This window comes from Sphingobacterium sp. (assembly GCF_032065005.1).
Classification (GTDB): Bacteria; Bacteroidota; Bacteroidia; order Sphingobacteriales; family Sphingobacteriaceae; genus Sphingobacterium.
The window spans coordinates 1-57671 of sequence record NZ_DAMBMM010000003.1; the positions used below are offsets into that span (position 1 = coordinate 1).

Below are 57671 nucleotides of genomic sequence, written 5' to 3' on the forward strand. Positions count from 1 at the left end.
GAATACAACATGCCCAAATTTATTTAAAATCAACAAAAAAAGTATTGCTTCACGGTTTGCATTGGCGTACAGGTCCTTTACCTTCGGTAAAGAATGACAGGGACGTAGAGTGGGGAACCGTACAAATTCCTCACTGATCGTTCAGAATAAAAATGCTAAAGAGAGGGATTCAGAGTGGAGCGAAGAATCTATTTTTTATTTTTTTAGGATCCGTGGCATTGTAAGCCAAGCGAACGAACTGTTTTCTCTCTTCAGAAAAAAATTACATTTTTCCTCGCTACTTTCGTCTTTACGAAGGAAGGATCTCGGAATTTTAAAGACATAATCAGTTTCGGATGGCATTGGCGAACAGGTCCTTTACCTTCGGTAAAGAATGACAGGGTCATGAGGGGGCGAACCGTACAGATTCCTCACTGATCGTTCAGAATAAAAATTGGTCTTTTCCCAGATAGTTTTTTTTCGGATAGCGTCCCTAATTTTTCCTTTTACGTTATTAAATTATTTTGAACTGTCCTGAGGAAGGGTTAAGTTTGTAGTGTTATTTATAATCATTCTAAATAATTGTTGATAGGCATGATTTGACTTTACAAAAGTCAACAAAGAATCTCCATAATCTCTTTACTACTATTTCTATTGAGCTCCTGTATCCTTTCCACCGATACGGGGGCCATAGAAATAATGTTGACCTGATTAAATTCCTTTTCCCGGATATAAAAATTTAAGTTTCTATTGTATTCTACGCTTTAATTTTCATAAAATATGTTCTAAATTCAGGGTGTAAAATTACCCTTATGAAAGCTCTCTTCTTTATTGGATTTTGGCTCTGCCAGATCAGTTCAAGTATTATTTTCAAATATGGAGGTATTCAACCAAAATATCAGTGGATGGCATTGGTCGGTGGGAATATCATCTTACTTTCTGCTTCCTGGTTTTTGGTCCAATTATTCAAAACTGTTCCGCAGCCCATAGTAATAGCGCTATGTTCAGGTGGAACCTTTTTAACCGTGCAATTAGCCATGGCGCTATGGTTTAAACAACCTTTGAGCTGGATGCAGATATTGGGGTCGTTGATCATCATTGTGGGCATGGTAATGGTCACCTTTGGAGATAAATCAATCAGTCAAAACTAATTTTATTAAGATGGACGCAGAAGAAAAACAACCAGAAGTTTGGATGCGGGGTCCTATCCCCCAAGTTCCAGCTTTGCTTCAGCCTGTTGCGCATGCAATATTGCAGGTCAATGAAGATATCCAAAAAATTGATTCAGACAGATATGAAAAACAATTATGGATCAAGCCTTATGGCATGGCATCAATTGCATTTCACTTACAGCATATAGCCGGAGTAATAGATCGATTGATGACCTATTCGCGGGGGGAAAGCTTAAATGAAGAGCAATTTGATTACCTCAGTCAGGAGGGTCAACGAAATGACAGCCTATGTTTGGAAGACTTAAAAGGTAATTTGGAAAGGACTGTTGAAGGTTTTATAGAGGCTTTAAAGGCTATCAATCCAGACAGCCTGACCGAAGAGCGGTTCTTGGGTAGAAAAAAGATTCCTACAACTCAAATCGGTCTCCTGTTCCATGCAGCAGAGCATGCTCAAAGACATTATGGGCAATTATTGGTCACACTGAATCTTTTACAGCATTTGGACCATACAGCATAGGCTTAAGCCTTACACATAAAGGAAATCCTAAAGCCAATGATCTTGACTTTAGGATTAACTTTTGCTAATTAAGCAATCTTTTCATCAAAGAAAACGATAAACTGGGTTGGGTTGAATCCAGTTCGATCTTTAATGCTTTTAGCAAATTTTCCATAGGATGAGAAGCCTGATAGCGCAGCTAAATACGTTAATTTAAAATTTCTAGCTTCCTCCACTGTTCTTAAATAATTGTTCAAGAAATCCAGCCTTAAATTATTTACATAATTTGGGAAATCAATTTTCTTGTTTTTATTTACTACGAATGAAAGATATTTAGAATTACATCCTATCTCTTTAGACGCGGTGGTTATAGAACAAGAAGGATTTAAATATGATTCCTGTGCTTCCCATTGAGTAAGTGCTGCCAGAATCTTATTCTCCGTGTCTGGGTTCATATACTCCTTTTTGATAGTTGAAACGTTGTCAATCATAATAGAATAGATAGTGTTAATTAATTTGATAGATATTCGGTTTGTTATTAATATGGTGATTTACCCAATTTGGTAGTTTATTTGTTTCGTAAGTGCTTCTTCAAAGAAGGTGTCCGTAGTTGTTTTTTCCTGAGTTTCTGTATCACGGTGATTTCTGATGATTTTCATGGCGTGAATTAACTCTTCTTTTAAAGCCCTGTCTTGGGATTCGAAGAAAATTTCATTCAGGAACTCCAGTCCAAATTTTGTTTTAAACTCAGTAACGGCCCTGATAATTGCTTTTTTCACCTTTTTGTTACTGGAATGGTAACATGCGATGATATGTGATTCGCTCTGTTTGTGCTTTAAACAGATCAAGGTTTCAATAATGGCCAATCGGATATCGTTACAAGGCTCATTATGAAGCAAACTGGCTAGTATAGCTCCACAACCACGTTGATTAAAAAATGAAATCTCTTTAATCATAAAAATCCTGAATGCGGTATTTGTCGAGTTTCTCACCCATCTGCTCAAGAGCGGCAATCGGCCTGCTTCGGCTTTTACCATTAAAAACTGGTGAACAAGAATTTCATCCAGAGGATTAAATTCATTGATAAAACTTTCGTCCAAGAACTTATAGGGTTCGTGATTTTCAGTTTTTGAAATCTTCTGTGGGCCTTTATTATTTAACCTATTCGGGAGGTTGTGAGCTGAAATATGAAGGATCTGTTGCTGATAATTGCTCTTCAGGTCATCCAGGTTCTTTTTAGCTTTAAAAATTCTATTCAGATTATTGGATACAAGTTCTAATTCCCAGAAATTAATCAGTCCATAGGTGTTCAAAATGATATTATAGTTATTATCATTAAATGCGACCTTTCCAATTTTAGATTTGAGATTGGCTTGGATCAATAATTTGGATAGGAACTTTAAGCCTCTTCTGGATCCTTTTATATTATAGATAGATTCAAAATCATTTAAGACATTCTGTTCCGAGAGATTATTTCTATTCATGAGGATATCATTGATAGAACTCTCCAGTCTCTCTTTAAAAGGTCTAAATGATTGATCATCCTGATTATATTTTGCTTCGAAAAACAGATTTCTCAATTGATTAATAATCAGAACTAAGATTAAGGATACGAAGATTACAATTGTTAACCTTGATAAGGAAGGATAACTCCATAATTTTGCCTGTACATATAACAGATAAAATTGAAGGTAATAACCTAGATACATATTCTTTAATATTTGTTATTAATAGTTAGTTGGCGTATTAATAGCGGAATTAGTCTTTATTTTAAATGTTAGTTAATTCCTCGTTTGTGATTACTCAAAATTACGTCTAGTCCCCAAAAAAGTATGTCCCATAAAATATTTTAATTGTCTAATTGCAATAATAAGACATGTCTTAAAACGTGATAAAGTGCTATTTGTCAATATATTACAAAGCCCTATTTAATTTGATTATATTAATTGTTGATTTTCAGGAAATTGAAAATCTGCACAATATTTCCAGTAAATAATTAGACTTAAATTGAGGTGGACATACGCTCTTTCGGACAATTTATGATCATTATCAGGGAATACTTAGCCATATTCACCCGAATTATCTGTTATAAACAGCTATAATTAGTTGATTTTAGCAAAAATTTAGTCTAAAGAGCTACAATATTTTGGTTGATTTTTAGATTGGAAGAGATATGTAGAAGAAATTAGGTGAAAATGGTAGATGAATAACTGATAAAATCGAGTAATGTCCACCCCTCTATCCGCTATTATTTGATAATATTAACCTATAAATTAAATCAAACATTCATCATATGCTGGTTTCCCAAGCAGCCTGAATAAAATAAGAATGTATTAATTAAGGGCTTTATGTTTTAGTTCCTCAATAAATAAGGATGGTGTAGTATCCATTACTGATTTAAAAGCGAGTGTAAATTTACTATGTGAAGTAAACCCAGCCATATCCGCAAGATATGACAGTTTATAATCCAATAATGCCTTGTTGGACTCCAATTGCTGGACAATATACTGGATTCTCAGATTCAATATATAATCGTTGAAATGTTGATTCTTATATTTTCGGATTACGTAGGATATATACTTTTGATTGCTGTTCAGTTTATTGCTCAACCAGCCTAAAGTAATATTCTTGTTCAAGAAAAAATGGTCATCTTCCAGATCATTAAGCTTCTTGACCAATCTCGTTTCGGTTTCAAGGGATATCTGTACCTCTAAATTAGTATGCAGATCCTTTGTGTGAGTTTTGCTGGGGTTGGAATTTTCTGGCAAAGGAGCTAAATCAGCATAGATATTTTCATTTTTATTTGATTTAGGTTTTACCTTGATCATATAAAAGAGAACAAATACACAAATACTGATGACAATTGACCAAACCAGAATGACATTATTTCTTTTTAGGGATTTTATTTCCTGCAAATTTTCCTTAATCAGGTTATTGCTAATGATCTCCGCACTATTTCTTTTTTGTTCTTCAATTTGGTTGAACTTATCTACGAATTGTATAGCTAGATCATTCCTATCGATATTCCTTTGATATTTTGCTTCTAAAAAATAGTATTCTTTTTTCAGGTAGAGGTTATTAGACCCATCTACATAAGGAATTACGAGGTCTAAATACTTCCTTGCATTCTCCAGCTGACCCAAATGAAAATAGCTGTCTGCCAGGAATTGAAAGGTAAAAGCCTTAATGATATGTTCGAATCCATAAACTTCATCTAAAACCATTTTAAGATATGTTAGGCTTTCCTCATAATTGCCCATCTCCTTGTAACATTGCGCAATTATCAAATAGTTTTTGGATCTGATTAATAAGGATCGAGGGTTGTTAAAATCAATATAACCTTTTTTGTTAACGGCTAAATTCATGCATTCTAAGGCGTCAACATACCTTTTCTGATTCATGTATTGATAGGCTTCTTCTTGAAGCACCCAAATGTCGAGCTGGTTTCTGACCAAGCTATCATTAACAGACCTAATATTTGTTTTAGCTCTTTGGATATATCGGCTTACTTCTTCCTGTATACCGATATCTCTATATATTGATGCAAGAACCAAAGCACTGCTGGCTTCAAAATCCGAAAGACCTATAAGGTCAGAAAGTCGATCTGCTTGTTTGCCATAATTTATTGCTATAGAATAGGTTCCAACACTTTGATGAACCAAAGCTAAAAGAGATTTTGATCTGATTTTTGTGGTTTCAAATTTTGAAGTTTGTTCCAATGAATCTGCTACGCGAAGGGCTTCTTCATAATTATTGGCTAGATATTCAGAATGAACTGCAGCGTACCTTTTCTCAAACTCCGTTTTTTGGGAAAAAACCTGAAAAGGAAGAATCAACAACAATAGATAGAAAAAAATCTTACTGCAGCCCATATTAAATCAAATTTGGAAGAACCATTTCTCTATATTCAATAGGCGTACATTTCTTTTCTAGGTTAAAATTCCTATAGAATGATGCCCTTGAGCTAAACCCGCAGCGTAATGCCAGTTCATCAATGTTCATGTCAAAATCTTCTTTGCTCAACTCTTTACATACCTCCTCGACACGGAGGGCATTAATAGTTTTCAAAGCATTTTGATTAAAATAATCTTTAAAAAATTGGGAAATCAAAGGTCGAGAGATTTTCAAGTCTCTGGCCATAACATCAATATTGAATTCTGGATTTAAATATCTTTTCTCTTCTAGGTATTGTAGGATCTTCTCTTTATATGGTGATTCTTTTATATTTTGATTGACCTTTAGTGCATACTCCGTTGCTTCATTTTTCTTGAAATTGTGATTTGGCAATGGAAATCCATGGGGCCGAACCTGAGAAACCAAGGTTCGGAATAAATAATTGTAAATCATACTAACCCCTATCATCATGATCAAATACACGGTAACTCCTGAAACGGGTTTGCCCACATCAAATTTATCAATGAAGGTAGACATAATGGTGGGGATAATAAATGCCGCTAATACCAAAAGAAGTATGATAAAGTAATAATATAGCCTTTTGGTGTCAAGTTGTAGGAAATCAGATATATTACCCTTCAACAAAACAGAAATTGGATATAAGATCCAGGATAATCCGAACATGCTGTATAGAACAACATAATACAATTTACCGTATTGGAATCTAAGAAATTCACTGGATAAAAAAATGATAAAAATGACGGACATTATCAAAAAAGGCAATCCATGGACGAGGATAGTTTTTCCGGTTACCCTTTTATATTTAAACGCCAGATATCCAAAATATAGGAAAGGTCCATAGAGCAGGCCAAATGGTGCTCCTAAATCCACATATTTATAACCTGGAATGATATCACGGAAAAGGGCGGCAAAAGTAGTATGGATCAATAGGGTAATGATCAGCAAAGACAGGATTTTCTCAAACAGACCTTTTTGGGGAAGGTTGCTGTATATCTGATAGCTGAGGAGGCATATGACGATAATTGCTGAGTAGATGAAAAATATCAACATATGCTATTTAATTAGTTTATTCCTATAATTAGATGGAGACTCTCCAACATATAACTTGAAATATTTATTGAAAGTAGTTCTGGAATCGAAACCACTTAAATTCGCTAGGAACTCAAGTTTCAAATTTCCAGAATCTGCATGGATTAAGTTTACAGCGTGTTTGACTCGATAAGAAGCCAACCAGTCTTCAAAATTGGAATCCAGGATCATCTCTAAATAATATTCAATCTTTTCCTTATCAATAGAAGTTTGTTTACTTAATCGGTCCAAGGATAAATGGGCATCAAGATATAAGTGTTCCAATTCCATGCTCTGGGCAATCTTGTTTTTGATCAGATGTAATTCTTGGTCCTTAATATTAAAATCATATACAGATGCTAGTGATAATGCTTGTTGGTTTTCTTGACTACTGCTCAGAAATCTATTGCTGACAAGAAACCAAGTCAATACGGCAACATTTACCAAGAGGATGGCAACAATAACTAATTGCGCATGTCGGTTGGAGAAGTTGTTTGATAGATGGTTTATATAAATAATATTGATAAAGAAAAATATGGCAAAGCCTAGTAAGGCTAATATCTCAAGTAGGATCAGATTTCTTTCATTTAAAAACAGACTTTCTTTTTTCTTGGAAAAGATAACGATGGATGGATATGTAAACATCGAAATCAAAGTCGAAATGAAATAAGCATGTTCATAAACGGAAGGAATGGAAGGTTTTACCGTAAAGAACAGGGCCGCAACAATGGTAAATGGAATAAAGTGAGGCAGTGCTCTGCTAAATGTTATGGTTACATCAAGTTGATCTAAATAGGCTAAATATAGAAGAGGCCCAAATATTAAGGATATCGGAAATTCAATACTTTCCATCATCATTAGGATTTGGATTATTAAACCAATACAGAACATGGTTAATAAAATCTCAAATAGGTTCTTCTTCATATACTATTTACTAAATAATACCAGATTATTCAGCTGTAAGAAATTAAATGGTAGACCTAGCCTCTACCTCTTAGATAACACTGTTAATAATTGAACAATTCACACAGCAACAGATTCAATATCAGGTACGGTTGCTTCTATTTCAGCAAATATATCTAAATATTCATACATCTATAAAATGAACCCAGAGGGCCTTTTTTTAAAGAAATAGTCTATTTTCTGTACTTAGAATTTAGTTAATGTTTTTGAGTGATTTAAATAGTTAGAAATAGTTAAAATATATAAATTGGATTCGCTTAAAAACGGCCATTATTTATGTAAAGGAAAAATAAAATAATTATCAGCGTTTAAACATATATGTGTTATCTGCTATCAATCTTATGCATTGGTTAACTTAAGTAGCAAATGACCATTAAATAAATCACAGGCCCTAAGACTTAATTTTTTTATCTATTTCAAAGATATTCAATACAATATATAATAATTTGTTGAGATTTATGAAATAATTGTTACTAAATTTTAAAGTCAAATTAAATTGGACGACATCATTTAGAGCGTATTTATCAGTGTTTAAACATTAATACAAACTATTTAGCGTTTAGATTGTATTACAAATACATATGTTACAAAATCTAGATATACCCGATTCGGGCACTCTCATCATATCGAATCGCCTGCCAGTAAAAATTGAACGAAAAAAATCAAAACTCAAGTTCACTCCCAGCGAAGGAGGATTAGCCACTGGCCTTGGATCCTTTTATAAGGAAAATGGATCCTGGTGGATTGGCTGGCCTGGAATTATCCCTAAAAATGAAAAAGAAGAAGAGTTAATCCGGCAGGAACTCAAAAAACTGAACCTCATTCCCATATTCCTCACAGAAAAAGAGATCAAAGGTTACTATGAAGGTTTTTCAAATGCCATTCTTTGGCCGCTGTGCCATTATCGACCGAGCTATGTGGAGTTGAAGCAGGAATTTTGGCAAAGTTATGTGGAAGTAAACAAAAAATTTGCTGAAGCAGCATTGCCTTTTATAGAACAAAATACACGTGTCTGGGTACATGATTATCAGTTAATGTTAGTACCTAATTATATTAGGGAACTTAAGGAAACCTGCAGCATCGGATATTTTCACCATATCCCCTTTCCTCCTATCGAATTATTTAAGATGTTGCCATGGCGGGATGAACTATTGGAAGGTCTTTTGGGTGCTGACCTGATCGGTTTTCATACCTATGAAAACGTGGATAATTTCTTGGACTCCTGTTCTGGTGTATTAAACCTACAAAACAATATCAATTCCCTAAAAATAAACGGAAGAAAGGTATTGGTCGATGTATTTCCTATGGGAATTGACTATGAAAAATATAAAAGCCAGGCCTTAGATACAGAAACAAAGGAATATAGCAAGCATATCAAAGAGCTTTACCACAATCAAAAACTAATACTTTCTGTAGATCGACTGGATTACAGTAAAGGAATCTTACAGCGATTGACAGCCTTCGAAATACTATTAAATGCCCATCCGGAGTTACATGGCCAAATTTTATTATATATGCTCATAGTTCCTTCTCGGGACCAAGTCAATCAATATAAAAAATTAAGGAATGAAATCGACAGGAAGGTTGGGAACATCAATGCCGTTTATGGGAAGCCAGGCTGGCAACCAATAGCCTATTTCTATAATTCGTTGCCATTCCATGCGCTTTCAGCATTATATGTAGCGGCAGATGTATGTTGGGTAACCTCTCTGTACGATGGCATGAACCTGGTTGCGAAAGAATATATCGCAAGTAAACAGGAAACAAAAGGGGTTTTGGTGATCAGTGAATTCGCTGGTGCCTCCAAAGAGCTATCGGATGCATTAGTCATCAATCCATATGCCGTGCATCGGACCAGCAGAACGCTTTATGATGCCATTATTATGCAAGATGAAGAAAAAGATGAAAGGATGCATGCTAGCCAAGCCATTGTTTCAAAATTTACCGTTCATCACTGGGTCAACCTCTTTATGCAGCGTTTAGAAGAAATCAAGAATGAGCAAAGGCATGAATTAGCCCGGAAGGTTCGTGAAAAGGTTGAGAATGATATTAAATCGGGTTACAATGCAAGTAAAAAACGATTAATCCTTCTTGATTACGATGGGACTTTAGTTGGATTTAACAAGAATGCAGATAAAGCGGTTCCCACTCCGGATGTTTATGCAGTATTGGACAAATTAAGCAAGGACCCACGGAACTTGGTCACCATAATTTCAGGGCGGAAATATAGCAATTTAGAAAGTTGGTTTGGAAGCCGACCCTATTACCTAATAGCAGAACATGGAATCTGGAGTAATTATCCCAATCATGAATGGCATTTAGTTCCTGGACTGAGCAATAGTTGGAAAACAGAAGTCAATCAAATATTGCAAAGGTTTACGGACAGGACGCCAGGATCATCAATTGAAGAGAAATCACACTCCTTGGCTTGGCATTACAGGAAAGTAGAACGAGCCTTTGGACTTAGGCAGGCCCAGGAGCTATTACAGGAATTAAGGCATTTGAACCAAGTTTTGGACCTTCAGCTAATCAACGGGGATCGTGTCATTGAAATCAAGAATAAACTTGTGAACAAGGGTAAAGCAGCCATAAACCTTGCAAATGAAATTGATCCAGACTTTATTCTATGTATCGGTGATGATGCAACTGATGAGGATATGTTTATTGCCTTACCTGAGCATAGTGTAACAATAAAAGTGGGTGACAAACAATCTCACGCGAAGTATTACGTTGAAAATAATAAAGAAGTCTTACAGTTATTGGCTTCTTTAGAAAAATAAAAAGATAAAATATATGAATAAAAGACACCTTTATAATAGTGGTATTATTGGGAACTGTAATTTTATTGCCCATGTGCACAAAAGCACAAACATCAACTGGCTATGTTGGCCAACATTTGAAGATAGTTTCATTTTTGGATGTTTACTGGATACCGAAAAAGGTGGAGAATTTAACATTAAGCTTGACGACAGTCATATTACCTCCAATCAATATTATTTAGAGAATACCAATATTTTAGTTACTGAAGTCAATGGTGAACATTCGGGTTTCCGTGTTATTGACTTCGCCCCAAGATTTGTTCAATATGATCGATATTACAAACCATTGATGTTGATCCGAATAGTTGAGCCTCTATATGGAAATCCAGCAGTAAGAGTAAACTGTAATCCGAAAGCGAATTATGGGAAAGATGATTTTCAGAAATCCAGGGGAAGTAATCACATTCTTTTTCAGCATGCTGAGGAGCATATGAGGTTGACGACCAACATTCCCATCAGTCATTTTTTCGATCAGGAACAAAGCAATATTATCCTTTCCGAAAAGAAATACATGATCCTTTCTTATGGAAATAGTTTTGAAGCACCATTGATACAAACAGCGGAAGAGTTTTTGATCAAGACCAAAATATATTGGAGGCGCTGGACTAAAAAAGCAAACATTCCGAACTTCTATCAGGACCATATCATTCGATCGGCTTTAGTTTTAAAGTTGCACCAATACGAAGATACCGGAGCCATCATTGCCTCGAGTACGACAAGCTTACCGGAGTCACCAGGATCGGGAAGAAATTGGGATTACCGTTATTGCTGGGTCAGGGATAGTTATTACGTATTAACAGCCCTGAGCCATATCGGAAAATTTGATGAACTCGAAGAGTTTGCCAACTATATTACCAATATTACCCAATCGGATTCAGGGAGATTGCAACCCCTTTATGGGATTTTAGGACGTAAAGTTTTGACAGAAACGACGCTAGACTATTTGGAAGGCTATAGAGGCAATAAACCTGTTAGGGTTGGGAACCAAGCTTATGAACATATACAAAATGATGTTTATGGGCAAGCCATGATCGCTATGTTACCCCTCTATACGGATTATCGCTTTCCTCAAGATGAAAGAAAAGATGCAAAAAGTTGGTTGAAATACATCTTGGAGAAGATACAGATGACGATAGATGAAAAGGATGCCGGTATTTGGGAATTCAGGAACATTGCGAACCACCATGCCTATTCCAATCTATTTCAATGGGCTGGTGCCTCAGCTGCATTAAAAATAGCGAAGCAGAACAATTACAAAGATATTGAGGATCAGGCCAAGATTTTAATGGATAAAGCTGCAGAGTATATTGAAAAATGCTATGATCCAGAAATGCAGGTCTACAGGAATTCAGATGAAGGTTCAAATTTGGATGCGAGTACTTTACAGTTGATTCTAATGAATTACCTGGATCCAAGTTCAGACCGTGCTAAAAAACATTTGGAAGCTGTGGAGAAAGAATTAAAGGGTAAGAACGGACTGTTTTATAGGTACCTGCACCAAGATGATTTTGGGAAACCAAAAACAACCTTTTTAGTGTGTGCATTTTGGTATGTGGAAGCATTGGCATGTGTTGGCCGATTGGAAGAAGCTCAGGAGACCTTTGAGGAACTCCTCTCCTATGGAAATTCATTAAAGTTATTCTCTGAGGATGTGAATGAGGAAGATGGTAGTCAATGGGGTAATTTTCCACAAGCCTATAGTCATGTAGGATTAATGAATGCGGCATATCGAATCGCGGTAAAACTGGATAAACCAATATTTTTGACATAATTAATTAACATTAAATTCATAAGTAGCTGAAATGGTATAAGTTTTGCTAAAAATAGACAAATAACGAAAACTACTATGAAAGCATTACTTGGATTATCGGTAGCTATGGTTGCCCTAGGTTTATCGAGTTGCAGTACTGACGACTCGAAAACAACAGATGGTACAACTCCAGTAACCATTAAAATTACAGATGCACCTGCGTACTATGATCAGATTATCTTAGATATCGATCATATTGAAGTTATTACAGAAGGTGGTCGTCAGGTTATTGATGTTGATATTGAACCTTTTGATATCTTAAATTACCGTGAAGGAGATTACTTGATCCTTGCAGAACATGATGTTCCTTCAGGGCGTCTTCAGGAAGTAAGATTAGTTTTGGACGATGATAATTATATCGTGGTTGATGGTGTAAGGGAGAAATTGACTACCCCAAGTGGTCAAACGTCAGGTGTAAAAATCAAAGTTCAAGATGATTTAATCCCTCATGTAGCCTATACCCTAGCCTTGGATTTTGATGCATCAAAATCTATACATCAGACAGGAAATGGTAAATACATGATGAAACCTGTGATCCGCGCCATTCCGGTTGCCGTATCAGGAGCTTTAACTGGTGAGATCTCGCCTATTTCTGCGATGCCTCATGTCTTTGCCATTCAAGGGACTGATACTTTGGGTACGTTGGCCGGCCCAACAGGTAAATTCTATTTCCCAGGGGTTATGCAAGGAACTTACAAGCTTGTAATTGAACCAACAAATGAAAATTTTAAAGATAAAACCATCAATGATGTTGTGGTAACTACAGGTGAAACAAAAAATTTGGGAGTCATTCAATTAGAAGAAAAGTAATTGAAATAGCTCTATTAAAAAGGGATAACGTTTATGTTATCCCTTTTTTGGTTTTATAAGGAATCCGCAATGGCATCCCAAAGACCAATTCTATATTGCAAAGCTAATTTGGCAACTTCAGCCATCTCTTTCCATTTCACTTCGTTGTTATCTGCCAATTCATGGATCATCTTCATGGCTAATGGTCCATGTTCATCCCCATCCAATTCGATATGTCGCTGAAAATAATATTCAATCTTCTTTAAATCCGATTCGGGGAACTGTTCCTTTAAAGAAGTTAGAATTGATGTGAACATATCTGGAATCAAATCCTCTCTACCGAATGTGAATGCGGATGCAATCTTATGGGTCTCTCCTGCTTCAATGGTATCAAAGGAAAAATTTAGGAAATCTTTAATTCTGTTGTCCACTGTACTATTATCCAAAGCATCTTTAATCTTTATTCCCGCTTGAAGGTTTTGGATCAGGTCCAATATAGAATTCACATCCGCCCCTATCCCTTTCATGGCATCGATATACATTTCAAAATGGCTTAATCGTTGACCATCAATATATTCATCTGATTCTTCAGCAAGAACAATTTCATTGATTAAATATCTGGTTACAGGTGACGGGCTTGCAAACCATGGAATCGTGGTACAGGTTAATTTGATCTGCAATGCTTTCAACAGAGACATGAAGTCCCACACTGCATAGACATGACCTTCGGTAAATTTCTGTAAATCGGTAACCTTTTGAATTTTATGATATAATTCGTGGTTTAGTAGATGATTTCTTTCAGCTTGAATATACTCGTTTATTGCTTGAACATTATTTTTCATGGCCCAAAGGTAGGATTAGTCCCTATTTTTTAGTGCCATAAAGGAATAAATTGCAAAAAGCTTACAATAATTAGTTTGATGTTTAACTATCTTATATTTAACTTTGTGCAAAATATTAGAAAATGGCAAAGGATCATAAAGTAGTTCAAGGTTTAATTAGAGATATAATTTCTTTACGTGTTGCAATAAAGCAGTTCTACTTTCAGAAAGTGAAGGAGTTGGAATTGGATGTCACTTATGAAATGGTCCAAGTTTTAGCGGTTCTTTGGCGCGAGAAAGAGCTTAATCAACAAGATATAGCAGAGGAGGTACAAAAGAGTAAGGCAAGCGTGACACCATTAATTGACAACCTTTGCAAAAGGGATCTTGTTCAAAGGGTGCCAGATGCCAACGATAGGAGAAATAATAAAATAATCCTAACGGAGAAAGGTTGGGAATACCAATCGCATTTGGAACCAGTTCAAAAAGAGCTCTATGAAAAAATCATCAAGAACTCACAAATCAAAGAAATCTCTGAAATCAGTAATCAGTTAAGATTGATAAAAAGCGCTATTGAATAGTGTTTTTTTGAAACAATAGTTCAATATCAAACTAATTTAAAGATAAAAATTACAGGAAATAATACATGAACACAGATTCAAAAAGAGTAATCAGTCAAAAAGAAAGAAATAGAAGAATCAAGATCTATAGCATCAATATCCTTTCTGTACTCATTATTTTGGCTGCTATTGGCTGGGGATTACTAAGCTATTTACAATTAAATAACAGTGTTTATACAGAAGATGCGCAAATCGATGGACATATCAATCCCCTGAGCACAAAAGTAACTGGCTATATTAAGGAAATCCGGTTTCAGGAACATCAGACCGTGCATAAAGGAGATACCTTAGTAGTCCTGGAAAACGATGAGTATAAAATTCAGGTGGAAAATGCCTTGGCAGCATTAGCCGATGCAAAAGCAGGCAATTCCGTTGTAAGAACCGAGGTCGAAATAGCAAGAAATAGCCAAAACATTGCAGATGCGAACATAGAGGAACTCAAGACCCGCTTAGAAAATGCTGATGTCAATTATAAACGGTTCAAGGATCTCATGGATAAGGATGCCATAGCAGTGTATCAATTTGAACAGGTAAAAACCGAATATGAATCCCTAAAAGCAAAATACAAAGCATTGACTGCGCAAAAGGTAGGCTCCCATTTAACTACGCAGGAAACCAGCAGGAAAACAGGTATCAATGAGGCTGCGATCTTAAGGGCCAAGGCTTCGCTGGATCTGGCCAAGCTTAATTTATCCTATACCGTGATAGTAGCTCCATATGATGGAATCTTGGGCAGGGTAAGTTTAGAAGAAGGCCAATTGGTACAATCAGGACAGCAACTATTCAATATCGTAAGGGATCAACAGAAATGGGTTACAGCAAATTATACCGAAAATCAAATGAAACAAATTGCCCTTGGCAAGAAAGTAAAGTTGTCGGTGGATGCAATTCCCCATGTTGTATTTGTGGGTGAAATAAAAGCCATTTCCGAAGCTACGGGTTCAAAATATTCCAGTATCCCAGTGGACAACAGTATTGGTAATTTTGTAAAAGTTCAACAACGGATACCAGTCAGGATAGAATTTTCTAAGGACAACAATGTTGAAGATTTAAAGAAATTGATGGTTGGGCTTAATGTGGTGGTTAATTCGATATAGATGAGCAATAGTTTATTTAGGGATTGGGTCCCTCAAAAGTATAAACTAAGCATACTGCTATTAATAGCGGTTTCTTTATCCTTTTGCAGCGGGATTCCAAACAGCATCTATATCTATATCATTTCTGATCAAGCTGCAAGTTCAGCTGATCTATCCATGGCTATGTACGCCTATTGTGCTGGCATGGTCTGTTCAATTTCCTTGATCTTTAGGTTGACTATCTATATGCCGAAGAAAAGGTTAATTATTTTCTGTTTGCTCTTATTAATGGTCATTAATATATGCTTGGCAATAAATCAAGCGCCATTGATCAATGTGATGTTGATGTTTGTGTATGGCTGTGTGAAAATAATATTAACCATGGCTTTGATATCAGAGCTGATGCCCTTCTTGATGCCCACTGGGGAAAGGTATCAAATGTATGCCATCTATTATCCGATGAACCTGATCTTTCCCATATTAGGAGGTTTGATTGCGGCCTATCTTGCCAAGCAACATTGGGAACTTGGCTATTATTTCCAGGCCTTGATGCTTCTCATGTCCTTTCTGGTCGTTATAATCTGCTTTAAAACACAACATATCAAGAAGGTGCCATTGTTTCAATACGATTGGTTAGGAACCATCTTATTAGCATCCAGTTTGCTCTGTTTTTCATTTGTTGCAAGTTATGGTTTACAAAACAATTGGTTAACCAGCAAGAGTATCATATTGGCGATTGTGTTGAGCATTGTGTTTTTCATCTTATTCTTTAATCGGAATTTCAAGAAAAAGAGAAAGATTATCAGCTTTTCAGTTATTAGGAACAAAGCCACATTCTTAACTCTATTTACCGTGTTTATTTTGGGGATATTTTATTCCAATACAAGTTTACTGAGCAATCTAATGAATGTACTTTTACCTTCAAATCCTACTAAACAAGCTGAAATCAATGCCTATGTCATAGTTGGATATTTCTTGGGGAGTATATTTGTGTATTTATATTTCAAGCAGACCAAAAAATGTAAAGCTATCTTTTTAATTTCTGCCTTTTTCTATTTAATATCCAATATCTTATTGTACAATCTGATCAATATCAATACCCCTTTACATTATTTAATTCTACCAATCATATTGAGAGGAATGGCTGTAATAATCTCATTTATTTCGACAGCTGTTTATTTAGCAGGAAATGTGAATGGAAAAGCCTTTTTACAGAGCATTGTTATGTTCCTTTTGATCAGGACATTTTTTGTAACTGTTTTCTGGTCCAGTGTAATCAGTAATTGGTTTAATAAACTACAGTTTATCCATCAAACAAGATTGGCGGAGGTTATTGAATCTGGAGTAAAAGTAGATCGAACGGTATTAGTAAACTTCCAAAAACAAGCAAACCTATTGGGTCTACATGACCTATATCTTTATCTATGTATCATTAACATACTGGTTATTATTATTATAGCAGTAATCCCCTATCACTCATCCACAGTGAGACATATTTTTAACTGGGGAACAAAGAAAAATGCGAAAGAATTGATTCAGGCTACCCCGATGTCTTAATTTTATTTTCAGTTAAACTTTAGATCGCTAGGGCAGTCCATACTGAAACAAGGTTATTTATTGAATAATAATATAAGTCGTATACCAAATTAATTCTATCGTATTATGAAAAATTCCATATTCATCAGCATCCTTTTTCTAATGTTTTCTTTAACTTCTATGGGTCAGGAAATTGAAAACCATCAATTGCCTGATTCCTCTGTATTCCATCGGAACAACGTGATCTTTGATCGCATCGTTCAGCAGAAATTAATGGATTTTCCATATTCCAGGGTATACTCTAGCAGTAATTATGGCATTCTGGGTTTAATGATGGTTTTATCTCATGATGGGTTTTTTGGATTTTCAGACAGCAAATACCTTAAAATATACAATCGCTATGATAATCTAATGGGCTTGAGAGATCTCGATGGGAATGAGGCTGAAATTGAAATTGAAAGTGATGGCACGTCTTTTTTACGTGATTTTAATGGAAATACCATGTCAAGTTTCAAAGAGGCTAATAAGCAAATGGTGATTCGTGATGAAGCTGGTGAGGTATATCATCTGACCTTTGATCGCATATCCAATTTAAAAGAAATATATTCGGAATCAGGATACCAATTAACGATAAATAAAATAAAATCGGGTTTCGAGGTAAAGGATAACCAAAATAATGTGGCTGAAATAAAAAGGCAAAAGTTTTTTGTTTGGGAAGCTACCTACTCTAATGGAAAAGTCTTATCGACAAAAAGAGGGATCTGGAATACCCATAATTTTATTTTAGAAGATGGCAAATCCATATTAAACATTGATTTTGATCGTGATACAGATAACATTAAAATAAGGAACAATGAGGGTTTGTATTTAGTCATTAACAACTCCTATAACCCAACCCTCGGACAGGTTCATCATCATCACGATCATTCAAGTGATAAATAAGGATATAAAATTAACATAGAAAGGGAACAAAGTCAGGAGCTTGTTCCCTTTCTAATATTTTTTGTTAAAATCTTTGCTAAAATCTGTCCTTTGGATCCGTAAGGCATTTAAAATGGCCAATAATGCCACACCTACATCGGCGAAAACAGCTTCCCACATGGTTGCTACACCTCCAGCTCCCAAAATCAGAACAATAGCTTTAACAGCAAATGCCAAACCTATATTTTGCCATACAATTTTCTTCGTTTTTCTTCCGATTTTAATGGACATAGGGATCTTAATAGGTCTATCATCCTGGATAACCACATCTGCAGTCTCGATGGTGGCATCCGAGCCTAAACCTCCCATGGCGATTCCGACATCACTTAATGCCACAACAGGGGCATCATTTACCCCATCGCCTACAAAGGCAACAATTCGATCTCTTGCCTTTACTTCTTTCAGTTTTTCAACCTTATCTTCCGGCAAGAGGTCTCCATAAGCAGAATCAATCTTTAAGTTCTTTGCAACCTCATTAACAACAGTGGATTTATCACCACTTAACATGGTCACTTTGATCCCTTCGCTATGTAGTGCGTTTATGGTGTCCTGTGCCCCATCCTTTATTTTATCAGCTATGCTTATATAGCCAATATACTTACGTTCTACTGCAACAGCAATAGTGGTATATACAATTTCTTTATCTGGATTTGGATAGGAAACCTGATGCTGGTCAAGCAACTTAAAATTACCTACTAAAACTTCTTTGCCATCAATTTTTGCTTTAAGTCCATGGCCAGCAATTTCTTCAACATTATCGAGGTTGAGATGACCTTTCACCTCTCCTACATATTCATGGATTGCCGTTGCTACAGGATGCGTACTTTTGCTCTCGATTTCATTGACATACTCCAATATCTGCTCCTGATTGACGGATGGGTCAAACTTGACTTCATTGACCTTGAAAACACCTTCGGTCATGGTTCCTGTTTTATCCATAACAACATGCTTCATGGCCGCCAAGGTATCCAGGAAGTTTCCTCCTTTGACTAATATCCCATGTCTGCTAGCGGCCCCAATTCCACCAAAATAGCCCAGTGGAATCGAAATAACCAAAGCACATGGGCATGAAACTACCAAGAAGATCAATGCCCTGTATAGCCAATCATGAAAGACATAATCTGCCACAAAGAAATATGGGATCAATGCTATTCCAATGGCCAGGAACACCACTATAGGGGTATATATTTTGGCAAATTTTGAAATAAACAATTCAGTAGGTGCTTTTTGGGTACTGGCATGCTGAACCATCTCCAGGATCTTGCTCAGTTTACTGTCCTCATATATTGCTGTAATTTCTACTTCAGAAACGGTTTGAAGGTTTATCATTCCAGCAAAAACAGAATCGCCTTTGGATTTAGAGTCAGGTTTGCTTTCTCCTGTCAATGCTGCGGTATTAAAAGTGCCGGATGCTGTAATTAACTTACCATCTAAGGCTAATTTTTCACCGGGTTTTAATTGGACAATATCTCCCACTTTCACCAACTCAGCTTTGACCAGTTCTGTTTTCCCATTCCTTAGCAGGGTCGCTTCATCGGGTCTTTGATCCAATAAAGATTTAATATTGGCTTTTGCCCTGGAAACCGCCATGGTTTGGAAAGCTTCACCAACCGAATAAAAAAGCATTACAGCCACCCCTTCCGGATATTCACCAATGGCAAAAGCTCCAATTGTTGCAATCCCCATCAAGAAGAATTCAGAGAAAAAATTGCCCTTCGAAATACTTTTAAAAGCGTCTTTTAAGACAGGAAGTCCAACAGGTAAATAAGCCACTAAATACCAGGCCAAACGCAGCCAGCCTTGAAACCAAGGGAAATGGAAAACATAATCGAATAGTATTCCGGAAATCAAAAAGGCAAAACTGATTATCGCAGGTCTGAAAAGTTCAAAGGTACTGGCATTAGTGTCATGAGCATGATCATGCTCATGATCGTGGCCATCATCTTCAGCATGTTGATGATCCAACTTATGACTTTTTTTTCCTTGATGGCTCCTTTGGTTTTGGGCCTGTTTAAGTAAGTCATCAGCATTGGCATTTTTATAAACTTTCACCGTTTGACTACAGATTTCGCAAATGCCATCTTTATCAAAAATATGTTTGTGATCCATAAAATATTATCCTCTCCTAAATTTAACCTATTTAAATCTAAAAGCTTAGTTTATCAACCATATTAACCAAGAATTTGTTTTAAAAGAGCATTTTTAAAGATGTAAACAAAATGTATATAGGTTTTATTAAGGACCTATTTCCAATAATTATAAATTGCATAAGCAAAAAAACAAATGAAAAAGCGATGAAATACTATCAATTTTATTATTGGATTACACTATTGTTACTATCAGTAATTAATCCTTTAGATTCCTGGGCGCAACCCTATCTTATTCAAAGTAAGGAAGGTTATTCGAATGTAAGGGAATCAGCTGATTCAAAAGGAAAAATACAAAATCAATTGAAGAACAATACAGTAGTTTTGATGGACCAGCTTGAAGAACAAGATTTAGAAAAAGATCAATGGATCAAGATTCTATATTATGAAAACCTGCCATATTCCATTGTTGAAATAAAGGATGAAAAGCCGCTTAAGGAAGGATATATCCATAATTCCCAACTATTAGCACTGGACAAGCTGGTGAAGCCAAGGACTGCAGAATTTTCCTTGAAATATTTAATCGAGCCGGCAAACCTGAAGGGAAAAAAGATAGCCTACTATGATGAAAACGCCACTGCCATCAAGTCAATTAATGGGATCTATTATTATCTGGCGGATTGCGGAATTCCAAAAGAGATGATCGAAAAGGCCGAGGCAACGATCAATGGGGCCAAAGTTTCTATACCATCAGAATTATTGTTGGGAATTGGTTCAGCTAGACGATCTTTTGATTATTATAAACTGGGAAATGCCTATCTGGCGGTACAAGAGATTGGAGATGGAGCTTGCACAAATCATGTCGTTTGGGTATTTGAGAAGAATAAGTTAACCCAACGATTTGTAGGATGGGAATATTAAGAAAAAATAAATGCCCGATTAATATATAATCGGGCATCAATATGTTGTTCAGTAAGTATTTATAATTATTTCATTAAGCTGACGCTATACCTTTTTCCAGCATCCGAAAGAGTCACAGTTGCATTGGTATAATCTCTACTTAAAAAGATGTAAAATTCTTGAAAGTTGGATTTCATTGCTAGTGTAAAGATATCAGGCAATTCAGTGCTTCCTCTATTAGCATTATTGATCTCAAAACCATATCTTGATTTTGTACCATTAGCACTGGTCATTTCAATCACAGAACCTACAAATTCCATTTTTGTGAAGTAACCTTGATTTGGTTCCAACATTACTGCCCCTGTACTTTCAGAGAACATTTGAGCCTCATAAGCTGTAAACACTTTACCTTTAAGATCTGCCAATACTTCCTCTTTTAATTTTTCAGGAACAACACCATTGTCCTTTTCACAAGAGATAAATAATACAGCAAACAACAATAATATACTTAACTTTTTCATACCTTATTAATATAATAATGCTCAAAAGTAGAACAAAAATTAATAACAATTTAATATTCGGGCCTGCTCTACCCTACTTAAAAATAATTTGTAGCTATATGCTTGCAAAAGCTCGATTTCAAGGAATATGGCCTAAAAAGCCACTTTTAATCTAAATTTCAATTGCTAAACTAGCTTTAGCATATTTGCTATCTCCAATTATGGGGAGGCTATTTTTTTATGTAAAAAAAGCCTATGAATTAATAGAAACGAAGAATTTACGAAAAACCTTTTCAAGCTAACGCGATTTAGCTCATGACAAGCATAAGATTTTACTAGATTTAGCGTTAATTTAACATAACAGCAATAACTAGCGTGATTATAAACTAAACTTAAAATTATATGCTAAAAATGAAAACCAAACTGCAAAGCTTGACCTTTGCCCTATTTTGTGCAGTTATCTACAGCAGTTGTAGCAAAGACAGTTTTTTGGACCAACCTGACCCTGAGTTAGAAACAATTGAAATTAAGGACATTACCACAGATGCCAGAGTAACCGTAAGCATTGAAAATCCAGATGGAGCAAATGGACAGGAAGGTTCCAGCAAATTAACGGACGGTGACAGTACGACGAAGTTTCTCGCAAAGAACTTTAAGACATTAGATATCAAATTCCAATTTGATACGGCAAAGCTTGTCGCGGGCTATGATTTCACTACAGGAAATGATTTTGACGGCCGTGATCCGATGGATTGGAAGTTTTATGGTTCCAATGATGGCCAAACTTGGAAAGAGTTGGATAGCCATATGGGCATGCAATTCAGAAAAAGAAGGAATACTTACAGTTTCTTTTTCAAGAATGAAGAGAAATTCACCCATTATAAATGGTCTATCTCAAAGCTTTACAATGACAATATGTTCCAGGCTTCAGAATTCAGGCTGATCCAGATGCCTCCTTCAAGTCAAAAACAGGAACCTCTCCAAAAGATCGATAGCTTGACCAAAAACAATGTGTCTTTGGTTTTTATCAATCATTCCAATAAATCACAATTGGAATATCAGGAAAGATTGATGAACACTTACTTTACGGTCTATCCAAAGCTTATCAGTGACTTTAATCCAAATGCGAAGAAAAAAATGTACTTCATCATTGACCCTACCTATGATGGTGCTGCTTATGCATGGGGTGAGGTCGTGGTCTTTGGCTTCAAATATATGGAAGGAAATCCGAAAGACGGGGATGTAGTCGTTCATGAGACTATGCACCATATACAACAGGATTATAAAGGCTCGGTACCTGGATGGCTGGTTGAAGGCATTGCTGACAATGTAAGGTATCATTACGGCATAGATGAACCAGATCCATGGACATTACAAGATTACAAACCAGAACATAACTATGATGGTAGCTATGGAATTACTGGGCGATTCCTGTTATGGATTGAAACACATAAGAACAAGAACTTTGTAAAAGAGTTGAACAATGCCTTGATCAATGGCACTAACTACAATGATTTTTTTGTGCAATCGCTTGGAAAGAACATTCAAGATGTCTGGAAAGACTATGCACAGAATCCAGCAATCTAAATTCATCACATAAAAAATGGGCTATAATTTATAGCCCATTTTTTATGCTTTAAAGTTGCTATTAATTACTTAAGGAATTTATTTCTGAAATTAAATCATCAATACTTTGGTTCAACTTATCAAGATTTACGTGCTGAAGATGGTTTGCCTGATATTTTTTCAGCTGCTCGAAAAATTGCACCAAGTTGTTTTTAAACTCATCATAAGACAGATCTGTAGGAATGTATTTGGTTGAAGCTTCAATGCGTTCTACCCGAGGGTTCTCAATTGCAGGATATTGAATCCAATTTCCTGTATGATCCAGCTTAGGGATGTATTCCTCCTGCATCCATAAAATTATTTCATCTTTCGGTTGGGATAATCTCAAAAAATAATGTCTTGAATCTGATATTTTTAAACCAAACAAATTCACTGAATAATCATATTCCTTTAAGAAATCAGACAACATTTGGTTGTTCATCAACACCTGAATAAGATTGAGTATCTTTTCATTTTCTTTCATCATACTATCAAAATATTATGTTTTTCATTTTCCTTAATATTTCTAAAATAAGGAATCCATTAGAGAAAGCATTAATTATTATTATTTTAACTATTGATTAATTTAATTGAACTACCTTATAGGCAAATAAATATATAAGGCTATGGCAAGACAACACTATTTTAAGACCATTTTTATTATCCTATTCCCTATTTTTCTGAGTTCATGTGTTAAAGAAGGTATCCTGGATGAAGATTTAGAAATGAAAAATCAAGCATCAAAATTATATGTGGGGGAAACGCTTCAATTAAATTCTAATAAAAACACAAAATGGAAAAGTTCTAATAAATTTATTGGGACCATTGATGAAGATGGACTCTTTACTGCTCATCATATTGGAAAAGTAAAGATAAATTCAACAAACGAAGGTAAAAAGAGCAGCACTGAAATAACCGTTGTACCTAAAATAACGGATATCCCAGAGCCCGTAATAAGTTTTGGGGGTACTAAGGAACAAATCAAAGATTTAGAAACAAGGAATTTACTGAATGACTCAGGTCCGGCTATATCATTTGAAACAGATTCGCCTTATGTGGAGTCCCTGTATTATGTTTTTCAAGGGGGAAAATGCGCTTATGCCATTGTACGATTCAAAAACAATGCAAATATAGACATTGATTATATTCTTGAATTTTTCCAAGAGCGATATGAGGCAATAGGTAAGGAAAAAGATGATTATTACTTCACGGACCAAAAGAGGAAAATAGTGATAGCGGTATCTACTAAGGATCAATTTAATGGAAGGTATGCCGTCTATGAAAAAAAGAAAAGTTAACATTTGCAGAATTCATGCAATATTTCTTTTCAAAATCTGTTATTAATAAGATACAATTTATCGTCAATTATTAGGACTGTATATTTTATTGAATTTCGCACTAATAAAAAATTAAACAAAATTCAAAAGAGAATTCATTAAAGTTAATTTATCAAGCTTCTTGTTAGCGCTATGTTAACCTCAGATTATTTGTAAAACTTTTAATAACCTTTCTACATAATTGGCACAATATTTTCATAATCGTATCCGTAGTTGTTGAACATTTGATAATTGTTTGAATCAAGGAGCACAATTCCAAAAAGGTACTTTCCTTTTTCCAATAATAATCAACTTAAAAGGATTTTTCAATATGGTAAAGAACCAAAACTTTAATAGCGAAGCAATAATTAAAGAATTAAAGAAATTAGATGAAAAACACCGTGACTATCTTGAAAAGGATGGAAAATGGTTAATTGGGGGTTTTGAATCTATTATTAGCTATGATGGCAAAATCTCAACTATTCAGGGAGAGCAAGTCACTTTGAAAAAAGAAATCTATATGATGTTACCGTCTGAAATTAGAGAAGAAATCGCTCAATTTATGGACGTAGAATAAGGCTATCAGCAATTCTAATAAACATCTGTACTTAAGAGGAAGAACAGGCTACTAAAACTAGTAGCCTGTTCTTCCTTTTTATGTATTAAAAGCCCATTATTTAGTGGGAATTTCCCCAATCCTCTTCCCTTTCTTTTATTAATCTGTATATTTATTAACACATCATGAATATAATATATGGAAGAAACTAAATCACTGCCAATTTTAAGCCCTGAAGAAATTAGAGTATTGGGATCATTATTAGAAAAATCAAAAACTACTCCAGAATATTATCCAATGACTCTTAATGGCCTATTGACCGCCTGTAATCAAAAAAGTTCAAGAAAGCCCGTAGTCCAATATGATGAAAATCTGGTGATCCAAGTATTGGACGGATTAAAGAAAAAAGGATTGATTTCAACTGTTGTTGGTGGTGGTAGCCGAGTTACAAAATATAAACACAACCTAGCGATTCAATTTCCCCTATTGCCTCAGGAATTAGCTATAATCTGTCTATTATTTCTGCGAGGACCCTTAACAGCTGGAGAAATCAATAGCAATTCTGGTCGCCTATATGAATTTGAAAATCTTGATGAAGTACAGGAACTCCTTCAAAAACTAAGTAGCTCTGAACCTTTATACATCAAACAATTATCAAAACGTCCGGGTCAAAAGGAAGTGAGATATATCCATCTCTTTGCCGACTTTGATGAGGATTCTTATGAGGAAGAAGCGCCTTCAAGTCCATCAACAAACAATAATACGGCAATTGCACAGCTAGAAGAAAAAGTTGCCCAACTAGAAGAACAACTTAATACCCTTAGGGCTGAATTTGATGAATTAATGAAGCAACTATCATAGTATGAAAAGATATATTCTAATTTCTGCAGTTTGTCTTTTCGCCGTTCAAACTTATTCACAATCCTTTCAAACCCTAACTTCTGGCAACAAGGCTAGTTTTAGAGGGTTGGAAGCTTATAAAAACAAGGTTGTTTGGGTCAGTGGCAGCAATGGAACGGTTGGAAGATCTGTTGATTCTGGCAAAAGCTGGGAATGGGTTTCGCCTAAAGGATATGAAAAATTTGATTTTAGGGATATTGGGGTATTCAGTGCCAAGGAAGCAGTTATAGTCAGCGCTGGAGCACCTGCAGTAGTATTATATACTAAAGATGCTGGAAAAACCTGGTCTGAAACATATAAAAATGAGGATCCCGCTATCTTTTTAGATGGAATGGACTTCAAGGGAAAAACAGGTTATATATTAGGGGATCCCATCAATGGTCAATTTCAATTGCTGAAGAGTGACAATAAAGGGAAAACTTGGACTGATGTAACAGAAGAAATCCATCTGTTTGCGGAGCCTGGAGAAGCGGCATTTGCAGCAAGTGGGTCTTCTCTTCAGGTAATCAATGATTGGTTATATATTGGTACTGGAGGTACTTATTCAAGTTTGATGAAAAGAAGTGAAAAGGAAAGAAAGTTGGACGTTCAGGATGTTCCCATCTGGTCAGGTTCTGCCAGTACTGGGATATTTTCCATTGACTTCCTCAATGAGCGTGTTGGTGTGGTCGTAGGTGGAAACTATACATCTGATAAGGACAACAGTAATAACATACTTTTGACCCATAATGGCGGTTTATCATGGGATAAACCTAAAATTCCAGTTCATGGATATCGATCGTCCGTAAAATACATTAGCCCTGAAATATTGGTTGCCACTGGAACATCGGGAACCGATATTTCCAAAGATGGAGGAAAGACATGGGAAAATATTTCGACTGAAAGTTTTAATGTCATTGCCGTTTCTTCCAATAAAAAGCTTATTTATTTAGCAGGAAGTAGTGGAAATGTGGTCGGATTGACTTTATAGAAAGATAATTAAAAAACAAAGCCCGATAAATGATATCGGGCTTTTTATATGTTCAATTTCCTTTTAGCTTACGGGCTCCAAATATTGCGCATAGCAATATCCTTCTTCACCATCTTTGGTTCTTACCAACCACCATTGATCATTCGCACGGCTAATTAAAGTAATGATTTCATCCTTCGCAGCTTTGCCTACGATTGGTTGATCCGTTCCTGGACCTTTACGGATATTCAAATTGCTACTTTCCGTAATTACACGTACTTGAGAACCTGCTACAGCAGATGATACATCCACATTCATGACCACATCACCACTTAGGAAATTAGGGTCAATTTGATTGTAGATATCCCACAATTTATTTTTTACATCTGCATTTGGTGCTGTACCTTGAACATGCAAAACACCATCTTGTTCTGCGATAGCCAAATCTGTCATTCCTGAAGCCTTTGCAGTATCAATTAATACCTGATATTTCGATTGTAAACTCATATTATTTTCTATTTAACAGTTAAACCACTCATGTCTACTTTCTTCGGATTCAATGCGTCCAGACCCATTTTCAGAGCTTGAACACGTGCTTGTTCCAATTCACCAGTTACCGTAATAACTCCGTCGGATACAGCAGTTTTTACCGAAGGAAAGTCTTTGGTAAAATCGGCTACTTTTGAAGTTAAGTCAGCATCATTGGTATTAATTTCAACAGGAGGCATCGTATTCACTACGATATTGTTTTGTACAGACTTTACAGCTTTGCTATCAGCAGCTTTTGCAGCATTTTCGATCTGCACTTTCTCATCTTCTGAATTTGCCGTTCCGTTTAGAGTAACCACTCCATCTTTCACATCAACGGTAATTCCAGGATTGGCCTGAACAGCAGTTTCTACTTTTGCTTTCAAGTCGGCGTCCGATATTTTGGACTTACAAGCGATTGTTCCGGTCATCAGGGTTCCGGAAACCAATGCAATAGTTAAGATTTTTTTAAGATTCATAAATCACCTTGTTTTTATTGGTAAATAATACTTAAATCTAAACAAAAATTACTCCTAAAAAGTTTTGACAATTATTTTTTTCATTTATTGTAAATCAATCTATACAAATTCTTCAACTTTCTGTTTCTCATTACTGTAAATTGCCATTACAATCTCCTCTCCATTTAAAACCTTTGTAACATCCACTCCTTTCACAAACAAAAAAACGAGCCATAAGCTCGTTAGATCTTCAATATATAATTATCTTAATAAATTTTATTGATGGTAAATGTTTTATTATTGAACTGAATTGATTCCTTTACCTTTTTTCCAAACAAAGAGTTCCCAATTGGTGATTCTTTAGAAATGACCATGAGGGTTTTTTCCTTAATTTTAACTGCGCCAATAGAGATAGCAATAAAATAATCAAATTGGTCTGTTTGAACAATGCTACCCATTCTGACCAATTCAGAGGGATTTAAGTCTAATCCATTAATCTTCTCCAGATCCATTTCAGCTTGTTTCAACTGATTTTGCAAGCGACTTATTTCTTGTTGGGCCATTTCTCTGGAAGTTTCATATTTATCACCCATACTACTTTTAGTATCATTCAGGATAGCATCCTGTGCTGAATCCATAGCTGATTTTATCTCTTCTACTCTATTTTTGCACTTATCAAAACAGTATGCGACAACTTCTTCTTTATTCCAATCCATTTTTTATTGTTAAACCAACAATATACAGCAATAAATAGAATTTCAAGGAGGCTATCGTAAAATCAAAATAAAAAAGCGCCAATACTATTGGCGCTTTCAATTAAAAACTTAATAACCATTCTATAAATGGATTTTATTAGTTTTCTAAAGCTTTTTTAACGTTTTCTGCTTTTCTTTTGGCGTCGTCAGATAATTCCTTTGTTTTTTCACCTACTTTTTCTGCAGTGTTATCGATAGCCTCGCCAGTTTTATGACCAGCTTCTTTTGTAGCATCTACTGCATTGTTAACACCTTCTTCAATTTTATCACCAGCTTTTCTAGCTGCTTCTTTTGTTTTTTCCCATGCTGATTTTGCATCATCTAATGCTTTTTGAGCAGCTTCTTCTGCTTTTTTATCGCCACTTTTTACTGCAGCATCTAAATCAGCTTGTGCTTTCTTTACATTTTCTTCTGCTTTTGCCAATTCAGCATCTGCATTTGCTTTCATATCATCAATTGATTCATCTGTAGTTTCAATTGAATGATCTAATTTCTCACCGATTGAAGTATCTCCATCATTGTTTTTATCCATTGATGAATTATTGTTACATGCTGACAAGGAAAGTGCACATGCAACTGCTGCTAATACTGCGATTTTTTTCATGTTTCTAATTTGTTTGTGTAATAATAGTTTATTGTAATAATTATATACTGATTGCACTTTGCAATATTTATACCAATTTTCTGAAAAATATTACAGCCATTCATACTATGGCTGAACATTCTTGTTTTTCAACTCCTTTTCCAAGCTGTCAACATGATCCGTGAGTTGTTTCAGTAATTTTAAATGGTTCACCTGCGAATCAAACAGCTGCTTAATCTCTTCCTCCAATAGTACATCTATTTTCTTGTGCAAACTCCTGATTTCTAATTCAGCTTTTAGATTTACTAGGTAGTCATTTTCAGCCCGTTTTCTATCCTTTTCCTCTTGCCGGTTTTGGCTCATCATAATGATTGGAGCCTGAAGAGCAGCCAAACAGGATAAGACTAAATTCATCAAGATAAAAGGATAAGGATCAAATCGTGCTTGCTTGATCATCAGCGTATTGAATAAAACCCAAACTATCAAAATCCCTGTAAAGATCAAAATAAAAGACCAACTACCTCCAAATCGTGCTACTTTATCAGAAATAAGTTGCCCCCTATTTAAGTATTCATCAGTGGGATTAATGAGGTTATCAACGATTAATTTTTCTTCCTCAAATGATTTTCGAACGATGTCATGAAGCTTTTTTAGGTTTTCATCATTTTGGTTGATCATTTCCAAAATATCCTTATTCTTTACTTGATCAAGTTTAGCCATGGTTAATGAAATAAGAAGTCAAATATATGGACTAAAACCATGTAGGATTAAAATTGTTGGAAATTAATCAAAAAAAGCCCCCAAGATTGGGAGCTTTAAATAAACATATTTCAATTCAATATTTTTTAAGCTTTAGGATACACTGTTCCTTTTGCGGCCTCTAGGGTGTTCTTTAATAAACCAATAATAGTCATTAGCCCCACACCTCCAGGTACTGGAGTTATCCAAGAAGATTTCGGAGCCACATGTTCAAAATCCACATCACCATAAAGTTTAAATCCAGATTTTGTTTCGGTCGAGTTCTCCCTATTGATTCCTACATCGATTACTATTGCACCTTCTTTGACCATATCAGCAGTTACAAAATTCTTTTTCCCAATGGCTGCAACCACGATATCACCTTGCAAAACCTCAGCTTTCAAGTCTTTTGTCCTACTGTGTGTCAGGGTAACTGTACAATTTCCTGGATTGGAATTTCTTGCCAAAAGGATACTCATTGGGGATCCAACGATATTGCTCCTTCCAACAATGACTGCCTTTTTACCAGCTGTATCAATTCCGTAATGCTCCAACATCAACATGATGCCATAAGGCGTAGCAGGAATAAAACAAGGTAAATTACGTTGCATTCTACCTAGATTGATTGGATGGAATCCATCTACATCTTTGCGGTAATCAATAGCTTCGGTAACTTTTTCAGGATCAATATGTTTTGGCAAAGGCAATTGAACGATCAAGCCGTCGATGGATTCATCCGCATTGATCTCATTGATCTTTTCCAACAATTCTTTTTCAGTGATATCCGTATCATAACGAAGATTGGTCGAGTCGAAACCAACTTGCTCACAATTTCTCATCTTGCTCGCAACATAAGTTTCACTACCACCATCGTTTCCAACTAAAATAGCTACCAAATGAGGTTTGCGACCTAACTTCGCAGTGAGCTCTGCAGCCTCTCTTTTGATGTCTTCTTTAACTTTGGTTGATACTTCCTTACCGTCCAGTAAATTCATGATATATTTTATAGGTTGATTTTCTTAATCTAATTTCAGAACCGCCATAAATGCTGATTGTGGAATCTCTACGTTTCCAACCTGACGCATACGTTTTTTACCTTTCTTCTGTTTTTCCAACAACTTACGCTTACGCGAAATATCACCACCATAACATTTTGCAGTCACATCCTTACGCAATGCGGAAATTGTTTCCCTCGCGATGATCTTTGCTCCAATAGAAGCTTGAATACGGATTTCAAACTGCTGTCTCGGTAAAAGTTCCTTCAATTTCTCACAGATTTTCTTACCGAAATCATAAGCATTGCTTCGGTGGATCAATGATGATAAGGCATCCACGGGCTCATCATTCAAACGGATGTCCAATTTCACCAAGTCCGATTGTCTATAACCGATTTGATGATAATCGAATGATGCATATCCTTTAGAAATAGTCTTTAACTTGTCATAGAAATCAAAAACGATCTCTCCCATAGGCATTTCAAACACCAATTCTACACGATCAGAGGTCAGATAAGATTGGTTGACAATCGTTCCGCGTTTCTGAATACAAAGGGACATTACAGGACCAACAAACTCAGCCTTTGTAATGATATTTGCTTTAATATAAGGTTCCTCGATACTGTCCAATTTACTCGGATCAGGTAGATCCGAAGGGTTGTGAACTACGATCTCCTCATGATTTTTTGAAAGGTAAGCCAGGTATGACACGTTCGGTACAGTCGTAATAACTGTCATATCGAACTCACGTTCCAAGCGTTCTTGGATGATTTCCATGTGCAGCATTCCTAAGAAACCACAACGGAAACCAAAACCTAAAGCAGCTGAAGATTCAGGTTCAAACACCAAAGAAGCGTCATTTAACTGCAAACGGTGCATAGACTCCCTTAGCTCCTCATAATCTTCCGTATCTACAGGATAGATACCTGCAAATACCATGGGCTTAACTTCCTCAAAACCTTGGATAGCTTGGGCACAGGGACGATCCTTCTTCGTGATGGTATCTCCTACTTTTACCTCTCTAGCTTCTTTGATACCAGAAATAATATAACCTACATCTCCAGTCTTGATTACTTCCTTAGGCACTTGGTTTAACTTCAAGGTACCAACCTCATCAGCGATATATTCTTTGCCCGTAGCAACAAACTTTACACGGTCTCCTTTTCTGATCTCACCATTTTCAACTTTGAAATAAGCCATAATCCCTCTGAAAGAGTTGAAAACCGAGTCAAAGATCAAGGCTTGTAATGGAGCTTCAGGATCGCCAACCGGCGCAGGGATACGCTCAATAATAGCAGTTAGGATATCAGGAATACCCATTCCGGTTTTGCCGGAGGCAGGGATAATTTCTTCTCTCTTTCCACCGATCAATTCAACGATTTGATCTTTTACTTCCTCAGGCATAGCTCCTGGTAAATCCATCTTGTTCAAGATCGGAATAATTTCAAGATCATGCTCTAGCGCTAAGTAAAGGTTGGAAATAGTCTGTGCCTGTATACCTTGAGAGGCATCTACGATCAACAATGCGCCTTCACAGGCAGCGATCGATCTAGAAACTTCATATGAAAAATCGACGTGACCCGGGGTGTCAATCAGATTTAACACATACGTTTGTCCATCTTTGGTATACTCCATTTGGATTGCATGGCTCTTAATCGTAATCCCTCTTTCACGTTCCAAGTCCATATTGTCCAACAATTGTGCTTGCGCCTCACGTTGGGTGATGGTATTGGTATACTCTAATAATCTATCGGCCAAAGTACTTTTCCCGTGGTCGATATGTGCGATAATACAAAAATTGCGTATATGCTTCATATAGGTTATTATGCCTTCAATTTAATTCGCAAATATAATTTTTTTAAGTGAGCTTTTTAGCTATTAAAATCATCTATTTCCGAATAATTGAAACATTTACCCGCTATTTTTAGCAATATTGGAATTTACTGGGATTAAAGAATTTGCTTTTGACTAGGATTGGGAAGGAAGTATGAAAACCTCCTTCGGAAACGACAGATGGAAACATGTTCCTTTTCCTATTTCACTTTCCACCTCGATTGTAATACGGAGTCGGTCTGCAATCCGCTTTACAATGGTCAGGCCTAAGCCTGTTCCCTCGTAATTATTGGCATTGGACATCCGCTTAAAGGAATCATATATGGTGCTCAATTCCTCTTTTGCGATCCCTATGCCGTTATCTTGGATGGTATAACGAACAAATTCATGCTTAAAGGTAGAAGAAATGGATACAACGGGCTTTTCTACCTTTGCACTATATTTAATGGCATTGCCAATTAAATTCTGGAACAACTGGTATACAATACTCCTTTCACCATAAACTGGAAGAATATTCCCATATTTCACTTCAGTTCCAAGTGCATTATAGCGCAGTTGACTGAAGTTTACAATTTGTTTAAGGAATTCCTCCACATACACAGGCTCCATTCTGTACTGATAGTCTTTCACCTTAGAAAAATCATGAATACTCTTCAATAGTTCAGAAATGACTTCCACGGCCTCTTTTGTGTTCCTCAGCATCTTCAATTTCAGGTCATTTGTCATTTCCGGACGTTGAAGGAGCATCTGGGTAGAGAGGTTGATTGCTGATAAAGGATTTTTTAGGTCATGGCTTACCGTATGGGCATAGTTATCCAGTGCCCTATTCAGGTCAATTACCTCCTTGTTCAGTTTTACGATTTCTTGAGAAAAATTCTTATTGCTTTGGATGATCAGATTTCTTAATCGCTTAATAAAGTAAATCTCATTATCTCGCCAAGGATCGCAGGTCCCAACGGTTGTTTGATGCCAAATATCGAGGACAGGATGTTCTTCTCTTTCAAATGAATCATTCGGCAGGTTCATTTTGATCCTGGATTCGGGCTTGGCGACCCACTTTCTTTTGAACTCTTTCTCCTTCCTAAACCAAAACACACTGCAATTCTCCTCCAACTCAACCTTTAGTGCAGCTAAGCCAACAAATCGTTCTGAATCCAATCCCAATTCTTCACCATGATTTAATATAAATTCAGCGTCAAAGAAGATTGAATCCTTTGATACTCTGGAAAGTAGTCCTTTAATATCTAATACTTTATCAAAACCAATGGAGATATTGTAGGTATAAAGCTTACCATTGATCAAAATAAGCATAGCATCTGCTTTGGCATAATAGCAGAGTTCTTTATCCAAACTCATTAAAGCTTCAGCAAGGTTATTTTTCAGGATTAACTTTTCCTTCAACTGCAGCTCAAAATTCCTAATATCATCCTGAAAATCCTTGAGCTTATTCTTCTGTTCCTCTTCATAACGGTAAATAGCCATCTGAATAAAATACACCATGGCCTCTCGTTTTAGGAGGTTGATTTTCTTTCCCTTTTTACTTTGACAAAAAATATATCCCCAAATCTTTCCATCAATCTGCAAGGACACACTAAGATTTGAATTGACTCCATCGCGAATGAGATAATTTGCATGGATTGGAGAAATCATCCTGATATTCGTTTGGGATAGATTGGGCTTAAAATTATCTTTAGTTATGATCTTAATGGTTTTACCATTGACCTGAGCGGTATAGCGATGGAAGTTGACCGAATGAATGTTTTTTGCATGCTTAAAAATATCCATATCAGGATAATAACAGCCTAATATTTTTTCCAAGTCTGAATTCTCAATACTTTCCGCCAGTACATAGCCATCTCCATCACCGACATATTGAAAAACCCTCACCCTATCAAATCCAGAAATCTTCGATATATAAGAACTCACTACCTTCCAGATCTTTCCTTTGCTTTCACTTAATAGCTTATCGACAATTTCGAACTTTGGAAAGAAAACATTCGAGTCCTCAAATTTCTTTTCGAACTCTAAGTAAATGTTGTTATTGAATAAATAGATGTTCAGGTAATACGGTTCTCCTTGGATGACCAATTCCAATAAAACACGTTCATTCGTTTCATTAATAACTTGACCAACAGCAATTTTAATACTGTCTACAAATTTTGAAAAATATACAGTCAGGATATCCCATAAATTAACACCTAAATAAGAGGAAACAGTATTGTTAAGCCAAGCTTCACAATTCTCGCTTCCAGCAATAAGGTTGTAATCTAAATCGACTATCAATAAATAACCGAACTCCTGAATCCCTTCACTGAGATTCAAATGTTCTTCCTCAAGAATAACCCGATTATCCATTTAATTAATTCATAGTTAGTTTGTACTTTTTTCCTGGTTTGGCCAGATGTTTTTCAAACAGCAGTTAAAATTAGAAAAAAGAAATCAAGTTTAAATATATTCAAACTATATTTTTAATGATATTGAGTATCGATAAATTTCAACCCTTCAATTCAAATTCCTTAAACCTTAATTTTCAATAGGTTATAGGTCAATAGGGAATGAATATGAATTCTATAAATTTAGCACTCATGGCTAACCACAATTTTCACCTAAGCAACGCTGAAAATCTACTTTATTATGAATTACAAAACAACTTCTCAAGGGAATTAATAGCATTGAATTCTTTGCAGTTGATTATTGCAAAATAAAAAAGGAGTTGCCAAAAGACAACTCCCGAATATTTCTAAATGAGATTGGATTATTCTGCCAAACTAGGCACTTGCACCAATTCACTAGTATCTTTATCGTAATCGATATTATCAAAGTTGAAACCAAATAACTGGAAGAAATCATTACGGTAACCCACGATATCAGAGATCTCTTCTAAGTTTTCAGTTGTTGCCTGTTCCCAAAGTTTTGCGACCTCTTCTTGAACATCTGCGCGCATTTCAAGATCGTCAACACGGATTCTACCCTTTTCATCTAAAGGAGTTTCTACATTATTGTATAATCTTTCAGCAAACAATCTTTGCATCTGCTCGATTGTTCCCTCATGGATTCCTTTTTCCTTCATCACTTTATATAATAATGAAATATACAAAGGAACTACTGGAATTGCAGAACTAGATTGTGTAACCAATGCTTTGTTTACAGATACATAGGAGATACCGTGCAAATCTTTCAATATTTCATTGATGGTAGGAACAGTTGCTTCCAAATCATCTTTAGCACGGCCGATTGTACCATTTCTATAGATAGGATAGGTCAATTCAGGGCCGATATAAGAATATGCAACTGTTTTTACACCTTCTGCCAATACACCTGCAACTTTAAGGTCTTCAATCCAGAACTTCCAGTCTTCACCACCCATTACAGCAACGGTATTTTTGATATCATCATCTGAATCAACAGGTTGAATGCTGATATCTGAAACAACACCAGAATGGAAATCTACAGTTTTATTGGTAAATGCCTGATCGATTGGCTTTAATACTGAAGCATGTTGAACCCCAGTTTTTGGATGTGTACGACGTGGAGATGCCAGAGAATAGACCACCAAGTCAACCTGTCCAAGATCTTTTTTGATTAATTCAATGGTTTGCGCTTTGATCTCATCCGAGAAAGCATCGCCATTGATACTTTTTGCATATAAGCCTGCAGCATGAGCTTCTTTTTCAAAAGCGGCGCTATTGTACCAACCTGCAGTACCTAATTTGCCTTCAGATGCTGGTTTTTCAAAAAACACTCCGATAGTGGCTGCTCCTGAACCGAATGCAGCACTGATGCGTGAAGCAATCCCAAATCCGGTAGATGCACCGATTACCAATACCTTTTTAGGCCCGTTTTTAATCTCGCCTTTAGATTTTACGTAATCGATTTGGTTTTTGATATTCTCTGCCGCTCCTTCTGGATGCGCTGTCAAGCAGATAAAACCTCTAGTTCTTGGTTGAATAATCATATTGCTAAATTCTCAATTTGAATAATTTTTACAAAAGTAGTTAATTTTTCAAGTAAACTGCCTCAAAATATCCCCCTTTAATCCCTTTGTGGACCTTGCAACCTAATGCTCAGAAGGTTAATGGCGCTTGTTACCGTTTTTTTATGAAATCTTGATAGAGTAAGTTAATAACTTCTTTCGACATTACAATATCTTCATTTCGATCAATCGTTGGAATGCAACCATTGGTTATCACGACAAAACCGAACTTTTTCTTAGGCTCAAAAAACATATTGCTGTAAAGGCCATAGGCCGAGCCAGTATGTCCGATCATATGTTCCCCGGGAATTAATTTATAGGTCTCCAATAATGCTAAGCCATAATTCTCCTTTGGAGATAAGCCCTTTTGCATTCTCTGCGAACTTGCTTTGCTGATGATTCGCTTCTTGCCTAATTTTCCATAGTTCATATGCATCTGCATATATTTTCCTAGATCATGTGCCGAAATCTTCATCCCTCCGGTTGGTGAAAATACAGGTGTACTCACTCCCATCTTATAATTCCTGATCTCCTCAGATCTTGGATAGTAAGCAGCACTTTGTTCATCATATTCACCATCTATTTTATCATACAATTTTGCAAATCGACTTTGGTCTAATGAGTCTACACAATATCCCGCATCCAGATTTAATGGATTCAATATTTGTCGTTTGATATAGTTATCAAACCGGACTTCGGTTAATCTCTCCAATACCGCCCCAATGATATTGAAGTTCAAGTTACAGTATTCATAATCGGTTCCTGGTTCATAACTGTTATAGGATTTCTCCCATTCCTTGTTCTTTGTGGTATCCAGAACATCAAAAGTAAAGTAACCATTATTATCATTTAAACTGGAACGATGTGATAGCATCATTTCCAATGTTATTTTGGTATCTGGAAATTTAGGGTTCCTTATTTTAAATCCAGCCAGATCACTGATATCATCATCCAACGAAACCTTTCCTTGTTCTACCAGTTGCATAATAGCCGTAGAACTGAACGATTTGGAAATCGAAGCAATCCTGAAAAGGTCATTTGTGGTTAATGGAGCTTTTGTTTCTAGGTCCTTATAGCCAAAAGCCTTTTCATAAACAGGCTTTCCATTTTTTACAACCACAATGGCCAAGCCTACGGCATCATATTTATCCGTTATTTTTTTTAGGTCAGATTCAAATGAAGCACTTTGCGCCATGGTCACCGTGCTCATGGAGACCGCAGCAAATAGACAAAATAGGCTCTTGAACCTTTTTAGATTTATTTTCATAGTAGATTATATTATTGTTAGTAGATATTTTAAGCCAAATGCGACCAACATACCAAGTCCAAAACTTAGCAAAGTTCCGATCAGTACATACTCTGTAAATTTTGTATCCTTCGCATTCGTTAGGTCTCCGAACCTAAATATTGATTTCGCAGCCAGCAAGAACCCAATCCCTTCATTCAAGCCTAGCAGCACAAAACCCAATATCATTGCTCTTTCCAAGATTCCAATAATGGTCCCGGCATCAAATAAGGTTTCTTTTCGCTTACTGTTGAACTCAACTTCCTTATTCCACTTGCTGAAAAATACACGGATCACAATGGGTATCACAAATACGATCAGCAATATCGCTATGGTATAGATTAGCACATGGTTCCAGTTCATATTCGTCAAAATATCCTGGAAGGCAGCCATATTATTAAAATAATAAACAGCAAAAATACTCGCTATGTGCAGGGCTTGGTCTATCAAGAAAATTCGGACAGGATTCGATGGCCATTTTTGTTCCCAACCTATTTTTAGGCTGTCGATAGCTAAATGTGCCGCAACCAGGAAAAGGATACTCTGCCATTTAGCCCCCAAGTCATTGATAAAAAATAAGATCAATAGGCCTGCATGCACCGCAACATGGTAAAACAAATATTGAATATGCGTCCTACGTTTATCAACCCATGATTTAGGCTGAAAAACAAAATCCCCTAAAATGTGGGATATCAACATTTTAAGCAAATCAACTAACATAGGCCTTTAAATCTTTTGTGCAATAATCAATAACCTGGTTTATCTTTGAATAGTTTGCTTTGCTTAGTTCTGTACTCACTTGACTCTGATGTTTCCTTCCTATGATCTTCGTCAGCTCAGTCTGGTTGGCATTGGGATATTCCATTGCCGCTTGGACCGTTTCGGCCATATTAGGAGTCCATTGGTCTGTGAGACGAGTGCACAAGGTTAAAATCAAATTCAAACGCTCATCCAGATCCTTCCACCGCGATTTGAATTCCAAACTTTCCTTAGTCAGGCTATCCAATGATTGACCTGAAAAAACAAAAGCCTCTCCACTCGACTTCTTTATATCTTTATCTATGAAATCAACCTTCCCCACTCCTATCCCGATTCGGATATCCATACCTTCTAATTGCCTCATTTCTGATTTTAAATAAAAAATCGCCCGAAAACAGTCCTCAATGGGCACTTCGGCCTGAAAACTATCCCCACGAAAAATATCATAGGTCAGTGCATGTTTCTTTATGCCCCGCTCTAACCTCGGAAGCCATTCTTTCGCATCATGCGACCTGGAATGTACTACATCTCCTGTTAATATGACATGGTAACTCATGCTTATCTTTTTATTAATCATCCAATATAATGATATTTCTTATTATCATCAAAATAAATGATAAACAAAATTATCACTAAAAACGATGATATTTTTTATTATCACTAAAATAAATGATAATTAACTTTATCAGCTCATTGGATAATAAACAATTGACCATAGTACAAAACGTAGATTAAACAATTATTTATTAAATTGTGTTCAACTAAATAAAGCTTATGGGAAACTATGCAAAAAGGCTAACGGCAAAAAGCAATTTCAAATTAAATGAACATCCGACCAATATAAAAGATGAGATAACAAAGGATGACGCAAAGCTTGAATTAAAGGAATTAAGAAAGAAAATAGCTGCTCTTCAGGACAAAATGTATGCAGATGATCGATATTCAGTTTTGATTTGTCTGCAAGGGATGGATACTTCTGGTAAGGATTCCTTGATTCGAGAGGTCTTCAAGGAAATGAATGTACGCGGGGTCGTGGTTGAAAGCTTCAAAACACCAACAGAAATCGAACTACAACATGATTATTTGTGGAGACATGAAATCAGGTTGCCAGAAAAAGGGAAATTCACCGTCTTCAATCGGACCCATTACGAAAATGTATTGGTAACAAGGGTACACCCTGAATACCTGTTAAATGAAAGAATTCCCCACATCACCGATCCTCATAATTTACCAGATGATTTTTGGGAAAAACGATTCCAGCAGATCAACAACTTTGAAGAACGATTGACACAAAATGGAATGATAGTCTTCAAGTTCTTTTTGAATGTCAGCAAGGAGGAACAACGTGACAGACTTTTAAGCCGATTAGAGGAGGAAGAAAAAAACTGGAAGTTCTCTCCTGGAGACTTAAAGGAAAGAGCACTGTGGAGTAAATATATGGAATGCTATGAGGATGCCATCAAGAATACCAGCAAAAAACATGCGCCTTGGTATGTGATTCCTTCAGATTCCAAACCAATCAGTAGATTCTTGGTCGCAAAGATTATTTACGAAGTTCTATCAACATATAAGGATATCAAATATCCTGAAATGCCGGAAGAGATCGAAGAGCACAAGAAAAAATATAAAGAACAGTTGGAAGCCGAATAGCTTCCAACCGTTTATCTAAAATACGACATTCGAAAGACCACCATCCAAAGGAATGGAGGCACCCGTCAAGAAGCTGGCATAAGAAGAAGCTAAGAAAGCCGCTAAATAACCATATTCTTCCGGTTTACCCAATCGCTTGATGGGCATACTCTCAATCCGTCGCTTTTCAATCGTCTCTAAGGAAACTCCCTCATTTTTTGCCTGATTATTCATCAGGTCATAAAGTCTATCCGTTGCAAAATAACCTGTCAAAATGGAATTGACAGTAATTCCATCAGCAGCAACCGCTTTTGAAAGTGATTTACTCCAACTGACTAAGGCGACCCGCATCGTATTGGAAAGCACTAGGCTATCTTGAGGTTCTTTCACGGTTAAGGAGGAAACATTGATAATACGTCCAAAACCTGAAGAACGCATACCTTTCAAGGCTAATTCGGAGGTATAAACAGCGTTTTTGAATAACAGATCAAAGGCTTGCTGATAATCTCCAATATTTTTATGGGAAACATCTCCTGCTGCAGGTCCATTGGTATTATTAATCAGGATATCTACCTGATGCGAATTAAAATAAGCCGTTAAATTGGCTTGATGCTGCTCAAAGTCCATAAAGTCGGTTTGCAGATAACCATGCCTTTGGCCATTTACCGCCGAAAGTTCCTTCAAAACGTCCTTTAACTTATCCTCATTTCTGGACATCAGGGTGACTTCAGCTCCACATGCCGCCAATTCCATGGCGATTGCTTTCCCGATCCCTGAAGTAGCACCACCAACTAAGGCCTTTTTACCTGTTAAATCAATTTGCATATCAAAATTTTTGAAAGCCTAAATATAGCCATTCAATAAGAAAAACCGACTCAATCAATAGGAATTAATCGCCTTCGTATTTAGGATAGCCTTCTTCATCCAAATCATCGCGCTCATCTTCAGCATCTCTCGACAGCTCTTCATCTTCCTTGGATACCCGTACGATGCTCTCCCCTTCTACATGCATATTGTTATCTTCTAGATTTTCCTCCTTCAGTTCATCTAATGGGGCATATTCTTCACCCACATAGGGATTCGATGAATCATAGGTAGAGTCATCGTCTGCAGCGCCTTCACTGATAGTATCATAGTCCGAAGGATGCTCCCAATCTGGATCATTATCATTGACATCCAATTCGTAGGAGGCATCTTCCTTATTATACGCCAAGTCCTTTGGATCTTTAGGTCCTTGGTCATCATCATTCACCTTATTTTGTTTTTTGTTCTCTTCTGAATTCATAATAATTAAATATTTAAAACCTACCCTTAAAACCATCCAAACATCCCAATTGTTTGCATAAACATCATAAGATTAACGACTTTGTGACGTTGTATTAAAAGAGATAATTAGTTATATTTACCTTTAACAATTTATAAACTTCTATTATGCAAACTAAAACTGAGTACCTAATTTGGGACAAAATCGTCTCAAGTGCGAAAAGTCGTTTTGATGCTGATTTATATGCCAATAAATTCAGAAATATGAATCCAGAATTGTTTGATAAACTGATCCTACATATCATTGTTGGATTTGCTTCTGGAGAAGACCATGATAGTATTTCAACCAACCTACACAACGAATTGGAACATTTAGGGATTGATGTCCGTGAGGGCGTCATCGACACCATTGTATCGGATAAACATGTCACCTTCTCGTGTGAAATCTATGCGGCCTACCTTACTTTTTCCATGCTGGAAGATGGAGCCTTGGAAGTTGAAGTATTGGGTTATGTTACCGACCTGCTGGAAAACCCTCATATTTATTAGGATAGCAAATTTCAATGCCTTCGGTTGAATTCCGATAAACCCCGTTTATCATCCGTACAAGCTGTATCAATTTTCCTGTTTTTTATGTAACTTCGCAGTTATATGGAAACCGTTGTTAGTGGTATTAGAAGTACCGGAAAATTACACCTTGGAAATTACTATGGGGCATTGAAAAATTTCGTCAAAATGCAAGACGAATACAATTGCTTCTTTTTTATCGCAGATTTACACTCTTTAACGACTCACCCTACGCCACATGGCCTCAAAGAAACTGTACGCAATGTGGTGGTAGAATACCTTGCCGCTGGATTAGACCCTGAAAAATCAACTATATACGTTCAATCTGATGTACCAGAAGTTGCCGAACTCTATCTTTACATGAATATGAATGCCTATTTAGGTGAACTGGAAAGATCTACAGCATTTAAGGATAAGGTTAGAGCTAACCCCAATAATGTCAATGCAGGTCTATTGACATATCCAGTCCTTATGGCCTGTGATATCTTGCTCCACCATGGAACAAAAGTGCCTGTAGGAAAAGATCAAGAGCAACATCTAGAAATGACCAGGACCTTTTCGAACAGGTTCAACCGTCTCTACGAGGTAGATTATTTCAAAGAAGCATTTGCATTCAGCTATGCAGATAAGCTCATCAAGATCCCAGGACTTTCTGGTCAAGGTAAAATGGGAAAATCAAACGGTGAAGCCGATTGCATCTATCTTTCCGACGCTGAGGAAGTAATCCGTAAAAAGATTATGCGCGCGGTAACCGATGCTGGTCCTACGGAACAGAACCAAGTAAAACCTGAAGCTGTACAAAACCTTTTCGATTTGATGAATGTCGTATCTACTCCTGATACCGTTCAACACTTCGATGGATTATATAATAAAGCCGAAATCCGCTACGGTGATTTCAAAAAACAACTTGCTGAAGATATGGTAAATGCCACCAGTGAGGTGAGAGCACGTATCCAAGAAATCAGTGAGGATGATGCTTACATTGCCAAAGTCCTTAAAATGGGCGCTGAAAAAGCCCAGGCAAGTGCCCAAAAAACAATGAAAGAAGTTCGCGAAATTATCGGTTTAAAAAAATTGTATTAGAATATGCATATAGCAATTGTTGGAAATATTGGAGCTGGTAAAACAACCTTAACAGAATTACTTGCTAAACACCTTAACTTTGAGCCTCAATTTGAAGCCGTAGAGAATAACCCTTACCTAGAGGATTTCTATAGCGATATGAAACGCTGGGCCTTTAACCTGCAGATTTTCTTCCTAAATTCTAGATTCCGCCATATTGTGGATCTACAGAATAGAGAGATCAATATGATCCAAGATAGGACCATCTATGAGGATGCTTACATCTTTGCAGAAAACTTATATGATATGGGCTTGATGAGTGCCCGCGATTTTGAAAACTATTCCGATATTTTTCAAAGCATTGTTAACTACATCAAACCACCGGATCTTTTGATCTACCTTCGTGCATCTGTCCCAACTTTAGTAAACAATATCCAAAAAAGAGGCCGTGACTACGAATCTGGAATACGTTTGGATTATCTTTCTAAACTGAACGAGAAATACGAGAAGTGGATCAATAATTATTCTGAAGGAAAACTATTGATTCTGGATAAGGATAATCTGGATTTTGCCAATAATCAGGAAGATCTCGGAAAAATTATCCAAAAAATAGAAGCCGAACTCTTCGGTTTATTTTAAGAACTAAAAAGCCGACATTCCTCGGCTTTTCTTATTTTTAACCTATGAAAGTAATTGGAATAATACCTGCTCGATACGATTCAACAAGATTTCCCGGTAAACCTCTGGTGGATATCGCCGGAATGACCATGATCCAACGTGTTTACAACCAAGTAAAACATGCCGCTTCACTCAACGAGGTTGTTGTCGCTACGGATGACCAAAGGATATTTGACCATGTGAAAAGTTTTGCGGGTAATGTCGTCATGACTAAAAAAGAACACCAATCTGGCACTGATCGCTGTGCCGAGGTCATCAATAACATCTCAGGATTTGATATTGCCATCAATATTCAAGGTGATGAACCTTTTATTGATCCTCAACAGATTGACTTACTGGTTTCCTGCTTCCAAAGGCCTGAAGTAGAAATCGCAACCCTTGTCCGTCCGATTCAAGAACTTACGGATCTGGAAAATGTAAATAAGCCGAAGGTGGTATTAAATCAAAAAAGCGAAGCATTGTATTTCTCTAGGCAGCCAATCCCCTATATGAGAGGTGCTGACATCAAAGAATGGCTCTCCAAAGAAACCTATTACAATCATATCGGCATCTATGGTTTTAAAGTTGAAACTTTAAAGGAATTAGCTAGATTACCGATATCTAAACTTGAAACAACAGAATCTTTGGAACAGCTCCGCTGGTTAGATAATGGCTACAGAATCCAAACTGCGGTATCAACCCATATTAACGATGCCATCGATAGCCCCAAAGATCTAGAGGATATCCTCAAAAAATATTTCAGCAAAAAATAAAAAATAAGGTCAAGATTTATTCTTGACCTTTATTCTATATCTCAATTCCTCCTGCACCTTCTATTAGATCAGAAGGACAAAATTCCTTTAATAACTAACTTCAGGCATATTCGCCAACAATTCCTGATAGTCCTGTAATTTAATCTTATTCATTTCGTCAACAACCAGGTCCAACGAATTAATTTGCTCTCTAGTCCTTATCCCGAGTACACTGCAGGCAACAGGATGATGCAGTAAGGGATATTTTAAGGCAAGTGCCAAATTGTTCACACCTAAACTATTTGCTATCTCTGATATTGCACGTTGGATCTCCAGAACTTCATGGACGGAATAGCTCAAATATTTCTGGGCAGCTTTTTTCAACAATAACCCTTGGGCTACAGTGCCACGTGCTAATACAGAAACTCCGCAATCCGCAAGTTCCTGAAAATATGCCTCTGGCCTCCGATCAAAGATACTGTACTGCATCATATCGGAAACTATTTGGCTATTCTCGGCATAATTTAGGAACACCTTTGGTCTAATGGATGAAATACCGTAATAGCGGATCTTTCCCTGCTGAACCAATAATTCAAAGGCTTCAACTATTTCATCAAATGGATCCTCAATGGTACCTCCATGTAATTGATAAAGATCGAGGTAATCAGTCCTTAGACGAATTAAAGATTCTTCAACGGATTTTAAGATATAGGTCTTACTTGGCACCCAATCCCAGCCACTTCCATCCTCTTTCCACTTATTCCCGACTTTGGAAGCCAAAATCCATTTATCACGATCACCCTCAAGCAACCTGCCTATCAATTCCTCGTTCTTCCCTTTATCATAAAGGTCTGATGTATCGAGGTAATTGATACCAAGCTCTTGAGCATGCTTGATAATATAGGAATTCGTTCCATCATGACCTTGCACCAGCGACATCGCGCCAAGTCCAATTTCAGATATCTTTAATTCCGATTTACCTAAGGTATTATATTGCATTCTCATTTGGGGATTTTATATCTAGTAGTTCCACATCAAAGATCAAAGTGCTGTATGGAGGAATTGGGCCACTGCCACGTTCTCCATAACCTAAATTATAAGGAATGAAAAATCTATATTTTGCTCCTTTTTTCATCAATGGAATACCGATTTTCCACCCTTCGATTACATTATCCAATTCAAGGTCCAATGGCTCACCACGTTCATAGGAATTATCAAAGGTTTCTCCAGTATGGACCTTTCCAATATAATGAACCTTTACCGTATCCGTTAATGAAGGATTCAATCCAGTTCCTTCTTTTAGGACTTCATATTGCACTCCCTCAGGTGTCACCTTTACTCCTGCTTTGCTTTTATTATTTGTCAAGAAATCTTCCGCAGATTTCTTCAATCCTGCACTCTTTTCGTCCTGGATCTTCTGTAATCCATCACGGATTATCTGCTCTCGGTCTTCATCCTTAAATAATGGCTCCTTACCTTCAAGCACATCTCCAATTGCTTGTAACAATTTCGCCTTATTGATAGGCAGATCCATCCTTTTAATATATGATCCTAAGTCTTGGCCTAAAGCATAAGACAAAGAATCATTGGCATTAGATAAGGCCTGTGCTTGACTTTGCGAACTTATTGCTAAACAAAAAAAGATTCCTAAAATGTACTTCATTATGGTTTATGGTTTTTTATTATTTTTTCGATTATCTCTGCCGTACAGTCTTGGTAATCCACATTTACCTTAGATTTTGCATTTAACCAGGATTCAATGTCCAACTCAGATTTCTTCTTTAGACTTTTGATCACAGGTACGCCAATTTCCTCCAGAGATGCTGCATTTAAATGTTGCTCATATTGGTTCTTCATTGGAATCACCAATAATTTCTTCCCTAAATATAGGGCTTCCGCAGGAGTTTCGAACCCTGCACCACATAAAACGCCTGAAGATTCTGCCATACTCTGTACAAAAGCATCCGAATTGATCGGATTGATGGAAACATTCTTTAGTCTAAATGGCTTCTTATTATGTTTTGAAAAAACCTCCCATTTCACATCCGTAAAACGTGATAGATGCTTTAATAAGTGTGAATCATCATAAGAAGGTAAATATACCGTATAATGCCCAAGATCCTTAGGTTCCAATTCTCTTACTGACTGCCTGATTACTGGAGTGAAGATATGGGATGCATAGGACTTAAAGTGAAAACCATAAGAAATATTCGATGGAGCATAATTCTTCATGATGAATTTCCCCAACATGTCCGACTCCTCAGGTTTAGGACTCGAAGGATCAAAAGCACCAATCTGATGACTTAGTCCAATACAGTTCTTTTCCTTAAAATAACATCCCCAAGCAGAAATGGGTTCAAAATCATTGATTACCAAATCATAGTCTTCCACTGGAACAGAATTCACTTCCTTGACAAATTTCCGGACTGTTGAACTCATAAAGGTCTTCCAAAGGTCTACACCACCAGACTTGCCAAAAATAAAGCTCAATCCATGGTATCGATATTTGACTTCAAATGGCAAATCGATATCGGCTTGTATGCCACTGATTAGAACATCGACCTGACCATATTCCCGAAGACATGGAATAATATCGATAGCTCGACATAAATGCCCATTTCCAGTCCCTTGAACAGCATATAATATTTTCATCGAATCAGTATTTGACTTCAGCAAAGTAACAAATTTCAGTTAACATGTTTCGACAAAATCTTATTTATCTTAACTTAAAATTATTATATTTCGATAAATCTCTACTAACCAACATGAAACAATGTGGTATTTTGTTCATCTCAGGAATTATTATCCTTATCCTATCTGCATGGGGATTTAAACCGCATAAATTGATGAATCAAAATGCCATTTTCACCCTCCCTGCAGATCTAAGTGTCTTTTATAAGAAACATCACTATCAAATCCGTGAGTATGCCATTAATGCCGATAAAAGGGTTTACATTGACCCAGCGGAGTCACCACGTCACTTTATTGATCTGGATCGTTGGGATCAGCACGATTCTATCCAGATTCCCTGGACTAATGCAAAGGAAAAATACCAGGAAAAATATTTGATCAGCCGTGGAATTGTCCCTTGGCAAATCGAGAGGTCATATCGTCAATTAAAAAAAGCCTTCTTCGAAAAGGATATTGACCGAATTATTAAGATCTCTGCAGACTTAGGTCATTATGTAGCTGATGCCCATGTTCCATTACATACCAGCAGCAATTATAACGGACAGTTCACAGACCAGATTGGAATCCATGCCCTATGGGAAACCCGATTGCCTGAAAGATATAGCAACAAGTATAGTTTATATGTCGGACCTGCGGTCTATATTGATGATGTTCTGGGTTTTGCTTGGCAGGCAGTGCTTGAAAGTCATTCCCTCCTCGACTCCGTATTAAAAGTTGAAAAGGATTTGTCAAATAAACTTCCAAAAGTCCTTCATCGATCCTTTATCCAGCGGGGTCAACAATTACAAACAAACTACTCCGACTTCTATGTCGCTAACTATCATAATCAGTTAAATGGTATGGTCATGCGCCGAATGAAAAAATCAATCCATGCCATCGGCTCAATATGGTTTACAGCATGGGTGGATGCAGGACAGCCTGACCTTGCCAACACTCAAATCTTAGATAATATAACAGACAGTATTGACCTTAATATCAATCATATCCCTAAAGGTCGAGAAGAATGGCATTAGAATATTCGTTCAACTAAACATTTTAACTAATTTTGGCAAAAATTTAATTAAAATGTCAACCAAGAAGTTATTATTCCTTTTTTGTTCTATACCTACATTCGCCTTTACACAAAGTTTGAATGATACGACCAAAATCTCAGAGGTCATCATTCAGGAAAACAGATTTCAGATTCCATTCAATCAACATAGCCGCAATATCCAGGTCTTGACGCAAAAGGACCTTAAGAAATTACCAAGTACAAGTATCAATGAGGTTTTAAGGTATGTATCTGGCGTAGATATCCGTCAGCGTGGTCCTTTCGGAACCCAAGCTGATATTGGCATCGATGGTGGTAGTTTCGACCAAACACTGGTATTGATCAATGGTGTTAAATTATCTGATCCACAGACAGGTCACCACATGCTCAATATCCCTATTCCATTAGAAGCAATTGAAAGAATTGAAATCCTTCGTGGACCTGCCTCCAGGATGTATGGAATCAACGCCCTTACCGGAGCTGTCAATATTGTAACCAAACAAGTGGAACATAATTCAGTATATACCCATCTATATGCAGGTACTTCTTTTGACAAAGTGGAAGAAACGGATAAGGATGGCATCTATTATGGAACAGGTATTCAAGTTGGAGGAACTTTTTATAATAAAAGCAATCAGCATCAATTATATGCCAGTAAAGAGCATAGCAATGGACAGCGATATAATACTGGCTCTGATAACGAAAAAATCTATTATCAAAACAACCTAGTCATTAATTCGGACAACAGGATCCAAATGATGGCTGGCTATATGAACAACAGATTCGGAGCAAATGGCTATTATGCAGCACCTGGTGATAAAAATTCAGAAGAGTTGGTGGAGACATTTTTATCAAGTATTTCCTCTCAACACCAACTGAACGAAAACTGGTACCTGAATCCTAGGATCAATTACCGCTATAATGATGATGATTATAGATACTTTAAAGATGATTTGAGCAAAGGAAGAAGCCATCACTACACACATAGCCTCTCAGGAGAATTAAATGCATACAGACAATTTAAATACGGTGATCTGGGATTAGGGATTGAATCAAGACATGAAAAGATCAATAGCTCCAACATTGGAGATCATAGTCGCAATAACCTTGGATTCTTCACTGAATTCCGTTCAACTTATTTTAGGAAGTTTATTTTCAACCTAGGAGCCTATATCAATTACAATTCTGATTACGATTGGCAGGTATTCCCTGGACTAGATATCAGTTACCTGATCAATGACAACTGGAAGATTTCGGCAAGCAGTGGGACCAGTCAAAGGATCCCAACCTTTACAGACCTGTATCTAAACCAAAGACCCGGAAATATTGGTAATCCAGATCTAAAAAGTGAAAATGCTTGGCAAAACGAAATCGGAACTTCCTATACTAAAGATAACCTCAGTGTAAGGGCAGGTTACTTTTATCGTGATATCGATAACTTTATTGATTGGATGCGTGAAAGTACGGATGTACCTTACCAAGCAAATAATTTAGGGAACAATAAAACCCACGGAATCTTTTCCATTCTATTATACAATTACCAGATTGCCGAAAGAAAAAGCTTGAACTTCAACTTTTCATACAGCCATTTAAACCCTTCTATTGTAAACAATTACAAGAACAGCATAATCAAATACGGAATCGAAAGCTTAAAACATCAGGCTATCGCAACCATTAGCTTGCATACCGGAAATTGGAATTTTATTACTGCAAATCGTTGGCTAGAAAGGACTTCAAACAACTCATATTTTGTATCCGATGCCCGCATTGCATTCCAAAAATCCAAGTATACCATCTACGGCGATATCCAGAATATATTTGATGCACAATACATCGAAGTTGGAGCAGTCCCAATGCCAAGCCGCTGGGCTACATTAGGGTTTAAGTATAACATTAAATTATAGATTTGAGATGTAAGATGTGAGATATGAGATGTGAGATAGATGTCCATCCCTAAATAGGGTTGACCGTTTTTATACTTATCTCATTTTCATCAAATATAGTTAAAAGTGGTTTAGGAGATAACATTCCCCTAAACCACTTTTTTTCAAACTCTTCTGGGGTTGACCTTCCTAAGGAATCATGGTTCCTTCTCTTATTGTACTGTTCTACCGCCCTGCTTACCATTTTCTTTAAACGCTTGAAGCTTTCGGGCTTCCAATAGTTTATATATTCGTTCTTTATTGTTCCATTGATCCTTTCGGCATATGCGTTGTCCTGTGCGATCTTCCCCATGCTTACCTTGCAGTCATTTGCCCTGAGCAGCTCAAGGTACATGGAAGAATGGTACTGGACCCCTTTGTACAGGATTGCCTCGTCTACATAATTATTCTTTGCTAAATAACTTAATACAGGTTAATAAGGCCTTTTCCCTCCCAGCCATCTTAGTAACCCTTCACTACCAAATAATAGATAAATAATCAATCCACCAATAATAAGAAATAATACAAAACATCCAGTTGCGTTGTTTTCAATTTCTTTACGATCAGACTCAGGCATTTTAGCCATTCTTTCAGCATGAGCTTCCCTTAACTTACGTCTACCATAAGCAGTATTTGGGTTGTAAGGTTTCCGAGGCCTTGCCATGATTAATTTCTATTAATCCTATTCCTAATTTCTCGTAATAGCTCATTGGTTTCATTCTGCAATCTAATCTGGTCTTTTTGATTGTTAAGCAAGTCAAAAATTTTGTAATACCATAATATTACACCTCTTAATGCAAAGAACAATATTATCCCAACAATAAGTGAAATTAATAAAACAGCGATTGAGCCTCCGTTACTGGATGTTCCGGTAGCAATTTGTAGTAAAGTATTCATAATTGTAAGTTTGGTCTATGCAAGTTAATAATTAAATTTTTTCACCAAGCTTATATTATTAAGAATAAATTTTTTACTGTTAAAAATGGATTTGATGTTCCTTGCGGATTGCCAATAAGGATTTGACACTTAACAAAATAGTTATTCTTTCTAGTATTAATTCTTAAGAGAATTCAGCCGCACATACAGGCATTCATCCCTGAAACCTTATTAACGGTATTCCGCCATTTATCTTGGCCCATCCTCTCATCCTTTCCATCCTGGTTCAAATCCAAATCTTGGTCTATCCTCTCATCCATTCAATCCTGGTTCAAATCCAGATCTTGGTCCATCCTCTCATCCTTTTCATCCTGGTTCAAACCCAGATCTTGGCCCATCCGGTGGGTGAGCCTGTCGAACCCCCATCCCGTACCCTGAGCTGTACCCCGAGCGGAGTCGAGGGGGGCGTCGAAGGGCATCCTGGTTCAAAAAACAGGGCGATTATTTCTAATCGCCCTGCCTTATTTTGTTTTCTAGTCTTAAAGTTGTTTCTCTAATTTATCAGTCAATACTGATTTTGGAACAGCACCGATTTGTTTGTCAACAATCTCACCATTCTTAAAGAACAACAAAGCCGGGATATTACGGATTCCATAACGAACAGAAATATCTGGATTGTTATCAACATTAACTTTACCTACCACTGCTTTACCTTCGTACTCCGTTGCAATCTCATCCACCAATGGACCTACCATACGACATGGGCCACACCATTCTGCCCAAAAGTCAATTAGTACTGGTTTATCTGATTTTAATACAACTTCATCAAAGTTGCCATCTGTAATTTCTAATGCCATTTTGATTATGTTTTTATGATTTTACAATTTAAATGAACACAAATATAAGCAATCGCTTATACATGCTATTTACTTACAACTATTATTTTTTTTATATGCTATCAATTTAATTTATATCGCACACTCTCTAAAGCTTCCAATCCATCCAAAAATTCATTGGTGATAAAAATCTTCTTCCGCTTTACAGGCATTTCAATGGACAATTCATCCTGAAGATCCATGATCATAAACTTTAATTGACAGTTTGCCTCTTGTCCTTCTAATTGAGTATAACTCACTAACTCTTCTAATGTTTTGACAAATTCCTGATTTAAGATATGCAATGGAAACTGAATCGTAAAAGATTTAGCCATCTTTTCGCGTAAATCAGATAGCAATTGGATACCTTTCAGCTCAAATCCCCAGTTACCAACTTGTTTGAAACGCTCTTGCACCAACCCTCTGATCTGAACAAAATAGCCTTCCTGTAGATAGCCTTTAAATTTCACATAGTCCTCACCAAAGACCATGATCTCATAGGAGTCCGAATAATCTTCAATAATAAAGGAACCAAATGGTTTACCTGACTTAGCAACCCTATGGTTAGCCATGGCCACGATACCTCCTAAAACAACCTCCTTATTCTTGATCCGGTTAAATTCTAATAATAGCTCCTGCTCTACTTCAGCAGCCTTTACTTTATTGATCATTTGTAAGTCTGTCACATTATTTGGACAGAAATGACGCATTTCAAACTTATAATTATCCAAAGGGTGACTGGTCAAATAAATACCGATCACATCCTTTTCATATTTCAATTTTTCGATCAAACCCCATGCTGGACATGGATTTAGGGTTGGTTCTGGCAATTCAACAGCTCCTCCCGCTCCAAAAAGACTTACTTGAGCAGAGTTCTCATTCTCTTTAAACTTATGGGCAAATTTAATGGCCTTCTCAATTCCGGAACTACTGTCCGTATCGGAGAAGAAGTATTGTGCACGATGGGTATCCGAAAAGGAATCAAACCCTCCGGCATAAGCCAAGCTTTCGAATGCCTTTTTATTGATCATCCGAAGATCTACGCGTTTTGCTAAGTCAAAGATTGATTTATAAGGACCATCTGCCCTGCTATTTACAATAGTTTCTACAGCTCCTGCTCCTACACCCTTCACTGCTCCAATACCAAAACGGATAGCACCTTCATCATTTACCGTAAACTTATAATGCGACTCATTAACATCTGGACCTAAGACCGTTAAACCCATTCTCCTACACTCTTCCATAAAGAACGTTACTTGCTTGATATCGTTCATGTTATTGGAAAGTACAGCCGCCATATATTCCGCTGGATAATGTGCTTTTAGGTAGGCTGTCTGATAGGCGACCCAGGCATAACAGGTGGAGTGGGATTTATTGAAGGCATAGGATGCAAATGCTTCCCAGTCAGTCCAGATCTTTTCCAAAACCTTTGCACTATGCCCATTCGCCTCTGCTTGGGAAATAAACTTAGGCTTCATCTTATCCAAGACGGCCTTTTGTTTCTTACCCATCGCTTTACGGAGAACGTCGGCATCACCTTTAGAGAACCCCGCAAGCTTCTGGGACAGAAGCATTACCTGCTCTTGGTAAACCGTAATACCATAGGTTTCACTCAGGTATTCCTCACAGGCATCCAAGTCATAAGTAATGGGCTCGATCCCGTGCTTACGTTTTACGAAACTAGGAATGTATTCCATAGGACCTGGACGATATAATGCATTCATGGCAATTAAATCCGCAAAAACTGTCGGTTTTAATTCCTTCATGTATTTCTGCATCCCCGGAGACTCATACTGGAAGATTCCGATGGTCTCACCCCGTTGGAACAGTTCGTAGGTCTTTACATCATCAATAGGGAAATTATCGGGATCCAAATCGATGTCATGGCTCAATTTTACGTTGATAACGGTATCCTTGATTAAGGTTAACGTTTTTAAGCCTAGAAAGTCCATCTTCAACAGACCTGCACTTTCAACGACCGAGTTGTCGAATTGGGTGACATATAGATCTGAATCCTTCGCAAGCGATACTGGAACGAAATTCGTAATATCATCCGGTGTGATGATTACCCCACAGGCATGGATACCCGTATTCCGCATTGATCCTTCCAAGACCCTGGCCTGTTTGATGGTCTCCGCTTCAATACCGGCACCATCAGCCAAAGACTTCAGTTTATTGACGGCTTCCAACTCTTCACTACGCAAAACTTCCTTCAGCGCTTTGTCCTCCAGATTGAAGATCTTACTTAGTTTCAAGTTAGGAATCAATTTTGCAATTTCATTGGCATCAGAAAGTGGAAGATCCAAAACCCGAGCAGTATCCTTGATAGAAGATTTCGCTGCCATGGTTCCATAAGTAATGATCTGAGCTACTTGTGATGCTCCATATTTGTCGATTACATATTGCATTACCCGACCACGCCCCTCATCATCGAAGTCGATATCAATATCGGGCATGGAAACACGGTCAGGATTCAAGAAACGCTCAAATAGCAAATCATATAAGATGGGGTCTATATTGGTAATCCCCAAACAATAGGCAACGGCAGACCCTGCTGCCGAACCACGACCCGGACCTACTGACACTCCCATTTCACGGGCTGCAGCAATAAAGTCCTGTACGATCAAGAAATAACCAGGATACCCTGTTTTCTCAATCGTTGCCAATTCAAAATCCAATCGCTCCCGAATGGAATCGGTAATCTCAGGATATCGTTTCTCCGCACCAATATAGGTCAGGTGCCTTAAGAAGGCATTCTCTCCACGCTTTCCACCATCAACCAAATCCTCTTCCGATTGGAACTGTTCAGGGATTTCAAATTTTGGAAGCAAGACATCCCTATTCAAGGAATAAATCTCAATCTTATCCAAAACCTCCTGAATATTGATGATGGCATGTGGTGTATCTTTAAAAACCTGCTTCATTTCATCAGCAGATTTGAAATAATATTCTTGGTTTGGTAAACCAAATCGGAATCCGCGACCTCTCCCTTTCGGTGTAGATAGCTTTTCACCATCCTTAACACATAATAGAATATCGTGCGCGTGCGCATCAGCCTTATTGACGTAATACGTATTGTTGGTTCCGATTACCTTCACCTGATGTTTTTCTGCCAGTTGGACCAAGGTATCATTTACCCTGTTTTCGTCTTCCTGACCATGTCGCATCAGTTCAATATAGAAATCCTCGCCAAATTGTTCCTTCCACCAGATCAGAGCTTCCTCAGCTTGGGCTTCACCAATATTTAAGACCTTGCTAGGAACCTCACCATTTAGGTTACCTGAAAGAACGATCAAATCTTCTTTATAGCGTTCGACAGTTTCCTTATCGATCCTCGGCACATAATAAAATCCTTCAGTATAAGCTACTGAAGCCATTTTTGCCATGTTGTGATATCCATTTTTGTTCTTGGCCAAAAAGACAATTTGATAACCATTGTCTTTTCTGCTTTTGTCTTTACGGTTTTCACAAACATAGAATTCACAGCCTACAATTGGTTTGATGATCCTACCATCATAGGTCTCGCCATTTTCTTCAGCTTCCTTAATTTTTGCTTCTACATCCTTATTGTGACCTAAGGTCTTGCTAACAAAGTGAAAGGCTCCCATCATATTACCATGGTCCGTCATGGCAACTGCCGACATTTTATGCTTGGCTGCTGCTTGGATCAGGTTATCAATGGAAATTGTCGACTGTAAAACTGAAAATTGGGTATGATTATGTAAGTGGGCAAACTCAGCAGCTTCAAATTTAGCTAGAGTTTCAGGATCAATGACAACCTTTTTAACCCCCATGCTTTCCTCTTGACGGATTGCATCAGAGGCAGCCTTAAGATTAACATGCTTCAGTCCTACCGATTCAACAACGGAAGGATTCTCTTTTCTAAATTCTACAAAATAGCCGGTATCAACCTGAAGATCACTTGGCGTAAATACATCTTTTCTGATCAGCTCAAAAAAGCATCGCGTAGTTGCTTCCACGTCGGCTGTAGCATTGTGCGCCTCCGCAAATGGAACCCCAAATAGATAGCTGTGTAATTCAGTTAGGTTAGGTAGCTTATATCGGCCACCACGACCACCGGGAAGTTTCAAGAGCTCTGCCGTGACTTCCGTACAGGTATCAAGGATGGGCATGGAAGCCATTGGACTATCCACCTGATAACGGTAAAATTCACAGCCCATAATATTGATATCAAAACCAATATTCTGACCTACAACAAATTTCGCCTTAGTTAATGCTTCATTGAATTTAACTAAAACATCAGTTAGGGGTATACCCTCAGATTCAGCCAATTCAGTAGAGATCCCATGGATTTTTTCAGAATCATAGGGAATGTTGAAACCATCCGGCTTGATCAAATAATCCTGATGCTCAACCAGCCTTCCCATTTCATCGTGCAATTGCCAAGCAATCTGAATACACCTCGGCCAGTTATCTGTATCCGTAATTGGTGCATCCCAACGCTTTGGCAAACCCGTAGTCTCCGTATCAAAAATTATATACATCTTTCTCTTCTCCCTAAAACTTTGAACTAACAAAAATACTTAATATTATCCTAATAAACTCCCAAATTCTAGGAACTAAAATCTCCAATTCTTTAAGTAAATCTAAACTAGGATTTTAAAGGCAAAGCTCTGTTTCTAAAAAGTCATTTTGCGATTTTAGATTTCCATATCGATCAATTAACAAAGTAGCAACCTATCAAATTCCAGTAAACAAAAAAACGCAGCCCATTAACTTCGGACTGCGTTTTTATATATTTTTAGAGGTTCTTTATTTCAAGATCACTACTTCTACTCTTCTGTTCTTTTGTCTTCCTTCTGGAGTTTTGTTGTCAGCAATTGGTTTGGTCTGGCCCAAACCTTTTGTTGAAATTCGAGCATCAGATATCCCCGCATCTACCAAAAACTTCTCCACCGAAGCTGCACGCTTGTCTGACAGCCAAACATTGTACTCCGGAGTACCTGTAGCATCCGTATGTCCATCAACTCTGATCTTTGAACTGGCGTTGGAAGTCTTCAATACCTTCACCAATTTGCTCAATTCAGTTTTTGCTCCATCCGTTAAATACGAAGAATTCGTCGGGAACAATAAATCGGATGATATGGAAACTAAAATACCTTCATTTGTCTGCTTCGCGTCCTCAAATTCTCTCTTCACATTTTTCAATCCATCATTGGTTCCATCTTGGCTGACTACAGCCCCTGGGTTCACAACCAATGCTTGTTGTTTACAAGAAAATAAAGTAAGACCCGCTAAAAAAATTAAAGTTAAATAGTTGATTCGCTTCATGAGTTTTTATAAAGTTATTATTCCGTAAATATAATGATATTACTATTAAAAATGTCACTTCTTGAAGATTCTTTGTTCCGCAGATCTGATTTCTGGAATTGCCTGATATAAGTTCCAGATCAGTCCTGTTCTGGCGTTCTCCAACAGGATAGCAAGGTTGGATTGGTTGTTGGCAATATACTCATCAGAAACATCATCGGTCCGCAAATCCATCCATGCCCTAAAACCATATTCGGTAAAGAGGTATTCTCCAAATTGATTGTACATAGCATACATGGAACGCTTAGAAC

At 36.9% G+C, this 57671-nt stretch carries 56 protein-coding genes (1 of these 56 running past the window's edge); 22 read left to right on the forward strand and 34 right to left on the reverse strand.

Annotation, left to right across the window (positions count from 1 at the left end; all coding sequences use genetic code 11):
- Positions 1–791 precede the first annotated feature (791 nt).
- Positions 792–1130 (forward strand): hypothetical protein, encoded by a 339-nt coding sequence (locus tag RT138_RS05200; protein ID WP_313189856.1) that lies wholly within the window; start codon positions 792–794, stop codon positions 1128–1130.
- A gap of 10 nt (positions 1131–1140) precedes the next feature.
- The gene (locus RT138_RS05205; protein ID WP_313189857.1) at positions 1141–1668 is read left to right on the forward strand and encodes a DinB family protein; all 528 of its coding nucleotides are present in this window, start codon (positions 1141–1143) and stop codon (positions 1666–1668) included.
- A gap of 68 nt (positions 1669–1736) precedes the next feature.
- Here RT138_RS05205 and RT138_RS05210 read toward each other — a convergent pair whose 3' ends face one another.
- The 5 genes from RT138_RS05210 to RT138_RS05230 all read right to left on the reverse strand — a co-directional run bounded on the left by RT138_RS05210 (position 1737) and on the right by RT138_RS05230 (position 7554).
- Positions 1737–2138, reverse strand: a complete 402-nt coding sequence (locus RT138_RS05210; protein ID WP_093096352.1) for a hypothetical protein — start codon at positions 2136–2138, stop codon at positions 1737–1739.
- A 60-nt stretch (positions 2139–2198) separates the two neighbouring features.
- Positions 2199–3131, reverse strand: coding sequence for a HEAT repeat domain-containing protein (locus RT138_RS05215; RefSeq protein ID WP_313189858.1), 933 nt, complete (start codon positions 3129–3131; stop codon positions 2199–2201).
- An 849-nt stretch (positions 3132–3980) separates the two neighbouring features.
- Complete coding sequence (locus tag RT138_RS05220) at positions 3981–5519, reverse strand: tetratricopeptide repeat protein (protein ID WP_313189859.1); 1539 nt, start codon at positions 5517–5519, stop codon at positions 3981–3983.
- Position 5520: 1 nt separating this feature from the next.
- On the reverse strand, positions 5521–6612 hold the full coding sequence (locus tag RT138_RS05225; protein ID WP_313189860.1) for a helix-turn-helix domain-containing protein: 1092 nt from the start codon (positions 6610–6612) through the stop codon (positions 5521–5523).
- A 3-nt stretch (positions 6613–6615) separates the two neighbouring features.
- Positions 6616–7554, reverse strand: coding sequence for a helix-turn-helix domain-containing protein (locus RT138_RS05230; RefSeq protein WP_313189861.1), 939 nt, complete (start codon positions 7552–7554; stop codon positions 6616–6618).
- A 620-nt stretch (positions 7555–8174) separates the two neighbouring features.
- On the opposite strand from RT138_RS05230, the gene RT138_RS05235 reads away from it, so the two are divergent.
- The 3 genes from RT138_RS05235 to RT138_RS05245 all read left to right on the forward strand — a co-directional run bounded on the left by RT138_RS05235 (position 8175) and on the right by RT138_RS05245 (position 13032).
- Positions 8175–10373, forward strand: a complete 2199-nt coding sequence (locus RT138_RS05235; protein ID WP_313189862.1) for a bifunctional alpha,alpha-trehalose-phosphate synthase (UDP-forming)/trehalose-phosphatase — start codon at positions 8175–8177, stop codon at positions 10371–10373.
- Positions 10374–10386: 13 nt separating this feature from the next.
- Positions 10387–12183: a glycoside hydrolase family 15 protein gene (locus tag RT138_RS05240; RefSeq protein WP_313189863.1), complete on the forward strand. Its 1797-nt coding sequence runs from the start codon at positions 10387–10389 to the stop codon at positions 12181–12183.
- A 75-nt stretch (positions 12184–12258) separates the two neighbouring features.
- A complete protein-coding gene (locus RT138_RS05245; RefSeq protein WP_313189864.1) occupies positions 12259–13032 on the forward strand; it encodes a DUF4382 domain-containing protein in 774 nt (257 codons plus the stop codon).
- Positions 13033–13085: 53 nt separating this feature from the next.
- Here RT138_RS05245 and RT138_RS05250 read toward each other — a convergent pair whose 3' ends face one another.
- Positions 13086–13853 carry a DUF3050 domain-containing protein gene (locus RT138_RS05250; protein WP_313189865.1) on the reverse strand — a complete coding sequence of 256 codons (768 nt, stop codon included), beginning with the start codon at positions 13851–13853 and terminating at the stop codon, positions 13086–13088.
- 122 nt (positions 13854–13975) lie between these two features.
- Between RT138_RS05250 and RT138_RS05255 the strand changes: the two genes are divergently transcribed.
- From RT138_RS05255 to RT138_RS05270, 4 genes are all read left to right on the forward strand, one after another.
- A complete protein-coding gene (locus tag RT138_RS05255) occupies positions 13976–14413 on the forward strand; it encodes a MarR family winged helix-turn-helix transcriptional regulator (RefSeq protein ID WP_313189866.1) in 438 nt (145 codons plus the stop codon).
- 65 nt (positions 14414–14478) lie between these two features.
- On the forward strand, positions 14479–15549 hold the full coding sequence (locus RT138_RS05260; protein ID WP_313189867.1) for an HlyD family secretion protein: 1071 nt from the start codon (positions 14479–14481) through the stop codon (positions 15547–15549).
- Positions 15550–17085: an MFS transporter gene (locus RT138_RS05265; protein ID WP_313189868.1), complete on the forward strand. Its 1536-nt coding sequence runs from the start codon at positions 15550–15552 to the stop codon at positions 17083–17085.
- Positions 17086–17337: 252 nt separating this feature from the next.
- Positions 17338–18006, forward strand: coding sequence for a hypothetical protein (locus RT138_RS05270; protein ID WP_313189869.1), 669 nt, complete (start codon positions 17338–17340; stop codon positions 18004–18006).
- Between the two features lie 51 nt (positions 18007–18057).
- On the opposite strand, the gene RT138_RS05275 is transcribed toward RT138_RS05270, so the two are convergent.
- Positions 18058–20154 (reverse strand): heavy metal translocating P-type ATPase, encoded by a 2097-nt coding sequence (locus RT138_RS05275; RefSeq protein WP_313189870.1) that lies wholly within the window; start codon positions 20152–20154, stop codon positions 18058–18060.
- A 185-nt stretch (positions 20155–20339) separates the two neighbouring features.
- Between RT138_RS05275 and RT138_RS05280 the strand changes: the two genes are divergently transcribed.
- Complete coding sequence (locus RT138_RS05280; protein WP_313189871.1) at positions 20340–21053, forward strand: hypothetical protein; 714 nt, start codon at positions 20340–20342, stop codon at positions 21051–21053.
- Between the two features lie 65 nt (positions 21054–21118).
- Here RT138_RS05280 and RT138_RS05285 read toward each other — a convergent pair whose 3' ends face one another.
- Complete coding sequence (locus RT138_RS05285; protein ID WP_313189872.1) at positions 21119–21553, reverse strand: hypothetical protein; 435 nt, start codon at positions 21551–21553, stop codon at positions 21119–21121.
- Positions 21554–21943: 390 nt separating this feature from the next.
- Here RT138_RS05285 and RT138_RS05290 point away from each other — a divergent pair, with 390 nt between their 5' ends.
- A complete protein-coding gene (locus RT138_RS05290) occupies positions 21944–23119 on the forward strand; it encodes a basic secretory protein-like protein (RefSeq protein WP_313189873.1) in 1176 nt (391 codons plus the stop codon).
- 61 nt (positions 23120–23180) lie between these two features.
- Here the strand turns inward: RT138_RS05290 and RT138_RS05295 are convergent, their stop codons facing one another.
- A complete protein-coding gene (locus RT138_RS05295; RefSeq protein ID WP_313189874.1) occupies positions 23181–23624 on the reverse strand; it encodes a hypothetical protein in 444 nt (147 codons plus the stop codon).
- 139 nt (positions 23625–23763) lie between these two features.
- On the opposite strand from RT138_RS05295, the gene RT138_RS05300 reads away from it, so the two are divergent.
- The 4 genes from RT138_RS05300 to RT138_RS05315 all read left to right on the forward strand — a co-directional run bounded on the left by RT138_RS05300 (position 23764) and on the right by RT138_RS05315 (position 26879).
- Positions 23764–24435, forward strand: a complete 672-nt coding sequence (locus RT138_RS05300; RefSeq protein ID WP_313189875.1) for an Ig-like domain-containing protein — start codon at positions 23764–23766, stop codon at positions 24433–24435.
- A 274-nt stretch (positions 24436–24709) separates the two neighbouring features.
- Positions 24710–25030, forward strand: coding sequence for a hypothetical protein (locus RT138_RS05305; RefSeq protein ID WP_313189876.1), 321 nt, complete (start codon positions 24710–24712; stop codon positions 25028–25030).
- A gap of 177 nt (positions 25031–25207) precedes the next feature.
- Positions 25208–25870: a YceH family protein gene (locus tag RT138_RS05310; protein WP_313189877.1), complete on the forward strand. Its 663-nt coding sequence runs from the start codon at positions 25208–25210 to the stop codon at positions 25868–25870.
- Position 25871: 1 nt separating this feature from the next.
- Positions 25872–26879 carry a YCF48-related protein gene (locus RT138_RS05315; protein ID WP_313189878.1) on the forward strand — a complete coding sequence of 336 codons (1008 nt, stop codon included), beginning with the start codon at positions 25872–25874 and terminating at the stop codon, positions 26877–26879.
- A gap of 63 nt (positions 26880–26942) precedes the next feature.
- Here the strand turns inward: RT138_RS05315 and RT138_RS05320 are convergent, their stop codons facing one another.
- The 12 genes from RT138_RS05320 to RT138_RS05375 form a co-directional block, all read right to left on the reverse strand.
- A complete protein-coding gene (locus RT138_RS05320) occupies positions 26943–27365 on the reverse strand; it encodes an SH3 domain-containing protein (RefSeq protein ID WP_185214392.1) in 423 nt (140 codons plus the stop codon).
- An 8-nt stretch (positions 27366–27373) separates the two neighbouring features.
- Positions 27374–27865, reverse strand: a complete 492-nt coding sequence (locus RT138_RS05325; RefSeq protein WP_185214391.1) for a BON domain-containing protein — start codon at positions 27863–27865, stop codon at positions 27374–27376.
- Positions 27866–28110: 245 nt separating this feature from the next.
- Positions 28111–28560, reverse strand: coding sequence for a hypothetical protein (locus tag RT138_RS05330; RefSeq protein ID WP_313189879.1), 450 nt, complete (start codon positions 28558–28560; stop codon positions 28111–28113).
- A 136-nt stretch (positions 28561–28696) separates the two neighbouring features.
- The gene (locus RT138_RS05335; protein ID WP_313189880.1) at positions 28697–29203 is read right to left on the reverse strand and encodes a hypothetical protein; all 507 of its coding nucleotides are present in this window, start codon (positions 29201–29203) and stop codon (positions 28697–28699) included.
- A gap of 105 nt (positions 29204–29308) precedes the next feature.
- Positions 29309–29902, reverse strand: a complete 594-nt coding sequence (locus RT138_RS05340; RefSeq protein ID WP_313189881.1) for a DUF1003 domain-containing protein — start codon at positions 29900–29902, stop codon at positions 29309–29311.
- 125 nt (positions 29903–30027) lie between these two features.
- On the reverse strand, positions 30028–30915 hold the full coding sequence (locus tag RT138_RS05345; protein ID WP_185216231.1) for a bifunctional 5,10-methylenetetrahydrofolate dehydrogenase/5,10-methenyltetrahydrofolate cyclohydrolase: 888 nt from the start codon (positions 30913–30915) through the stop codon (positions 30028–30030).
- A 24-nt stretch (positions 30916–30939) separates the two neighbouring features.
- Positions 30940–32730 (reverse strand): translation elongation factor 4, encoded by a 1791-nt coding sequence (gene lepA / locus RT138_RS05350; protein WP_185214386.1) that lies wholly within the window; start codon positions 32728–32730, stop codon positions 30940–30942.
- Positions 32731–32883: 153 nt separating this feature from the next.
- Positions 32884–35103, reverse strand: coding sequence for an ATP-binding protein (locus RT138_RS05355; RefSeq protein WP_313189882.1), 2220 nt, complete (start codon positions 35101–35103; stop codon positions 32884–32886).
- Between the two features lie 400 nt (positions 35104–35503).
- The gene (gene fabV / locus RT138_RS05360; RefSeq protein WP_313189883.1) at positions 35504–36703 is read right to left on the reverse strand and encodes an enoyl-ACP reductase FabV; all 1200 of its coding nucleotides are present in this window, start codon (positions 36701–36703) and stop codon (positions 35504–35506) included.
- 130 nt (positions 36704–36833) lie between these two features.
- A complete protein-coding gene (locus RT138_RS05365; RefSeq protein ID WP_313189884.1) occupies positions 36834–37988 on the reverse strand; it encodes a serine hydrolase domain-containing protein in 1155 nt (384 codons plus the stop codon).
- 6 nt (positions 37989–37994) lie between these two features.
- The gene (locus tag RT138_RS05370) at positions 37995–38705 is read right to left on the reverse strand and encodes a DUF3307 domain-containing protein (RefSeq protein WP_313189885.1); all 711 of its coding nucleotides are present in this window, start codon (positions 38703–38705) and stop codon (positions 37995–37997) included.
- A 10-nt stretch (positions 38706–38715) separates the two neighbouring features.
- Positions 38716–39321: a hypothetical protein gene (locus tag RT138_RS05375; RefSeq protein ID WP_313189886.1), complete on the reverse strand. Its 606-nt coding sequence runs from the start codon at positions 39319–39321 to the stop codon at positions 38716–38718.
- Positions 39322–39539: 218 nt separating this feature from the next.
- Here RT138_RS05375 and RT138_RS05380 point away from each other — a divergent pair, with 218 nt between their 5' ends.
- A complete protein-coding gene (locus RT138_RS05380) occupies positions 39540–40415 on the forward strand; it encodes a PPK2 family polyphosphate kinase (RefSeq protein ID WP_313189887.1) in 876 nt (291 codons plus the stop codon).
- 15 nt (positions 40416–40430) lie between these two features.
- Here the strand turns inward: RT138_RS05380 and RT138_RS05385 are convergent, their stop codons facing one another.
- Together RT138_RS05385 and RT138_RS05390 are read right to left on the reverse strand one after the other, a co-directional pair.
- Entirely contained in the window at positions 40431–41219 is a 789-nt protein-coding gene (locus tag RT138_RS05385) for an SDR family oxidoreductase (protein ID WP_313189888.1), read from the reverse strand.
- Between the two features lie 64 nt (positions 41220–41283).
- Entirely contained in the window at positions 41284–41679 is a 396-nt protein-coding gene (locus tag RT138_RS05390) for a hypothetical protein (protein WP_313189889.1), read from the reverse strand.
- 146 nt (positions 41680–41825) lie between these two features.
- Here RT138_RS05390 and RT138_RS05395 point away from each other — a divergent pair, with 146 nt between their 5' ends.
- From RT138_RS05395 to kdsB, 4 genes are all read left to right on the forward strand, one after another.
- On the forward strand, positions 41826–42206 hold the full coding sequence (locus RT138_RS05395) for a hypothetical protein (protein ID WP_185214378.1): 381 nt from the start codon (positions 41826–41828) through the stop codon (positions 42204–42206).
- Between the two features lie 102 nt (positions 42207–42308).
- Complete coding sequence (trpS, locus tag RT138_RS05400) at positions 42309–43307, forward strand: tryptophan--tRNA ligase (RefSeq protein ID WP_313189890.1); 999 nt, start codon at positions 42309–42311, stop codon at positions 43305–43307.
- Between the two features lie 3 nt (positions 43308–43310).
- Positions 43311–43925 (forward strand): deoxynucleoside kinase, encoded by a 615-nt coding sequence (locus tag RT138_RS05405; protein ID WP_094256336.1) that lies wholly within the window; start codon positions 43311–43313, stop codon positions 43923–43925.
- Between the two features lie 44 nt (positions 43926–43969).
- Positions 43970–44716, forward strand: a complete 747-nt coding sequence (kdsB, locus tag RT138_RS05410; RefSeq protein ID WP_313189891.1) for a 3-deoxy-manno-octulosonate cytidylyltransferase — start codon at positions 43970–43972, stop codon at positions 44714–44716.
- Positions 44717–44803: 87 nt separating this feature from the next.
- Here the strand turns inward: kdsB and RT138_RS05415 are convergent, their stop codons facing one another.
- The 3 genes from RT138_RS05415 to RT138_RS05425 are packed head-to-tail and all read right to left on the reverse strand — an operon-like array spanning position 44804 to position 47347.
- Positions 44804–45700 carry an aldo/keto reductase gene (locus RT138_RS05415; protein ID WP_313189892.1) on the reverse strand — a complete coding sequence of 299 codons (897 nt, stop codon included), beginning with the start codon at positions 45698–45700 and terminating at the stop codon, positions 44804–44806.
- Entirely contained in the window at positions 45684–46358 is a 675-nt protein-coding gene (locus RT138_RS05420) for an FKBP-type peptidyl-prolyl cis-trans isomerase (protein WP_313189893.1), read from the reverse strand. Before RT138_RS05420 ends, RT138_RS05415 begins: the two co-directional genes overlap by 17 nt.
- Entirely contained in the window at positions 46358–47347 is a 990-nt protein-coding gene (locus RT138_RS05425) for a glycosyltransferase family protein (protein ID WP_313189894.1), read from the reverse strand. Before RT138_RS05425 ends, RT138_RS05420 begins: the two co-directional genes overlap by 1 nt.
- A gap of 113 nt (positions 47348–47460) precedes the next feature.
- On the opposite strand from RT138_RS05425, the gene RT138_RS05430 reads away from it, so the two are divergent.
- Positions 47461–48399 carry a zinc dependent phospholipase C family protein gene (locus tag RT138_RS05430; protein WP_313189895.1) on the forward strand — a complete coding sequence of 313 codons (939 nt, stop codon included), beginning with the start codon at positions 47461–47463 and terminating at the stop codon, positions 48397–48399.
- A gap of 52 nt (positions 48400–48451) precedes the next feature.
- Positions 48452–50320: a TonB-dependent receptor domain-containing protein gene (locus tag RT138_RS05435; protein ID WP_313189896.1), complete on the forward strand. Its 1869-nt coding sequence runs from the start codon at positions 48452–48454 to the stop codon at positions 50318–50320.
- A gap of 49 nt (positions 50321–50369) precedes the next feature.
- Here the strand turns inward: RT138_RS05435 and RT138_RS05440 are convergent, their stop codons facing one another.
- The 8 genes from RT138_RS05440 to RT138_RS05475 form a co-directional block, all read right to left on the reverse strand.
- Positions 50370–50693: an integrase core domain-containing protein gene (locus RT138_RS05440; RefSeq protein WP_313189897.1), complete on the reverse strand. Its 324-nt coding sequence runs from the start codon at positions 50691–50693 to the stop codon at positions 50370–50372.
- A gap of 78 nt (positions 50694–50771) precedes the next feature.
- Entirely contained in the window at positions 50772–51002 is a 231-nt protein-coding gene (locus tag RT138_RS05445; RefSeq protein ID WP_313189898.1) for a hypothetical protein, read from the reverse strand.
- Between the two features lie 2 nt (positions 51003–51004).
- Positions 51005–51235 (reverse strand): hypothetical protein, encoded by a 231-nt coding sequence (locus tag RT138_RS05450; RefSeq protein ID WP_313189899.1) that lies wholly within the window; start codon positions 51233–51235, stop codon positions 51005–51007.
- Positions 51236–51408: 173 nt separating this feature from the next.
- Positions 51409–51534: a hypothetical protein gene (locus RT138_RS05455; RefSeq protein WP_313189900.1), complete on the reverse strand. Its 126-nt coding sequence runs from the start codon at positions 51532–51534 to the stop codon at positions 51409–51411.
- Positions 51535–51753: 219 nt separating this feature from the next.
- Positions 51754–52071: a thioredoxin gene (gene trxA / locus RT138_RS05460; protein ID WP_093096263.1), complete on the reverse strand. Its 318-nt coding sequence runs from the start codon at positions 52069–52071 to the stop codon at positions 51754–51756.
- A gap of 101 nt (positions 52072–52172) precedes the next feature.
- Positions 52173–56594, reverse strand: a complete 4422-nt coding sequence (gene dnaE, locus RT138_RS05465; RefSeq protein ID WP_313189901.1) for a DNA polymerase III subunit alpha — start codon at positions 56592–56594, stop codon at positions 52173–52175.
- A gap of 268 nt (positions 56595–56862) precedes the next feature.
- The gene (locus RT138_RS05470; protein ID WP_185214370.1) at positions 56863–57381 is read right to left on the reverse strand and encodes an OmpA family protein; all 519 of its coding nucleotides are present in this window, start codon (positions 57379–57381) and stop codon (positions 56863–56865) included.
- Between the two features lie 54 nt (positions 57382–57435).
- On the reverse strand, positions 57436–57671 hold the end of the coding sequence (locus RT138_RS05475; RefSeq protein ID WP_313189902.1) for a glucoamylase family protein. Its footprint extends 1954 nt past the window's final position; 236 of the gene's 2190 nt are visible here — the last part of the coding sequence; its start codon lies beyond the right edge, outside the window; the stop codon is at positions 57436–57438.

Bases quoted from the DNA above. Each gene is read 5' to 3' on its own strand.
- RT138_RS05300 (WP_313189875.1), top strand. From the start codon at position 23,764: ATGGCAAGACAACACTATTTTAAGACCATTTTTATTATCCTATTCCCT.
- RT138_RS05370 (WP_313189885.1), bottom strand. From the start codon at position 38,705: ATGTTGATATCCCACATTTTAGGGGATTTTGTTTTTCAGCCTAAATCA.
- RT138_RS05325 (WP_185214391.1), bottom strand. From the start codon at position 27,865: ATGAATCTTAAAAAAATCTTAACTATTGCATTGGTTTCCGGAACCCTG.
- RT138_RS05210 (WP_093096352.1), bottom strand. From the start codon at position 2,138: ATGATTGACAACGTTTCAACTATCAAAAAGGAGTATATGAACCCAGAC.
- RT138_RS05285 (WP_313189872.1), bottom strand. From the start codon at position 21,553: ATGAAAAAGTTAAGTATATTATTGTTGTTTGCTGTATTATTTATCTCT.
- RT138_RS05320 (WP_185214392.1), bottom strand. From the start codon at position 27,365: ATGAGTTTACAATCGAAATATCAGGTATTAATTGATACTGCAAAGGCT.
- RT138_RS05405 (WP_094256336.1), top strand. From the start codon at position 43,311: ATGCATATAGCAATTGTTGGAAATATTGGAGCTGGTAAAACAACCTTA.
- RT138_RS05340 (WP_313189881.1), bottom strand. From the start codon at position 29,902: ATGGCTAAACTTGATCAAGTAAAGAATAAGGATATTTTGGAAATGATC.
- RT138_RS05335 (WP_313189880.1), bottom strand. From the start codon at position 29,203: ATGAAAAAAATCGCAGTATTAGCAGCAGTTGCATGTGCACTTTCCTTG.
- RT138_RS05330 (WP_313189879.1), bottom strand. From the start codon at position 28,560: ATGGATTGGAATAAAGAAGAAGTTGTCGCATACTGTTTTGATAAGTGC.
- RT138_RS05275 (WP_313189870.1), bottom strand. From the start codon at position 20,154: ATGGATCACAAACATATTTTTGATAAAGATGGCATTTGCGAAATCTGT.
- RT138_RS05245 (WP_313189864.1), top strand. From the start codon at position 12,259: ATGAAAGCATTACTTGGATTATCGGTAGCTATGGTTGCCCTAGGTTTA.
- RT138_RS05250 (WP_313189865.1), bottom strand. From the start codon at position 13,853: ATGAAAAATAATGTTCAAGCAATAAACGAGTATATTCAAGCTGAAAGA.
- RT138_RS05260 (WP_313189867.1), top strand. From the start codon at position 14,479: ATGAACACAGATTCAAAAAGAGTAATCAGTCAAAAAGAAAGAAATAGA.
- RT138_RS05395 (WP_185214378.1), top strand. From the start codon at position 41,826: ATGCAAACTAAAACTGAGTACCTAATTTGGGACAAAATCGTCTCAAGT.
- RT138_RS05315 (WP_313189878.1), top strand. From the start codon at position 25,872: ATGAAAAGATATATTCTAATTTCTGCAGTTTGTCTTTTCGCCGTTCAA.
- RT138_RS05440 (WP_313189897.1), bottom strand. From the start codon at position 50,693: ATGTACCTTGAGCTGCTCAGGGCAAATGACTGCAAGGTAAGCATGGGG.
- RT138_RS05345 (WP_185216231.1), bottom strand. From the start codon at position 30,915: ATGAATTTACTGGACGGTAAGGAAGTATCAACCAAAGTTAAAGAAGAC.
- RT138_RS05435 (WP_313189896.1), top strand. From the start codon at position 48,452: ATGTCAACCAAGAAGTTATTATTCCTTTTTTGTTCTATACCTACATTC.
- RT138_RS05455 (WP_313189900.1), bottom strand. From the start codon at position 51,534: ATGGATGAGAGGATAGACCAAGATTTGGATTTGAACCAGGATGGAAAG.
- RT138_RS05230 (WP_313189861.1), bottom strand. From the start codon at position 7,554: ATGAAGAAGAACCTATTTGAGATTTTATTAACCATGTTCTGTATTGGT.
- trpS (WP_313189890.1), top strand. From the start codon at position 42,309: ATGGAAACCGTTGTTAGTGGTATTAGAAGTACCGGAAAATTACACCTT.
- RT138_RS05220 (WP_313189859.1), bottom strand. From the start codon at position 5,519: ATGGGCTGCAGTAAGATTTTTTTCTATCTATTGTTGTTGATTCTTCCT.
- RT138_RS05375 (WP_313189886.1), bottom strand. From the start codon at position 39,321: ATGAGTTACCATGTCATATTAACAGGAGATGTAGTACATTCCAGGTCG.
- RT138_RS05265 (WP_313189868.1), top strand. From the start codon at position 15,550: ATGAGCAATAGTTTATTTAGGGATTGGGTCCCTCAAAAGTATAAACTA.
- RT138_RS05200 (WP_313189856.1), top strand. From the start codon at position 792: ATGAAAGCTCTCTTCTTTATTGGATTTTGGCTCTGCCAGATCAGTTCA.
- RT138_RS05470 (WP_185214370.1), bottom strand. From the start codon at position 57,381: ATGAAGCGAATCAACTATTTAACTTTAATTTTTTTAGCGGGTCTTACT.
- RT138_RS05385 (WP_313189888.1), bottom strand. From the start codon at position 41,219: ATGCAAATTGATTTAACAGGTAAAAAGGCCTTAGTTGGTGGTGCTACT.
- RT138_RS05355 (WP_313189882.1), bottom strand. From the start codon at position 35,103: ATGGATAATCGGGTTATTCTTGAGGAAGAACATTTGAATCTCAGTGAA.
- RT138_RS05295 (WP_313189874.1), bottom strand. From the start codon at position 23,624: ATGATGAAAGAAAATGAAAAGATACTCAATCTTATTCAGGTGTTGATG.
- RT138_RS05255 (WP_313189866.1), top strand. From the start codon at position 13,976: ATGGCAAAGGATCATAAAGTAGTTCAAGGTTTAATTAGAGATATAATT.
- RT138_RS05420 (WP_313189893.1), bottom strand. From the start codon at position 46,358: ATGAAGTACATTTTAGGAATCTTTTTTTGTTTAGCAATAAGTTCGCAA.
- RT138_RS05280 (WP_313189871.1), top strand. From the start codon at position 20,340: ATGAAATACTATCAATTTTATTATTGGATTACACTATTGTTACTATCA.
- kdsB (WP_313189891.1), top strand. From the start codon at position 43,970: ATGAAAGTAATTGGAATAATACCTGCTCGATACGATTCAACAAGATTT.
- RT138_RS05240 (WP_313189863.1), top strand. From the start codon at position 10,387: ATGAATAAAAGACACCTTTATAATAGTGGTATTATTGGGAACTGTAAT.
- RT138_RS05430 (WP_313189895.1), top strand. From the start codon at position 47,461: ATGAAACAATGTGGTATTTTGTTCATCTCAGGAATTATTATCCTTATC.
- RT138_RS05445 (WP_313189898.1), bottom strand. From the start codon at position 51,002: ATGGCAAGGCCTCGGAAACCTTACAACCCAAATACTGCTTATGGTAGA.
- RT138_RS05235 (WP_313189862.1), top strand. From the start codon at position 8,175: ATGTTACAAAATCTAGATATACCCGATTCGGGCACTCTCATCATATCG.
- RT138_RS05270 (WP_313189869.1), top strand. From the start codon at position 17,338: ATGGATTTTCCATATTCCAGGGTATACTCTAGCAGTAATTATGGCATT.
- RT138_RS05415 (WP_313189892.1), bottom strand. From the start codon at position 45,700: ATGAGAATGCAATATAATACCTTAGGTAAATCGGAATTAAAGATATCT.
- RT138_RS05290 (WP_313189873.1), top strand. From the start codon at position 21,944: ATGAAAACCAAACTGCAAAGCTTGACCTTTGCCCTATTTTGTGCAGTT.
- RT138_RS05225 (WP_313189860.1), bottom strand. From the start codon at position 6,612: ATGTTGATATTTTTCATCTACTCAGCAATTATCGTCATATGCCTCCTC.
- fabV (WP_313189883.1), bottom strand. From the start codon at position 36,703: ATGATTATTCAACCAAGAACTAGAGGTTTTATCTGCTTGACAGCGCAT.
- dnaE (WP_313189901.1), bottom strand. From the start codon at position 56,594: ATGTATATAATTTTTGATACGGAGACTACGGGTTTGCCAAAGCGTTGG.
- RT138_RS05365 (WP_313189884.1), bottom strand. From the start codon at position 37,988: ATGAAAATAAATCTAAAAAGGTTCAAGAGCCTATTTTGTCTATTTGCT.
- RT138_RS05450 (WP_313189899.1), bottom strand. From the start codon at position 51,235: ATGAATACTTTACTACAAATTGCTACCGGAACATCCAGTAACGGAGGC.
- trxA (WP_093096263.1), bottom strand. From the start codon at position 52,071: ATGGCATTAGAAATTACAGATGGCAACTTTGATGAAGTTGTATTAAAA.
- RT138_RS05205 (WP_313189857.1), top strand. From the start codon at position 1,141: ATGGACGCAGAAGAAAAACAACCAGAAGTTTGGATGCGGGGTCCTATC.
- RT138_RS05390 (WP_313189889.1), bottom strand. From the start codon at position 41,679: ATGAATTCAGAAGAGAACAAAAAACAAAATAAGGTGAATGATGATGAC.
- RT138_RS05380 (WP_313189887.1), top strand. From the start codon at position 39,540: ATGGGAAACTATGCAAAAAGGCTAACGGCAAAAAGCAATTTCAAATTA.
- RT138_RS05425 (WP_313189894.1), bottom strand. From the start codon at position 47,347: ATGAAAATATTATATGCTGTTCAAGGGACTGGAAATGGGCATTTATGT.
- RT138_RS05215 (WP_313189858.1), bottom strand. From the start codon at position 3,131: ATGAATAGAAATAATCTCTCGGAACAGAATGTCTTAAATGATTTTGAA.
- RT138_RS05310 (WP_313189877.1), top strand. From the start codon at position 25,208: ATGGAAGAAACTAAATCACTGCCAATTTTAAGCCCTGAAGAAATTAGA.
- lepA (WP_185214386.1), bottom strand. From the start codon at position 32,730: ATGAAGCATATACGCAATTTTTGTATTATCGCACATATCGACCACGGG.